At 68.2% G+C, this 56,317-nt stretch carries 55 protein-coding genes and 1 pseudogene (2 of these 56 only partly in view); 25 read left to right on the top strand and 31 right to left on the bottom strand.

Features of this window, described 5'->3' with window-relative positions:
- The 3 genes from hemH to NGM06_RS20040 form a co-directional block, all read left to right on the top strand.
- Window positions 1–841, top strand: the 3' portion of a protein-coding gene (gene hemH, locus NGM06_RS20050; RefSeq protein ID WP_254270183.1) for a ferrochelatase. The gene continues 224 nt to the left of window position 1, outside the view; the window shows 841 of its 1,065 coding nt (coding positions 225–1,065); its start codon lies off the left edge, out of view; its stop codon occupies window positions 839–841.
- On the top strand, window positions 838–2,124 hold the full coding sequence (gene hemG, locus NGM06_RS20045; protein WP_254270182.1) for a protoporphyrinogen oxidase: 1,287 nt from the start codon (window positions 838–840) through the stop codon (window positions 2,122–2,124). Before hemH ends, hemG begins: the two co-directional genes overlap by 4 nt.
- A gap of 65 nt (window positions 2,125–2,189) precedes the next feature.
- The gene (locus tag NGM06_RS20040; protein ID WP_254270181.1) at window positions 2,190–3,443 is read left to right on the top strand and encodes an outer membrane protein assembly factor BamB family protein; all 1,254 of its coding nucleotides are present in this window, start codon (window positions 2,190–2,192) and stop codon (window positions 3,441–3,443) included.
- Between the two features lie 27 nt (window positions 3,444–3,470).
- On the opposite strand, the gene hemE is transcribed toward NGM06_RS20040, so the two are convergent.
- The gene (gene hemE, locus NGM06_RS20035; protein ID WP_254270180.1) at window positions 3,471–4,484 is read right to left on the bottom strand and encodes a uroporphyrinogen decarboxylase; all 1,014 of its coding nucleotides are present in this window, start codon (window positions 4,482–4,484) and stop codon (window positions 3,471–3,473) included.
- A 95-nt stretch (window positions 4,485–4,579) separates the two neighbouring features.
- On the opposite strand from hemE, the gene NGM06_RS20030 reads away from it, so the two are divergent.
- Window positions 4,580–6,100 carry a glycosyltransferase gene (locus NGM06_RS20030; RefSeq protein ID WP_254270179.1) on the top strand — a complete coding sequence of 507 codons (1,521 nt, stop codon included), beginning with the start codon at window positions 4,580–4,582 and terminating at the stop codon, window positions 6,098–6,100.
- 30 nt (window positions 6,101–6,130) lie between these two features.
- Here the strand turns inward: NGM06_RS20030 and NGM06_RS20025 are convergent, their stop codons facing one another.
- The 4 genes from NGM06_RS20025 to NGM06_RS20010 all read right to left on the bottom strand — a co-directional run bounded on the left by NGM06_RS20025 (window position 6,131) and on the right by NGM06_RS20010 (window position 8,803).
- The gene (locus tag NGM06_RS20025; RefSeq protein WP_254270178.1) at window positions 6,131–7,306 is read right to left on the bottom strand and encodes an AI-2E family transporter; all 1,176 of its coding nucleotides are present in this window, start codon (window positions 7,304–7,306) and stop codon (window positions 6,131–6,133) included.
- A 16-nt stretch (window positions 7,307–7,322) separates the two neighbouring features.
- On the bottom strand, window positions 7,323–8,135 hold the full coding sequence (locus tag NGM06_RS20020; protein ID WP_254270177.1) for a mycofactocin-coupled SDR family oxidoreductase: 813 nt from the start codon (window positions 8,133–8,135) through the stop codon (window positions 7,323–7,325).
- 96 nt (window positions 8,136–8,231) lie between these two features.
- Window positions 8,232–8,591 carry a DUF8173 domain-containing protein gene (locus NGM06_RS20015; RefSeq protein WP_254270176.1) on the bottom strand — a complete coding sequence of 120 codons (360 nt, stop codon included), beginning with the start codon at window positions 8,589–8,591 and terminating at the stop codon, window positions 8,232–8,234.
- A 32-nt stretch (window positions 8,592–8,623) separates the two neighbouring features.
- Entirely contained in the window at window positions 8,624–8,803 is a 180-nt protein-coding gene (locus tag NGM06_RS20010) for a hypothetical protein (protein ID WP_254270175.1), read from the bottom strand.
- Window positions 8,804–8,990: 187 nt separating this feature from the next.
- Here NGM06_RS20010 and NGM06_RS20005 point away from each other — a divergent pair, with 187 nt between their 5' ends.
- The 3 genes from NGM06_RS20005 to NGM06_RS19995 all read left to right on the top strand — a co-directional run bounded on the left by NGM06_RS20005 (window position 8,991) and on the right by NGM06_RS19995 (window position 11,276).
- Window positions 8,991–10,148, top strand: a complete 1,158-nt coding sequence (locus tag NGM06_RS20005) for an aldo/keto reductase (protein WP_368410509.1) — start codon at window positions 8,991–8,993, stop codon at window positions 10,146–10,148.
- Between the two features lie 123 nt (window positions 10,149–10,271).
- Complete coding sequence (locus tag NGM06_RS20000; RefSeq protein WP_254270174.1) at window positions 10,272–10,796, top strand: hypothetical protein; 525 nt, start codon at window positions 10,272–10,274, stop codon at window positions 10,794–10,796.
- Between the two features lie 225 nt (window positions 10,797–11,021).
- Entirely contained in the window at window positions 11,022–11,276 is a 255-nt protein-coding gene (locus NGM06_RS19995) for a hypothetical protein (RefSeq protein ID WP_254270173.1), read from the top strand.
- 29 nt (window positions 11,277–11,305) lie between these two features.
- Here NGM06_RS19995 and NGM06_RS19990 read toward each other — a convergent pair whose 3' ends face one another.
- On the bottom strand, window positions 11,306–11,818 hold the full coding sequence (locus NGM06_RS19990; protein ID WP_254270172.1) for a hypothetical protein: 513 nt from the start codon (window positions 11,816–11,818) through the stop codon (window positions 11,306–11,308).
- Between the two features lie 100 nt (window positions 11,819–11,918).
- Here NGM06_RS19990 and NGM06_RS19985 point away from each other — a divergent pair, with 100 nt between their 5' ends.
- A complete protein-coding gene (locus NGM06_RS19985; RefSeq protein WP_254270171.1) occupies window positions 11,919–13,187 on the top strand; it encodes a glycosyltransferase family 4 protein in 1,269 nt (422 codons plus the stop codon).
- Window positions 13,188–13,199: 12 nt separating this feature from the next.
- Here the strand turns inward: NGM06_RS19985 and NGM06_RS19980 are convergent, their stop codons facing one another.
- The gene (locus tag NGM06_RS19980) at window positions 13,200–14,393 is read right to left on the bottom strand and encodes a glycosyltransferase family 4 protein (RefSeq protein WP_254270170.1); all 1,194 of its coding nucleotides are present in this window, start codon (window positions 14,391–14,393) and stop codon (window positions 13,200–13,202) included.
- 250 nt (window positions 14,394–14,643) lie between these two features.
- Here NGM06_RS19980 and NGM06_RS19975 point away from each other — a divergent pair, with 250 nt between their 5' ends.
- Both NGM06_RS19975 and NGM06_RS19970 read left to right on the top strand, forming a co-directional pair.
- On the top strand, window positions 14,644–15,690 hold the full coding sequence (locus NGM06_RS19975) for a Gfo/Idh/MocA family protein (RefSeq protein ID WP_254270169.1): 1,047 nt from the start codon (window positions 14,644–14,646) through the stop codon (window positions 15,688–15,690).
- 161 nt (window positions 15,691–15,851) lie between these two features.
- Window positions 15,852–16,442 (top strand): AsnC family transcriptional regulator, encoded by a 591-nt coding sequence (locus NGM06_RS19970; RefSeq protein ID WP_254270168.1) that lies wholly within the window; start codon window positions 15,852–15,854, stop codon window positions 16,440–16,442.
- A gap of 14 nt (window positions 16,443–16,456) precedes the next feature.
- On the opposite strand, the gene NGM06_RS19965 is transcribed toward NGM06_RS19970, so the two are convergent.
- Window positions 16,457–17,446 (bottom strand): ABC transporter permease, encoded by a 990-nt coding sequence (locus tag NGM06_RS19965; RefSeq protein ID WP_254270167.1) that lies wholly within the window; start codon window positions 17,444–17,446, stop codon window positions 16,457–16,459.
- 233 nt (window positions 17,447–17,679) lie between these two features.
- On the opposite strand from NGM06_RS19965, the gene NGM06_RS19960 reads away from it, so the two are divergent.
- From NGM06_RS19960 to NGM06_RS19935, 6 genes are all read left to right on the top strand, one after another.
- Entirely contained in the window at window positions 17,680–18,903 is a 1,224-nt protein-coding gene (locus NGM06_RS19960; RefSeq protein WP_254270166.1) for an ABC transporter permease, read from the top strand.
- On the top strand, window positions 18,900–19,952 hold the full coding sequence (locus tag NGM06_RS19955; protein WP_254270165.1) for an ABC transporter ATP-binding protein: 1,053 nt from the start codon (window positions 18,900–18,902) through the stop codon (window positions 19,950–19,952). The genes NGM06_RS19960 and NGM06_RS19955 overlap by 4 nt, the downstream gene beginning before the upstream one ends.
- Window positions 19,945–21,210 carry an ABC transporter ATP-binding protein gene (locus NGM06_RS19950; protein WP_254270164.1) on the top strand — a complete coding sequence of 422 codons (1,266 nt, stop codon included), beginning with the start codon at window positions 19,945–19,947 and terminating at the stop codon, window positions 21,208–21,210. The genes NGM06_RS19955 and NGM06_RS19950 overlap by 8 nt, the downstream gene beginning before the upstream one ends.
- A gap of 356 nt (window positions 21,211–21,566) precedes the next feature.
- Window positions 21,567–22,517: a hypothetical protein gene (locus NGM06_RS19945; RefSeq protein ID WP_254270163.1), complete on the top strand. Its 951-nt coding sequence runs from the start codon at window positions 21,567–21,569 to the stop codon at window positions 22,515–22,517.
- Between the two features lie 93 nt (window positions 22,518–22,610).
- Complete coding sequence (locus NGM06_RS19940; RefSeq protein ID WP_254270162.1) at window positions 22,611–24,356, top strand: Rieske (2Fe-2S) protein; 1,746 nt, start codon at window positions 22,611–22,613, stop codon at window positions 24,354–24,356.
- 51 nt (window positions 24,357–24,407) lie between these two features.
- A complete protein-coding gene (locus NGM06_RS19935; protein ID WP_254270161.1) occupies window positions 24,408–24,833 on the top strand; it encodes a CBS domain-containing protein in 426 nt (141 codons plus the stop codon).
- Between the two features lie 90 nt (window positions 24,834–24,923).
- Here the strand turns inward: NGM06_RS19935 and NGM06_RS19930 are convergent, their stop codons facing one another.
- From NGM06_RS19930 to NGM06_RS19915, 4 genes are read right to left on the bottom strand one after another with little or no spacing between them, the layout of a single operon-like run.
- Window positions 24,924–25,094: a hypothetical protein gene (locus tag NGM06_RS19930; protein ID WP_254270160.1), complete on the bottom strand. Its 171-nt coding sequence runs from the start codon at window positions 25,092–25,094 to the stop codon at window positions 24,924–24,926.
- A 42-nt stretch (window positions 25,095–25,136) separates the two neighbouring features.
- Window positions 25,137–26,681: a cobyric acid synthase gene (locus NGM06_RS19925; protein ID WP_254270159.1), complete on the bottom strand. Its 1,545-nt coding sequence runs from the start codon at window positions 26,679–26,681 to the stop codon at window positions 25,137–25,139.
- Window positions 26,682–26,702: 21 nt separating this feature from the next.
- Window positions 26,703–27,395 (bottom strand): cob(I)yrinic acid a,c-diamide adenosyltransferase, encoded by a 693-nt coding sequence (locus tag NGM06_RS19920; RefSeq protein WP_254270158.1) that lies wholly within the window; start codon window positions 27,393–27,395, stop codon window positions 26,703–26,705.
- Window positions 27,392–28,690, bottom strand: a complete 1,299-nt coding sequence (locus NGM06_RS19915; RefSeq protein WP_254270157.1) for a cobyrinic acid a,c-diamide synthase — start codon at window positions 28,688–28,690, stop codon at window positions 27,392–27,394. Before NGM06_RS19915 ends, NGM06_RS19920 begins: the two co-directional genes overlap by 4 nt.
- A gap of 640 nt (window positions 28,691–29,330) precedes the next feature.
- Here NGM06_RS19915 and cobA point away from each other — a divergent pair.
- Together cobA and NGM06_RS19905 are read left to right on the top strand one after the other, a co-directional pair.
- Window positions 29,331–30,074 (top strand): uroporphyrinogen-III C-methyltransferase, encoded by a 744-nt coding sequence (gene cobA / locus NGM06_RS19910; RefSeq protein WP_254270446.1) that lies wholly within the window; start codon window positions 29,331–29,333, stop codon window positions 30,072–30,074.
- Between the two features lie 166 nt (window positions 30,075–30,240).
- Window positions 30,241–31,020: a CbiX/SirB N-terminal domain-containing protein gene (locus tag NGM06_RS19905; protein ID WP_254270156.1), complete on the top strand. Its 780-nt coding sequence runs from the start codon at window positions 30,241–30,243 to the stop codon at window positions 31,018–31,020.
- A 69-nt stretch (window positions 31,021–31,089) separates the two neighbouring features.
- On the opposite strand, the gene NGM06_RS19900 is transcribed toward NGM06_RS19905, so the two are convergent.
- From NGM06_RS19900 to cobN, 5 genes and pseudogenes are all read right to left on the bottom strand, one after another.
- Window positions 31,090–31,521, bottom strand: a complete 432-nt coding sequence (locus tag NGM06_RS19900; protein ID WP_254270155.1) for a hypothetical protein — start codon at window positions 31,519–31,521, stop codon at window positions 31,090–31,092.
- Window positions 31,522–31,715: 194 nt separating this feature from the next.
- Window positions 31,716–31,931: pseudogene (locus NGM06_RS24370) on the bottom strand (TrmB family transcriptional regulator); the annotation flags it as partial.
- Between the two features lie 129 nt (window positions 31,932–32,060).
- Complete coding sequence (locus NGM06_RS19895) at window positions 32,061–32,867, bottom strand: cobalt-precorrin-7 (C(5))-methyltransferase (RefSeq protein WP_254270154.1); 807 nt, start codon at window positions 32,865–32,867, stop codon at window positions 32,061–32,063.
- Entirely contained in the window at window positions 32,864–33,613 is a 750-nt protein-coding gene (locus NGM06_RS19890; protein WP_254270153.1) for a precorrin-8X methylmutase, read from the bottom strand. Before NGM06_RS19890 ends, NGM06_RS19895 begins: the two co-directional genes overlap by 4 nt.
- On the bottom strand, window positions 33,603–37,472 hold the full coding sequence (gene cobN, locus NGM06_RS19885; RefSeq protein WP_254270152.1) for a cobaltochelatase subunit CobN: 3,870 nt from the start codon (window positions 37,470–37,472) through the stop codon (window positions 33,603–33,605). Before cobN ends, NGM06_RS19890 begins: the two co-directional genes overlap by 11 nt.
- Window positions 37,473–37,506: 34 nt before the next feature.
- Between cobN and NGM06_RS19880 the strand changes: the two genes are divergently transcribed.
- Window positions 37,507–39,720, top strand: coding sequence for a VWA domain-containing protein (locus tag NGM06_RS19880; protein WP_254270151.1), 2,214 nt, complete (start codon window positions 37,507–37,509; stop codon window positions 39,718–39,720).
- The gene (locus NGM06_RS19875; protein WP_254270150.1) at window positions 39,717–40,430 is read left to right on the top strand and encodes a HoxN/HupN/NixA family nickel/cobalt transporter; all 714 of its coding nucleotides are present in this window, start codon (window positions 39,717–39,719) and stop codon (window positions 40,428–40,430) included. The genes NGM06_RS19880 and NGM06_RS19875 overlap by 4 nt, the downstream gene beginning before the upstream one ends.
- Before the next feature lie 26 nt (window positions 40,431–40,456).
- On the opposite strand, the gene NGM06_RS24205 is transcribed toward NGM06_RS19875, so the two are convergent.
- From NGM06_RS24205 to cbiT, 12 genes are all read right to left on the bottom strand, one after another.
- Complete coding sequence (locus NGM06_RS24205) at window positions 40,457–40,579, bottom strand: hypothetical protein (RefSeq protein ID WP_256568005.1); 123 nt, start codon at window positions 40,577–40,579, stop codon at window positions 40,457–40,459.
- Between the two features lie 395 nt (window positions 40,580–40,974).
- A complete protein-coding gene (locus tag NGM06_RS19870; RefSeq protein ID WP_254270149.1) occupies window positions 40,975–42,318 on the bottom strand; it encodes a PQQ-binding-like beta-propeller repeat protein in 1,344 nt (447 codons plus the stop codon).
- Entirely contained in the window at window positions 42,315–42,689 is a 375-nt protein-coding gene (locus NGM06_RS19865) for a DUF3209 family protein (RefSeq protein ID WP_254270148.1), read from the bottom strand. The genes NGM06_RS19870 and NGM06_RS19865 overlap by 4 nt, the downstream gene beginning before the upstream one ends.
- Window positions 42,690–42,714: 25 nt before the next feature.
- Window positions 42,715–43,938, bottom strand: coding sequence for a CbiX/SirB N-terminal domain-containing protein (locus tag NGM06_RS19860; protein ID WP_254270147.1), 1,224 nt, complete (start codon window positions 43,936–43,938; stop codon window positions 42,715–42,717).
- The gene (locus tag NGM06_RS19855; RefSeq protein ID WP_254270146.1) at window positions 43,935–44,612 is read right to left on the bottom strand and encodes a cobalamin biosynthesis protein; all 678 of its coding nucleotides are present in this window, start codon (window positions 44,610–44,612) and stop codon (window positions 43,935–43,937) included. The genes NGM06_RS19860 and NGM06_RS19855 overlap by 4 nt, the downstream gene beginning before the upstream one ends.
- Window positions 44,605–44,865, bottom strand: a complete 261-nt coding sequence (locus NGM06_RS19850) for a ferredoxin (RefSeq protein WP_254270145.1) — start codon at window positions 44,863–44,865, stop codon at window positions 44,605–44,607. The genes NGM06_RS19855 and NGM06_RS19850 overlap by 8 nt, the downstream gene beginning before the upstream one ends.
- Window positions 44,865–45,875, bottom strand: a complete 1,011-nt coding sequence (cobJ, locus tag NGM06_RS19845) for a precorrin-3B C(17)-methyltransferase (protein WP_254270144.1) — start codon at window positions 45,873–45,875, stop codon at window positions 44,865–44,867. Before cobJ ends, NGM06_RS19850 begins: the two co-directional genes overlap by 1 nt.
- A 3-nt stretch (window positions 45,876–45,878) precedes the next feature.
- Window positions 45,879–46,763, bottom strand: a complete 885-nt coding sequence (locus NGM06_RS19840; protein WP_254270143.1) for a precorrin-3B C(17)-methyltransferase — start codon at window positions 46,761–46,763, stop codon at window positions 45,879–45,881.
- A gap of 1 nt (window position 46,764) precedes the next feature.
- A complete protein-coding gene (gene cbiG / locus NGM06_RS19835) occupies window positions 46,765–47,739 on the bottom strand; it encodes a cobalt-precorrin 5A hydrolase (protein WP_254270142.1) in 975 nt (324 codons plus the stop codon).
- 1 nt (window position 47,740) lies between these two features.
- Entirely contained in the window at window positions 47,741–48,649 is a 909-nt protein-coding gene (locus NGM06_RS19830; RefSeq protein WP_254270141.1) for a cobalt-precorrin-4/precorrin-4 C(11)-methyltransferase, read from the bottom strand.
- Window positions 48,646–49,419 (bottom strand): cobalt-factor II C(20)-methyltransferase, encoded by a 774-nt coding sequence (locus NGM06_RS19825; protein ID WP_254270140.1) that lies wholly within the window; start codon window positions 49,417–49,419, stop codon window positions 48,646–48,648. The genes NGM06_RS19830 and NGM06_RS19825 overlap by 4 nt, the downstream gene beginning before the upstream one ends.
- Entirely contained in the window at window positions 49,416–49,997 is a 582-nt protein-coding gene (gene cbiT / locus NGM06_RS19820) for a precorrin-6Y C5,15-methyltransferase (decarboxylating) subunit CbiT (RefSeq protein WP_254270139.1), read from the bottom strand. Before cbiT ends, NGM06_RS19825 begins: the two co-directional genes overlap by 4 nt.
- Before the next feature lie 148 nt (window positions 49,998–50,145).
- On the opposite strand from cbiT, the gene NGM06_RS19815 reads away from it, so the two are divergent.
- The 4 genes from NGM06_RS19815 (at window position 50,146) to NGM06_RS24200 (ending at window position 54,888) form a co-directional block, all read left to right on the top strand.
- On the top strand, window positions 50,146–50,955 hold the full coding sequence (locus tag NGM06_RS19815) for a DUF7839 domain-containing protein (protein WP_254270138.1): 810 nt from the start codon (window positions 50,146–50,148) through the stop codon (window positions 50,953–50,955).
- A gap of 164 nt (window positions 50,956–51,119) precedes the next feature.
- Window positions 51,120–51,884, top strand: coding sequence for a hypothetical protein (locus NGM06_RS19810; RefSeq protein ID WP_254270137.1), 765 nt, complete (start codon window positions 51,120–51,122; stop codon window positions 51,882–51,884).
- A gap of 226 nt (window positions 51,885–52,110) precedes the next feature.
- Window positions 52,111–54,708 carry a heavy metal translocating P-type ATPase gene (locus NGM06_RS19805; protein ID WP_254270136.1) on the top strand — a complete coding sequence of 866 codons (2,598 nt, stop codon included), beginning with the start codon at window positions 52,111–52,113 and terminating at the stop codon, window positions 54,706–54,708.
- 57 nt (window positions 54,709–54,765) lie between these two features.
- A complete protein-coding gene (locus NGM06_RS24200; protein WP_256568004.1) occupies window positions 54,766–54,888 on the top strand; it encodes a hypothetical protein in 123 nt (40 codons plus the stop codon).
- A 34-nt stretch (window positions 54,889–54,922) separates the two neighbouring features.
- On the opposite strand, the gene NGM06_RS19800 is transcribed toward NGM06_RS24200, so the two are convergent.
- Window positions 54,923–55,108, bottom strand: coding sequence for a hypothetical protein (locus NGM06_RS19800; protein WP_254270135.1), 186 nt, complete (start codon window positions 55,106–55,108; stop codon window positions 54,923–54,925).
- 105 nt (window positions 55,109–55,213) lie between these two features.
- On the opposite strand from NGM06_RS19800, the gene NGM06_RS19795 reads away from it, so the two are divergent.
- Entirely contained in the window at window positions 55,214–55,351 is a 138-nt protein-coding gene (locus NGM06_RS19795) for a hypothetical protein (RefSeq protein ID WP_254270134.1), read from the top strand.
- A 198-nt stretch (window positions 55,352–55,549) separates the two neighbouring features.
- Here the strand turns inward: NGM06_RS19795 and NGM06_RS19790 are convergent, their stop codons facing one another.
- Window positions 55,550–56,317 carry the 3' portion of a hypothetical protein gene (locus NGM06_RS19790; protein WP_254270133.1) on the bottom strand. Its footprint extends 192 nt past the window's final position, so only the last 768 of its 960 coding nucleotides appear in the window; its start codon lies off the right edge, out of view; it ends in the stop codon at window positions 55,550–55,552.

Here is a 56,317-nt window from a genome sequence, read left to right as displayed (position 1 = left end):
AGAGGCGCAGGCCGACGCGCTGGGGGAGGAACTCGACGCCCGCGGCTACGACGTCGAGACCTACGTCGGCATGCAGTTCACCGAACCGTTCATCGGCGACGCGGTCGAGGCCGCCCGCGGGGACGGCGTGGACCAGTTGGTCGGACTGCCGGTCTACCCGCTCTGCGGTGCCTCGACGACCGTGGCCGCGCTCGAAGAACTCAAGGACGAGACCGCGGAGCGCGACTGGGACGTGCCGGTCGCCGAAATCACGGGCTGGCACCGCCACCCGCTCTACAACGAGATTCGCGCCGAGAACGTCCGCCGGTTCACCGAGGCCCACGGACTGGACCTGACCGACGAGAACACCGAACTCGTCTACTCGGCCCACGGCACGCCGCGCCACTACCTCGACGAGGGGAGCAGGTACGACACCTACGTCGAGGAGTTCTGCGAGGTCGTCGGCCGAAAGCTCGGCGTCGAATCCTACTCGCTGGGCTACCAGAACCACGAGAACCGGGACATCCCGTGGACCGAACCCGACGTGGAGGAACTGGTCGAGGAAATCGGCGAGTCCGGTGACATCGAGCGCATCGTCGTCGAACCGATAAGCTTCATGCACGAGCAGAGCGAGACGCTCTCGGAACTCGACGACGAACTCCGCGAGGAGGCCGAGGAACTCGGTCTCGACTTCTACCGGGTCCCGGTGCCCCACGACGACGACCGCTTCCGCGACGTCCTCGGCGACTTGGTCGAACCGTTCGTCGGCGACTTCGACCCCGGCTACTACCAGTTCCGGCAGTGCCAGTGTTCCGACTCGCCCGACGCGATGTGTCTCAACGCGCCGGTCGAACGGATATGAAGACGGACGAGCAGTCGGTTGGCATCGTCGGCGGGGGTATCACCGGTCTCGCGCTGGCTCACTATCTCGACCGGCGCGACGCCGATTTCACTCTGTTCGAGGCCGCGCCCGACCCCGGCGGTGTGGTCCGCAGCGAGCGCGTAGACGGCCACCTGCTCGAATGGGGTCCCCAGCGGGTCCGGCGCACCGACCGCATCGACGGTCTGATTCGGGACCTCGGACTGGAGTCGGCGGTCCGCACCGCGGACCCAGACCTCCCCATCTGCGTCTACGCCGACGGCGAACTCCGGCCGGCGCCCTTCTCAGTCGAGGAGTTCGGGACGACCGACCTGCTGTCGGCCGAGGCAAAGCGGACGGTCCTCGCCGAACCCTTCACCGACCCCGCGGACCCCGACGAGAGCGCGGCCGAGATGTTCACCCGCAAGTTCGGCGCGGAGACCTACCGGAACCTGCTCGGCCCGCTGTTTGGCGGCATCTACGGGTCGGACCCCGCCGAGATGCCGGTGGGACACGCGCTCTCGGGCCTCGTGAAACTCGAAGCGCGCCACGGGAGTCTCCTGAAGGCCGCCATCCACCGCACCGCGGGCGGACGCGACACGCCGCCCGCCATCTCGTTCGACGACGGACTTCAGCGACTCCCGGAGGCGCTCGCGGAGGCCCACGCCGACTCGATTCGACTCGGAACGCCCGTGACGAGGGTCGCCGAGACCGACGACGGGACCGTCGCGCTGGAGACGCCCGACGGGTCCGAGTCGTTCGACCGCGTGGTCCTGACCACGCCCGCGGACCTCACCGCCGACCTCGTGGCGGACCTCGCGCCCGACTCGGCCGCGGCGCTCCGCGAACTGAACTACAACCCGCTCGCCATGGTCTCCCTCCGGACGGACTTCGACGCGGCGGGCGTGGACCCGGCGCTCGGTTATCAGGTCGGGTTCGACGAGGACCTCCGGACGCTCGGCGTCTCGTGGAACGCGAGCATGTTCGACCGGGAGGTCTGCACGGCCTTCCTCGGCGGGATGCACGACCCCGAGATACTGGACGAGAGCGAGGACCGAATGGGCGAGATTGCGGCCGCCGAGTTCGAGCGGGTGACGGGTGCCGAGGCAGAGGTCGTGGCCGTGAACGTCCTCCGACGCGGGTTCCCGGCCTACGACACCTCGTGGGACGCCGTCGAGCGTATCGACCTCCCGGAGAACGTTCGACTGGCGACCAACTACACCGCGCGGATGGGCGTCCCCAGTCGGATTCGGGAGGCCGAGTCGCTGGCGGACGAGATACGATGATATTTTCACCCGTTCCTGTCGCCTAACCGGAGGTTCTTTCCCGTCGTTCCGTCTCACGCCGAACGATGCCCTCCGACTGCTCTCGTCGCCACCTCCTCGCGTCCGGCGTCGGCGCCGCCGCCCTCGGCGGTGCGAGCACGCTCGTCGGCATCGGTCCCGTCGAGTCGTTGACGCCCTCGTTCGGCACGTGGCCCCGAGACCACTACGACCTCCGGAATCGCGCCGCGAATCCCCACGCCGAACCGCCGACCGACCCGGAAGTCGCGTGGCAAGCCCGTCCGGTCGAGAAACCCAGTTCCGTCGTCGTCGGTCCAGAGCGAGTCTACGTCGGCGGCGAGATTCACGCTGGCGGGCAGGGCGTCGCGTCGGTCCACCGCGAAGCGGGCCGCGTCGAGTGGACTGCGGGCGTCGGCGGCGCGACGCTGGCGCTCCGACGGGGGACGCTCTACGCCGGGGCACACTCGGGCGAATCGACCGGTCTCACCGCCCTCGACGCGGCGACGGGCGAGCGACGCTGGCGCTCTTCAGTCGGTGAAGTCGATGGTATCGCCGTCGCCGACGGGACGGTGTTCGCTGGCGGGAATCCCGACTTCACGGTGATAGACGCCGACTCGGGTCGGGTGCGTTGGTCCGGAAACGGCGGCCCCCGGACCTACCCTGCAGTCGCCGACGGGGCGTTGTTCGCAACGGACACCTACGACCTCTGTCGGTACCGTTCGCGACGAGTCAGCGACGTACTGACCGGCAGTACGCCGCCGACAGACTGGCGAGCCGAGATTTCGGGTTTCACGTCCCGCCCGGTCGTCGTCGGGGGCCGCGTCCTCGTCGGGTCGGAAAGCTACCGCCAAGCTCCCGATAACGGCGCGCTCTCGGCGTTCGACGCCGACTCGGGCGAGCGACGGTGGAGCGCGGTCGAGGCCTCGGACGACGACGCCCCCGTCGTCGTCGGGTCGCCCGCGGTCCGCCGCAGTCGGTGTTTCTCGTCGCTCCGTCTCGGAGAGGACGGTCGGCGATACCACGCGCTGGTCGCACACTCGCTTTCGGCGGGGACCGAACGCTGGCGCTTCGAGACCGGCGACTGGGTGACTGCAGTCGCGGTCGGCGGCGAGACCGTCCTCGCGGGCACGTCTGACGACCCCGACACGCCGGGCGACGCGCGGAACCGACTCCTCGGGTTCACGCTCGACGGGCGAGAGCGGTGGTCGTTCGACGCGGGGAGTGCAGTTCGAGGAATCGCGGCGGTCGGCCAGACGGTGTTCGTCGCGACCGAGAACAGTCCGGAAAGCGGTCGAAACGGCGTGTTGTACGCGCTCCGGTGACGGTCGGTCGCTGGCGAGTTCGTCTCTCTACTCCCACTCCCACTCCTTCGCGGTCTCGACGAACGCCTTCGCGTTCTCGACCGGCGTCTCGCGGTCGATGCCGTGGCCCAGATTCAGGATGTGACCCTCGGGTCCGGCCTTCTCGATGACCTCCGCGGTCTTCTCGCGGACGAACTCCTCGTCGCCGAGCAGGTACGACGGGTCGAGGTTGCCCTGCACCGGCACGTCGCCCAACTGCTCGCGGGCGCGACGCATGTCCACCGTCCAGTCGAGGCTGACCGCGTCCGCGCCCGAGTCCGCCAGCAGGTCGAGCGACCCGCCGGGGTTGCGCACGAAGGCGATGGAGGGCACGTCGATGGCCTCGAAGATGCGCCGGTGGAGCGGTTGCACGAACTCCCGGTAGTCGTCGGGCGTCAGGAGTCCGGCGTAGGTGTCGAACAACTGAATCACGTCCGCGCCCGCCTCGACCTGATACTCGACGTACTCGACCACGACGTCGGTGAACCGTTCGAGCAGGCTCCGGAACGCCTCGGGGTACTCGACGCGGAACCGCCGGATGGGCTTCTGCTTCTTGCCCGCGGGTTGGCCCGCGACGGCGTAGGCCGCGAGGGTGAACGGACCGCCGGTGAAGCCGATGATGCTGGTCCGGTCGCCGACGCTCCGCTGGAGTCGTTCGAGCAGCGCGCCGACGTAGTCGAGTTCCTCGCGTACGTCGGTGTGGTTGTCCGGCACCTCGGCGGGTCGGGTCACGGGGTTCTCGATGACGGGACCCACGCCGCTCTCGATGTGGTAGTCCAGTCCCAGCGGTTCGAGGACGGTCAGGATGTCCGAGAACATCACGAGTCCGTCGGGTTCGAAGATGTCCCACGGCAGGAGCGTGATGCGCTCGGCCACCTCGGGCGTCGAGATGGCCTCTCTGAAGGTGTAGTCCTGCCGAATCTCGCGGTACTCGGGGATGTACCGACCCGCCTGTCGCATCAGCCACACCGGTGGTCGCTCGGTTCGCTCGCCTCGGGCGGCGCGCACGAGAAGGTCGCTCATTACCCGGAGTTCGGACGGCGAAGGCTAATGGTTTCGGAATCGACGCCGTAAGCGCGTCGTCTGCAATCGCCGAGGCGAGCGACGACCCGGTCCTCGTGCTGAACTCTCTCGGCTCTGTTCTACCCTTCTCTATCTCGGCCGAGACGTTCAAGCCGTTAGCCGTCGTCCCCTGCTTCCACTCCGCGGACCTCACCATGCGCGTCCTGCTGATTCCGGAACTCTACCGCCCCGACGACCCGACTGCCAACGGCACCCTCGGCGACGCCGCGACGTGGGTCGAGGGGTGGCTCGACCGCGACCCCGCGCTCCACGTCTACTGGCTGGTCCCGCCGCAGGTCCCCGACGGGGCGATTCTGGCCGACCGCGAGCGGGTCACCGCGATTCGGGCCGAACCGCTCGGTGATTCAGACGCTGGAGGGACCCACCTCTTCACCGAGGGCGGCTACAGTTGGGCCGAACTCGCCGCGCTGAAGCGCGCTGTCTACGACCGGGGCGCGTACCTCGACGTGGTCGTCGACCAGCGCCGGACCGGCCGGTTCGACCTCCGCAAGTGGCTCTGCCAGCAGACCGACCTGTGGGCCGCCGACGTGGCCCCTTTCGACGTGATAGCCAACGTCCACGACCTGCAGGTCCCGTTCAAGTACCGCTACTGCTCGTACCGCGACGAGTTCCAGAGCAGGATGGCGATGGCCGGGGCCGTCTTCGCCGACGGGGTCTGGTTCAAGGCCGGAGTGGACGCCGACCGACTCCGAGAGCGCGCGACGGAGGTTCTCCGCCCCGAAGTGGTCGAAGACGCGCTCGACGGTGCAATCGAGACCGGGAGTCCCATCGACTTCTCGGGGTTCGAGGAGTCGTACGCCGACGCCCCCGAGGTCCTCCACCTCGCGGGGTCGCTCTGGGAGAAGAAGCGCGCCGACCGACTCCTCGCGGTCGGCGAGCGCCTCCACGAGGAGTTCGGCGTCGAAACGCTACTCACGAGCATGGAGGAGATACCCGACGAGTACGCGAGTCCCGAGTGGGTCGAGGCCTTCCCGGAGGCCGACCGCGAAACCTACGAAGCCGCGCTCCGGCGGGGCGACCTCGCGGTCTGCGCCAGCGAGTACGAGACCATGGCCCGGACGCCGTTCGAGCAGGCCGCCAGCGGACAGGTACTCGTCCTCCGGGACGAACCGTGGATTTACGACTGCGTGCCCGACGACTACCGTCTCGTCGGTGACCCCGACGAACTCGCCGACGTCGCAGTCAGCGCGGTCCGCAACTGGGACCGAGCGGTCCGCGAGAACCGCCGCCTCGTGGCCCACGTCGCGCGCGTCCGGGACCCCGACCGGTCTGCTCGCCGGACCCACCGCGACCTCCGCGAGCGCGTCGAGACCAAGCGCGAGAGCTACGACCTCGGCCCGCACGACGACCCGGTGCGCGCCGCGCTGGCGGACTCGCCCGGCGCGGCGGAACTCTCGCTGGACGACCTCCGGGAGCGAACCGCCGACTACACCGACGACGCGCTCCCCGTCACCGAGTCGGCCGACTACGCGCTCGCCGACCTCGTGTACGCGCTCCGCTCGCTCGGATACCGGGACGCCGGAAACCCGGGGACGCCGACGTTCGTCCGACGATAGCCGGTCTCGTGTCGGGAGACGCTGTTCCAGTCACGAGGAGGTCGCGGAGTCGTCCTCGTCGGAGTCGCCCATCTCGCCGAGGTCGCGTTCCCCGAGCGAGGGCGCGGCGTCCACGTCCGGGCTGAGTTCGTCGCCGTGAATCAGGTCGGTCACGACGATGCGGACCGCCTGAATCACCAGCACGAAGAACAGCGGAAGCAGGAAGAACCCGTACCACCCGAACAGAATCGGGCCGAGGATGTACGCGAACATCATGATGCCGACGTGGATGTCGTTGCCGGAGATGTAGGGCTGGAGGAACGTCTGGGGCAGGATGTCGAGGACGAGGAACGACACCACCAGCAGGCCGATGGGGTATATCATCGCGACACCGCCCTGTCCGGACGCGATCCACGCGAGATACGCGACTATCGGGACGTAGACCACCTTCCCGACGACGAGCGGGACGAGGCTGGCAACACCCGTCAGCAGCGCCAGCAAGATGGCGAACGGGATGGTCAGCGCGGGCGGTGCGAGGAAGTTGAACCCGTAGTAGACCACCGCCGCGAGGACGGCCATGACGAGGACGAACACCATGTTTCCGAAGAAGACAGTCTCCAGTTCGTCGTCCACGGCGTAGGCGTAGGCGTACCCGGTCGTCCCCTCGGGGGCCATCTCGTCGCGGAACCACGCCGCGATTCTGTCGTCGTCCCGGAGCAAGAAGAACGCCAGTCCGAACGCCAGCGAGAGGACGATGAGGACGTTGACCACGGTTCCGAGCGCGGAGAGGGCGGTACTCACCAGTTGCTGGATGCGGTTCGTGTCGAGCGAGCGAAGCCTCCCCGGGTTCTCCACCAGCGTATCGAGCAGGTTCTGTTGACTCGACGTGAACTCCCCGACGTTCAACACCGGCGCGAGCAGTCCGCTTCCCGGTGTCCCCGACAGGGACGCTAGGTTTTGTACCCCCACTAGAATCACGTAGGCCACCACGAACAGTATCGGCGTCACGATGCCCGCCAGCGTCAGGCCCGCCGACAGTCCGTCGTTGTCCACGTACTCGCCGATTCGGTGGTCGATGGGCCGCGACGCGTAGTAGAAGAACACGCCCAGCACGAACATTCCCACGAACGAGTAGCCGACGAAAGCGACGCCGAGGGCTAACGCGACGATGTAGAGCCACCACGCGATTCGATTCCGGTCGTAGTCCAGAAACGTTTCCCAGTTCACGGGTCTCACCGAACGTTCATATCGCGGTCGCCCCCGCTGCGACGGGGAGCGCGATACCGGTGACGTAGCGGGCGTCGTCGCTCGACAGCCACATGAACGCCGCGCTCACGTCCTCGGGTTGCACGATTTCGCCCAGCACGTTGTCCGGCCCGGACTGCTCGGCGATTTCGGCCATCTCCTCGCCGATGGACTCGACGATGCCGCCCACCATCGCGGTGTCTACCGCGGTCGGACACACCGCATTGACCGTCACGTCGTACTGTGCCAGTTCCATCGCGAGGTTCTTCGTCAGGCCGACGACGCCGTGCTTGGCGGCGCTGTAGTGGCCCAGTCCGGGCGAGGCCACCATCCCGGCGGTCGAGGAGGTGTTGACGATGCGCCCGCCCTCGCCGCGCGCTATCATGTGCTGGCCGACGTGCTTCGCGCAGAGCCACATCCCCTTGAGGTTCACGTCGAGCGCGTGGTCCCACGTCTCCTCGTCCAGTTCCATCAGTCCCGAGACCGGCGCGACCCCGGCGTTGTTGGCGAGGATGTCGATGCGGCCGAACTCCGAGACGGCGTGTTCGACGCCCGCCTCGACCTCGGCCGCGTCCGACACGTCCATCTGGACGCCGAGCGCGCGCTGGCCGCGCTCCTCCACTTTCCGGACGGTCTCGTCCAGTTCGGTCTCGTCGCCGAGTTCGTAGGTCGATTCGTCGGTCGTCTCGCAGATGTCGGCACACACCACGTCCGCGCCGTTCTCGGCGTACCGCAGGGCGTGCGAACGACCTTGCCCGCGGGCCGCCCCCGTCACGAACGCCACTCGCCCGTCGAAATCGTACTCCGCCATGGTTACCGAAGGAGCGACGGTGGCGAGGGGTAAAACGCTGTTCGCCGAACCTGCCGTAGGATTTAGATGCGTTCGATAGCGCGGGGAAATCTCCTGTCAGTCGTCCTGCCACGCCGCGTAGAGGCGACGCGCGACCACGCCGGTACCGAAGAAGCCGACGAGCGTGGTGACGAGGTCGCCGAGGACAGAAATCGAGGCGGGAACGGCAAGCAGGAGGGCACCGACTACGACGGCTTTTCCGCCGACTTCCTCGTCGCCGAGCGCGAGACTGCCGACCCAGACCACCGAAACCGCCGACCCGACCAGTCCGACAATGGCGAGGAGGATGAATCCGGGGATGGCGACGACCAATCCGATGATGGTGACTGCGAGCAGGGCGAGCGCAATCGGGACGCCGATGGCGGTGAGCAGGCCCCAGAAGAACGAGCCGATAGGGTCCACGCGGAGCTGGGACACGGTTTCGCGGGCGTAGACCGGCCCGAAGACGACTAGCGCGCCCCGAGAAGGAGGTAGACGAGGAGCGCGCCGAGGAATCGGAGTTCAATGTCTAAGTCGGGCGTCGGTCCAACGCCGGACTGGGCGGTGGCAGCCCCGACGAACGCGACGGCGAGGAAGAGGCCGCAGATGCGGGCGGCGATGTGGCGAGCGAGCGGGCGTTTGGAGGGCATCCGACGCCACGTCTCGGCAATACTACTAATTCCTTGTGGACGACTCTCGTCGCTCGCCGGCCGGACCACCGATGTTTTGGCCCGGAGATGTCACTCCTGTTCGGCGTCCCCGAAAGACCGATTAAATCACAGAAATCCGGAAGTACTGCCGCAATTCCAAAGTGTGCGTCCGGCCAACTGACATACCATGTTCGAACGGCAGATGGAGAGAGTCGACCGACCGGTAACTGAGTTGGGCGCGGTCGTTCGACACCTCCAGCGGACCGCGAACGACGGACGCCTCCGGAAAGTGATACTCACTGCCGTGTTTGCGTTCGTCGTGGGACTCTTACTCGAAGCGCAACGTCGTAGCGACGCGAACGATACGAACCGCGCGAACGACGCAAACGACGCGAAGACGACTGGCGAGGGGGACGCGCGGGTCGGCACGGCGAACCAGTCCGAACCGGCATCGACCGAGTCGGTGGTCGGCGATAGCGACGACGCAGTGGCCGCGCTCTCGCCGCCGACCGCAAACGAGATGCCGATGCTCGGCGTCGGCACTCCGCAGGACACCGAGTACGACGAGTGTCTCGACGGCGTTCGGGAGGCGTTCGAAATCGGGTACCGTCACGTCGACGCGACCGAGCGGCGCGAATCCTACTACAACGAGAAGGCGGTGGGCGACGCCATCGACTTGGCTGACCTCCCGCGCGAAGACCTGTTCGTGACGACGAAGGTCGATTCGGAGGACCTCGCGTCTGACCACGTTCGCAGGAGCGCCGAGGAGAGCCTCGACCACCTCGATTTGGACTATGTGGACCTGCTATACGTCCACTGGCCGACCGACGAGTACGAACCCGAAGGGACTCTCGAAGCCTTCGCGGAACTCCGCGAGGAGGGCCTCGTCCGTGAAATCGGCGTGAGTAACTTCACGGCGGACCTGTTGGAGGAGGCCGTCGAAGCCTCGCCGGCCCCCGTCTTCGCCAATCTGGTCGAGATGCACCCGCTCCTCCCGCAAACCGAACTCCGGGAGTTCTGTGCGCGCGACGACGTGGACGTGGAACTGGTGGCTTACCTGCCCACCGCTCAGGGTCGCGTCGAGGAAGTGGACGAGATCCGGGACGTCGCCGACAAGCACGACGCGACCCCCGAGCAGGTCAGCCTTGCGTGGCTCCGCGAGAAGGGCGTGACCGCTCTCCCGGAGGCGACGGACTCGGACCACCTGCGGGAGAACTGGCTCAGCCTCGGCATCGACCTCGACCCCGAGGACGTGGAGAAGATTGACGGTATCGACCGCCGCGAGCGCTTCGTAGACCTCGACGAGGCCCCGTGGAACCGTAACCGGAATCTGGACCGGAGTTAGACCGGTGACGCGAGCGTCCTCGTTCACGCCGCAATCTCGCTCGGGCCGTCTCGGCCGTTTCTACCGTCTCGACCCGTCTACTCGCACCGCCGCCCCTATGGCGCTCTGACTCCTTTCGTTCGTATGGTCAACGCCTTCTGGCTGGACCGCGATTTGGACCAGACCGCGCGGTGGTTGGTGGACCGCCACGTCCTCTCGTCCGTGCTGGAGAACGCGATGGTCCTGACCACTGCGGTCCAGTCGAACGGCTACGCCGAGGGCGACCCGGAGGCCCGCGAGGGCCTCTACTTCTCTCACGCCGACCACCCGCTGACGCGGTGGGCCGCCGCGCACCCCGACAACTGGGAGTACCTCCGCGACTACACCGAGGCCGCCCACGACGAGTGGCGCTACCGATGGGACCACCCGCCGGAAGAGACTCACGGGAGTTGGGCCACCGTGGAGTCGCTGGACCGCGGCGAGGTTTCGGCGCTCGACTGGCCCGGCGAACCCAGCGACCCGCCGCAGGTCACGGGTCGGTGGCACGCCGAGGACTACGTGGAGGCGTACCGACTCTACTACGCAAACGAGAAGCGCCACCTGTTCGAGTGGTCCCGAGACAGGACGGCCCCGCCGTGGCTGGACGACTATCGTCGGGACTCGGCGTGAGGTCCCGGCCGCCGGGCCGTCCGGGCGGCGCGTCCCGTGGACCGTGACGCGTTCGAGAACCGTAGTCCGTGCGGACTTCCGGGACCGAACGCGGGGGTCGGTCCGACCCCGACGGGGTACTCCGGTTCTTTTCGGGTCAGTCACCGGTCGCCGAGAAACTCAAATCGCGACACGGCGAAACCAAAACGCTTTGAAATCCCGGATTTGTACCACAACGGAGACACGATGCTCGACTTCGCATTCGGTCACTTCCTCGGCCTGTTCGCGGTGGCCGCCGTACTGGCCGCGGCAGTCACCGTCCTCGACCGCCGAGTCGCCGACTTGGGACGTTCGATAGCGCTGGTGGTGGTCGGAGTGACGCTCCCGGCGTTCGCACTCGCCGTCGGGTTCGGGTACGTCGAGAACGTCGCGGAGTGGGTGCTGACTCTAGCGTTCTTCTATCTCTTCTTCTTGGGACGCACGCTGGATCTGTCTCCCTAGTCGGTGGCGGACCGCGAGTCGCCCCGTTCTCAGTCGTCACCGGACGCACTGTCAGTCGCCGGTTCGTCGCTGTCCGCCGGATTCTCTCCGTCCCCCGCGAGTGCGCCACCGCCGCCTCCGTCGTTCGCGCCGCCGAGCGCCGAGTATCCCGCGGCGACGGCGTAGAGACCGACGACGCCGAGGCCCGCGCCCGCGAGAGAACTGGCGAGTGCCGAAAACGCGGACGGCGGCCCGTAGGCGAACAGTAACTCGCCGAGGGCGTTGGTCACCATCCCGGCGACGAACCACGACCCGGCCGGGAGCGCGAGGAGGGCGTTCTCGTAGAGGACCTCTCTCGTGTCGCCCGTCGCGGGCGGAATCACCGCCGTCGAGAGCGAGACGCCGCGGACCACGACGTAGAGCGCGGCCATCACGACGCCCGCGCTCCCGACCGCTCCGGCGACGTGTTGTTCTCTTGCGACGGTCGCAAGCAGGTTCCAGAACAGCAGCACCGCGGCGACGGGGACGGCCTCGATTACCAACCGCTTCGGGGACTCCAACATGGTCCGGCCGTCTCGCTCGCGGCAGTTAAACTAACCTACTCCGCCGGAGAATCGGTTGGTCGGCCGTCGGGCATTTGTCCGTCTCCGCCGTCGCTCTACCATGCGCGTCCTCGTCGCCGCACACGACTTCTACCCCGACCCCGGTTCCGGCGGGACGGGCAGGTACGTCTACGAGACGACGAAGCGACTCGCCGACCGGGGCCACGACGTGTCGGTCCTCACGCGCCGCCGGGGCGACGTGCCCGCCCGCGAGACGATTTCGGGCGTCCGGGTCGCGCGATACGACCTCGGCGTCGCCGAGCGCTCGGCACCCCAAATCGCGGCCCGACTCCCCGGCGCGGTCCGGACCGTCCGCGACCACCTCGACGCCCTGCCCGACCCCGACCTCGTGAGCCTTCAAGGCACGGTGACCGACCCCCTCGTGGACCTGCTCGTCTCCGACGCGGTTCCTAGATGCGCGACCTTCCACAGTCCGTGGCCGACCGAGTACCGCATCCGCGCCGGACACGAGGGGCGAGTCTCGGACACGCGTCGCGAACTGAACGCCGCGCTCAGAGCGCGCGTCGAACGCGCGACGCTGGCCGACTGCGAACAGGTCCTCGCGCTCAGCGAGTTCATGGTCGGGAAACTCCGCGAGGTCCACGGTCCGGTGGCCGACCCCGTCGTCGTCCCCGGCGGCGTGGACGCCGAGCGATACCGACCGGACGCGGGCGTCTACCACCCGATGGCGTCGCCCGCCGACCACGCGGAAACGGCCGCCGAGGACACGACGTCGGCCGCGGTGGAACCCGACGGCGGCGACGCGGCGACCGACTTCCTGACGGTCCGCCGCCTCTCGCCCAGAATGGGCCACGGGATGCTCCTGCGAGCGTTCGCCCGCCTCGCTCGCGAGCGACCCGACGTTCACCTCCACGTCGCGGGCGACGGTCCCCTGCGCGAGGAGTTGGAGCGGACGGCGGCCGACCTCGGCGTCGCCGACCGCGTGACCTTTCTGGGGTACGTCCCCGACGAGGACTTGCCCCGCGCCTACGCCACGGCGGACTGCTTCGTCCTGCCGACCCGGCGACTGGAGGGGTTCGGTCTCGCGACGCTCGAAGCCCTCGCCTCGGGGACCCCGGTCGTCGCCACTCCGGTCGGCGGCACGACCGAGATTCTGTCGGGACTCCGCGAGGACCCCCGAGTCCCGACGGAGATGGTCGTCGAGTCGGTCGCGGCGGACTCGCTGGCCGACCGGATGAGGGCGTGGGCCGACCTCGCGCCCGCCCGGCGCGACGCCGCGGGTCGCGCCTGCCGGGAACACGCCCGTCAAAATTACGCGTGGGACCGGACCGCCGACGCGATAGCGGCGCAGTATCGAAACCTCGCGTAGTCGCTCGTTCGCTCAGTCCCCGCTCGCCGGTTTCTCGGCCGGAGCGTCGGCGGTGGTCTCGGAGACGCTCGCGCTCGGACGGTCGAGCGCGTCGGCGACGATGCGCCGAATCTGGTGCTGGAACCGCTCGCGGCCGAACCGGCGGCGAATCGCGCGCGGTCCCATCGGTTCCCGGAGGTCCCGTTGGAGGTCGGGGTCGGCCGCCACCGCCGAAATCTTCTCCGTGGCGTCCGCGACGCTCTCGTACAGCAGTTCCTCGCGGTCGTTGACGATGGCGTGCTGGCCGCCGTCGTCCGGGACGAACGGAATCGCGCCGCCCGCCGCGAGTTCGGCCACCGCCATCCCGAAGTGCTCGTACTGCTTGCCGTGGACCCCGTACTTGTGCGAGCAGATGCGCTCGACCAGTTCCTCGCGGGGAACCTCGCCCTCCAGTTCCACGTACTCCCGACTCGCGGCCATCGCCTCGACCTCCTCCCGGTACTCCTCGTCCACCGTCGGGCCGATAACGTGGAGATGGGTATCGTGGCCTCGCTCGCGGACGCCGTCGGTGATTCGAATCAGTTCCTCGATTCGCTTGCTCCGCTCGATGCGGCCCACCGTCACGATGCCGTCCTCGCGCTCCTCCCACGGTCGGTCCTCGAACTCGCGGGTGTCGATGGGCGGGTGGAGGACCCGCGGTCGGGTGCCGTACGCGTCCTCGACCACGTCGGCGGTCCAGTCGGAGTTGGCCAGCAGCGTGTTCTGCTGGATGTCCTCGCGCTCGACGCCCGCGACCCGCGTCGCGAGTCGCTCGTAGAACGAGTCCTCCTCGACGGTCGGGTGGAAGATGTGTTCGCGCTCGTCGCAACTCACGGTCCAGTCGAACGGGAAGTGAACGTACTGGACCGAGTTCGATTCGAGACCGAGTTCGTTGATAGTGCTGACGAGCAGGTCGAAGTCGTCGCTCCGACGCCGGGCGTAGCGTCCGAGCAGGGCGTTCTGAAGGACGTAGTACTTCAGTCCGAACTGCCGGTTCAGCCACGGAGCGAGGTGACCCGCTCGCTCGACACGCAGGTCCCGAATATCGACGTCGGTGTCGAAGTAGTCGTTGAGTTCTCGCAGGTCGGGGTCAGTCAGCGTCAGCACCGTCACGCGGTGGTCCTCCTGTAGCGCTTCGAGGACGTTCATGGCCACCGCCTCGCCGCCCCCCTTCGACATCAAATCCATATGGACAACTGCAATTTCCCCCATCGTATCGCTCTCCTGTAACAAGGAGGGGTCGGCCGAAGTTAGGTATTCTGGGCGGAGAGAAACACGTCACCGGCCGGGTAGGAGCGACTGTAAGCCGACAAACGTATTGTCGGAAAGTGACGCGACGGCGGAGGCGGCCACCTGTCCGGTGTGAGAGCGTTCTCCGGCAGCGACGGAAATTATTTTGAAACAGAAGACTTACATTGAAGACTTCCCCGGCGGTGGTATGGCACTTCGACTGGGAGCTATCGGACTGGGTGGACTCGGAAACATCGAACTGGGACTGTACGACGAGATGGACGACGTGGAAATCGTCGCTGGCGCGGACGTGTCCGACGGCGCGCGCGAGGCGTTCGCCGCCGAATACGGCGCACCGACTTACGAGACACACGAGCAGATGCTGGCCGACCGCGACCTCGACGCGGTGAACGTCGTCACGCCCCACACCTTGCACTACGAACAGGCGATGGACTGCTTCGCGGCGGGTGCGGACGTGTTCCTCGAAAAGCCGATGGTCACCGGCATCGAGAACGCGGTGGACCTCGTGGCCGCCGCGGACGAGCGGGGTCGCGTCCTGCAGGTCGGCTACCAGCGCCACTTCGACCCCCTCTTTCGGGAACTCAAGCGAATCGTCACGTCGGGGCGTCTCGGCGAGATTCACGCCGCCAACGCCTACCTCGGACAGGACTGGATAGCGATTCAGCGCGGGTCGTGGCGCACCGACCCCGACCTCTCGGGCGGCGGCCAACTCTACGACTCGGGGAGCCACCTCCTCGACGCGCTGCTCTGGACCCTCGACGCCGAACCCCGGTCGGTCGCGGCAGTCGCCGACGACCGCGGCGAGACCGTGGACGTGAACTCCGCGCTGGCGCTCACGCTGGACCGCGAGGGCGACGCCGCCCCCGTCACCGCCAGCGTCGGCGTGGTCGGCGACGGGACCAACGGGGAACCCGACGAGGGGATGGTCGTCTGGGGAACCGAGGGTCACGTCCGCTACGAGGACGGCCGACTCACCGTCTACGAGGACGGCGTGACCTACGAGGGCGAGGTGGCGGGCGACCGCGACTTCGAGACGCTCACGCGGCGCAAACTCTCGGACTTCGTCCGCGCGTCCGAAGACGGCACCGAACCCGCGGTCCCGGGTCCGTTCGGGCTACGGGTGACGGCGCTCACGGAGTCGGCCTACGAGGCGGCCGAGACCGGCCGAACGGTGGACGTGCGCGAGCGAATCGAGCAGGCCCGTGCGGAGCGTCAATCGGTGCAGGCCGACTGACCGCGAGCCAAACACTGGGACTCGCTTCGGACGGTTGCGGTCGTCCTCCCCGCGAGACCGGTCGGGGTGCACCGACCGGGCCTCGCTATGCGTCGAGTTACCACGACCTGTCGGAGGATGACGAAAAGTGTTTCTACGTTGGCCTGACAATCCATTCAGTAATGCGCGAACTCGACGAAACCGACCTCGAAATACTGCAACTGTTGGTGGCCGACGCTCGCCGACCGTACAACGAAATCGCCGACGCGGTGGACCTCTCGCCGCCGACGGTCTCGGACCGCATCGACCGCCTCAAGGAACTCGGCGTCGTCCGCCGATTCACCGTGGACCTCGACCGCTCGCGCCTCTCGGAGGGCGTCGCGGTCCTCGTGGACCTCCACGTCGAACCCGGCCGCGTCTCGGAGGTGCGCAGCGACGTCGAGGATATCGACGGCGTCGAACACATCTTCGTGACCGCCGACGGGAACGTCGTCTTCCACGCTCGACTCCGGAACGGCGCTATCGAACCCCTGCTGTCGGGGACGCTGGACACCGACGCCGTCCGCGAGTACGACGTGCGTCTGCTCACCGACTCGGCGTGGCATCCGGAACCCCGCGGCGTCGAGTTCGCGCTGGAGTGCGACGAGTGCGGTAACACCGTCACCAGCGAAGGCGAGTCCTCCCGCATCGACGGTGAACTCTATCAGTTCTGCTGTTCGTCCTGTCAGGCGCGGTTCGAGGAGCAGTACGAAGAACTGAAGCAGGCGGCCTGAGGACTCTTTTCGCGTTACGTGTCGTCACCGACTCGGGGGTCGAGTAGGGTGTACGCGAAGTCCTGTAGCAGGTTGCCCGAAAGCGCGACGAACGCCGGGAGGAGCGTGGTCGCCAGAATCGTCGCGACGTCCCGTCGCTGGATGGCCTGATACGCCAAGTCGCCGACGCCCGGAATCCGGAACACGACCTCGATGACGTAGACGGTCAGGAAGAGGACGGTGAGCAGTTCCGCGAAGAACACCGTCATCAGCGGGAGCGCGGCGTTCCGGAGGACGTGTCGCCCGATGGTCCGGGCGTCGGCACCGCTGGCCCGGAGCGTCTTGACGAACTCCGCGGGGAGGTACTCGCGGGACTCCGCGCGGGCGTAGCGGGCCTGCGCCGCGAGCAGGTTGAGCGCGACCACCAGCGACGGGAGCGCGAGCGACGCGAGGTTGTCGCCGGTCCAGAGACCGAATCGCGTGTCGTAGTAGGCCCGGTACCACGAGAACTCCATGATGGACACCAACAACAGGAGTTCCCCGAGGACGAACCCCGGCACGCCGAGACCGACGTAACTCAGCGCCGCGCTCACGCGGTCGACGACGCCGTTCGGGTTCATCGCGGAGACCAGTCCCACGCCGACGCCGAGCAGCGTCGAGAGGACCACCGCTGGCACGAGGTAGACCAGCGTGACCGGAATTCGCTTCGCGAGCGCGTCGGTCACGGGTTGGCCCGTCGTCCGCGACGTTCCCCAGTCGAGCGTGGCGTAACTCACCATCCACCTGCCGTACCGCTGGAGGACGGGTTCGTCGTAGTTTCGGGCCTCCTCGTAGGCCTCGACGGCTTGCTGAGAGTCCTCGGACATGTTCTCGGGGTCGTCCGGGTTCGCGGCACCGAACGAGACCAGCGCCTTGTTCGGGTCCGGCGTGTACGCGAAGACGAAGAACGCGCCCGAGAGTATCAGGTAGGCGGCGAACATCGTCCACGCGATTCGCTTGGCGAGGAACCAGTGCGTACCGTTCACTGTGTGGCTACGAGTCACACACCGGGTTGTTAAATTTTACTATAATGATACGAATGCACGCTACGTCCTTCGACCCTTCCTCTGACGACGCAGAGGCGAAAGGTTCCAATTTCGAACCGCCGAGTCCGACCGTAATGCAAACTTTTTAGTCATCCTGCTATGACTTCGCAAACCAAATGTCAGTTCACGTACCACGACGGTCGTCGAACCGCCGCTCGGAGGCGAGATAACCCGTGGCGACCGATTCCGGTGGCCGCGCCACGTTCGAGTCGGTCGATTGGTCGTCCGTCGACGGCGCGCGGTACCGCCCGGCCACTCGGACGGTGGGCTTTCTGGCGGCGCTCGGCGTCCTCGTCACGTCGTTCGCGTACGACTACCTGTTCGCGGCGGGGCCGCTCGTCGCCGACTGGTCGCCGACCCCGCTCGACTGGCTCTCGTTAGTCGGGGTGGCCACCTTCGCGTGCTACGTGGTGGTCCCGCTCGCGCGGAACCGACAGTTGACGCGGCGCTACTGGCGGCAGCTCCGACGCGACCGTCTCGCGCTCGCCAGTCTCGGTTGGCTGACCTTCTTCGTCCTGTTCGCGCTAGTCGGCCCGGTGATTCTGGGCGACCCTGAGACCGCACCGATGGGAATGGGCGCGTCTCAGGGGCGCTACGGCATCCCCATCTACCAACCGCCGGTCGGCACCAGCGTCTCGGAGTACGCGACGACCGTCTGCGGCGGGCCGCTCTCGAACGGTAAGTGCTGGGGGACGTTCCTCCACCCGTTCGGCACGACCAACACCGGTAAGGACGTGCTCGCGTTCGTCGCACAGGGCGCACGAATCGAGTTGAAACTCGCGTTCGTCTCCGGCATGATTCTGGTCCCCGTCGCCACCGTCGTCGGGTCGGTCGCGGCCCAGTACGGCGGATGGGTCGACTCGGTGCTGATGCGGTACGTGGACCTCCAGCAGGTCATTCCCGCGTTCTTCGTCTACCTCGTCGCTCAGTTCCTCTACGGCGGGAGCCTCCTGCTGATGGTCGCGGTGTTCGGCCTGTTGAACTGGGGCGGGGTCGCCCGCCTCGTCCGGAGCGAGGCCCTCAAGAAGCGCGAGACAGCCTACGTCAAGGCCGCGCAGGCCGCCGGGAGCGGTCGGCTCGCGGTCGTGCGCCGCCACCTGATACCCAACGTCTCGAACGCGGTGGTCACCGCCATCACGCTCCAGATTCCGATGCTCCTCATCGTCGAGACCACGCTCTCGTACCTCGGACTCGGACCGATGCAGAGCCAGTCGTGGGGCTACCTCATCGAGACGAGCATCCACGACGACAACTTCCCGACGCTGGTGTGGTGGGGCGTCGCCGCGCCGGTCGGCTTCCTCGTCGCCACCGTGGTGTCGCTCAACCTGCTCGGCGACGCGCTCCGGGACGTGTTGGACCCCCGAACAGACGGCCACTCGGACGGGGGGCACCGATGACCGACCCCCTGCTGTCGGTGCGGGACCTCCGAGTGCGGTTCGAGGGAGAGTCTGGCGAGGTCCGCGCGGTAGACGGCGTGAGTTTCGACCTCGACGCGGGCGAGACGCTCTGTCTGGTCGGCGAGTCGGGGTCCGGGAAGACAGTTACCTGCGAGGCGCTGACCCGCCTCGTTCCGGCCGACCTCGACGGCGAGATTCGGTTCGGCGGGCGGAACCTGCTGGACTGCTCGGAGACCGAACTCCGCGAGGTTCGAGGGTCGTCGGTGGCCCACATCTTCCAGAACCCGCAGGGCGCGCTGGACCCGGTGTACTCCGTCGGCGACCAACTCCGGGAGGGCGTCGAGCGCAACCGCGACGTCACGGGCGAGGAGGCCCGCGAGGTCGCCATCGACCTGCTGGACCGCGTCGGCATCCCCGAGGCCGCGGCCCGGTACGACGACTACCCTCACGAGTTCTCGGGCGGGATGAAACAGCGCGTCGTCATCGCGCTCGCGCTGTCGGGCGACCCCGACCTGCTGGTAGCCGACGAACCCACGACCGCGCTCGACGTGACGATTCAGGCCCAGATTCTCGACCTCCTGCGCGACCTACAGGCCGAGCGCGACGTCGGGGTCCTCTTCGTCACCCACGACCTCGGCGTGGCCGCGCAGGTCGCCGACCGAATCGTCGTGATGTACGCCGGGAAGGTGATGGAGCGCGGGGGCGTCTCGGCCATTTTCGACTCGCCGGGCCACCCCTACACCCGCGCTCTGATGCGGTGTCTGCCCGGCGTCGGGTCGGCGCTCGACCCGATTCCGGGCGACCCTATCGACCCGACCGACCCGCCCGAGGGGTGTCGGTTCCACCCCCGATGCACCGCCGCGGTCCGGGCGTGCGAGTCGGGCGACCAACCGCCGCTCCGCGACGCCGACCCCTCCGACGACGCCGGTGACTCGGGCGACGCCGACCACTGCGTCTCGTGCGTGTTCTACGGTCCCGACTACGACCGAGCGGACCTCGCGTCGTCCGTGCCGCTCGCAGGGGTCCAGACGGAGGGAGACGATGACTGATTCGCCGTCCGAGTCGCTGTTGTCGGTCCGCGGTCTGACGAAACACTACCCCGTCACCGAGGGACCGCTCCGGCGCGAGGTCGGCCGCATCCGGGCGGTGGACGGCGTGGACTTCGAGGTCGAACGGGGCGAGACGCTCGGTCTGGTCGGCGAATCGGGGTGCGGGAAATCCACAGTCGCCACGACGTTGATGGGACTCGAAGACCCGACCGCCGGTCGAATCACGTTCGACGGGGTCGGCGTCGCGGACCGCGACGACGCCGACCGTCGGGAGTTCCGGCGGCGCGCGGGCATGGTGTTTCAGGACCCGACGTCGAGTTTCGACCCCCGGATGACCGTCGGCGAGTCGGTGGCCGAACCCCTCGCGATTCACGGTCTCGACGACGCCGACCGCAGGCGAGAGATCGTCGCGGACCTGCTGGAGCGCGTGGGCCTGTCGGCCGACGACGCCGACCGCTACCCGCACGAGTTCTCCGGCGGTCAGAAACAGCGCGCCGCCCTCGCGCGGTCGCTGGTCCTGAACCCCGACCTGCTGGTGGCCGACGAACCCGTCTCGGCGCTCGACGTCTCCGTACAGGCCGGTGTCCTCTCGCTGTTGGACGACCTCCAGCGCGAGTTCGACCTCGCCGTGCTGCTCATCAGTCACGACATGGCGGTCGTCCGGGAAATCTGCGACCGGGTTGCCGTGATGTACCTCGGCGAAATCGTCGAGGTCGGACCCACCGAATCGGTTCTGGCCGACCCACAACACCCCTACACGCGTGCGTTGACCGCGTCTGTGCCTCGGCCCGACCCCGACCAACGCGGGTCAGGCGTCCGGCTCTCGGGCGACGTCCCTTCGCCCGCGGACCCACCGTCGGGGTGCCGGTTCCACACGCGGTGTCCCGAGGTGATTCCGCCCGAAGGCTACGACTTCGAGCAGGACGACTGGCGTGCGGTGATGGACCTGCGCACGGCGCTGGCGGCCGACGATTTCGACACCGAGGGCGTCCGACGGTCGGCGAGCGCGGTCCGCGAGCGGTTCGGTCTCCCCGAGGAACTCCCGGACTCGGACGCCGAGGCGGTGGTGTCGGAGGCAATCGACTCGCTAACCGCCGACGACCGCGAGGCGGCCCGCCGCCTGCTGGCCGAGGAGTTCGAGACGGTCTGCGAGACCGACCCTCCGGACCTTCGGGCGACCGAGGTCGGCCATCCCGCCGCCTGTCATCTCCACGACAGCGCGGCGGCGGAGTCGCCTCGAGCGGAGTCCGACGACTGACCCGAAACCTCCCGTTTCGCCCTCGACTCCGGCTTTTGTCGGATACGAACTCGGCCTGACAGCATATTTCGGGAATACGAACATTTATAATAACGCTTTCAGAAACCCCCTCTGCAAGACGCTCGCAAGACATCTCGTTCCGAGTCGGTCCGCGCGGGGCCGGTGACGCCATCGTCGTCTGCCGATTCCACCTCGGCCGACGCGCGTCTCCCGCCCCCGTGCGGACGCCCGGTCGGACGGACTCACGAGCAGACGCCGCGCGAGGTGCTACACGACGTGTTCGGACAACTCTCTCCGTCGGAGACGACGGGTCGCGCGAGTCCCGGCCGCGAAGTCGGCCCCGGAGGTGCCCGGCCGTGAGCGACGCCGACCGCGACTTCGGGCCGAGCGAGTACCTCTGTTACCGCCTCCTGGTGGAACTGGAAGACTCCCGGAGTTACCCGGTTTCGGGGTCGCGGTTCCACAAACTCAGTTGCATCGCCGACCGACACCTCTCGTCGGAACTCGGATGCGACATCGAGTTCCCGCGCCACTGGTACGTCTACGGCGAAGTCGTTGACGAACAGTCCCTCGACGGCGACTTCTACATCGCGCCCTCGGCGAACCACTGGTCCGGACGGCGCTACCTCCCGGTCGAGGACGTGAACGACTGGGAGTTCGACGTATCGACCGACCGCAAGGGCGCCATCGACGAGGCGGTCGAGTGGGTCGTCGAGTCGTTCGAGCGCGCGAACGCCGAACGCGTCGAGAAGTACCAGTACCGCCACCACGTCCCCAACGAGTTCGTCCGGACGTACAACGACCTCCGGACCCAGTTGAAGGAAGTCGATTTGAACCGCCAGTACACCCTCGGCGACTTCCGGGTCACGTCTCACTCGACGCGCGGGTTCGTGGTGGAGTCGCTCGAAGCCATGGTGGACACCTACCCCCGTGACGATTACCCCGAGGCCTACGACCTGTTCTTGGAGTGGCACGACGCGGTGGAACGCCTGCTGGAGACCGAGGACCCCGACTACGCGGTGGTCGAGGAGTTCCTCGACTCGTTCGTCACGATGCTCGCCAAGGTGGAACTCCGGTTCCATCACCGCCGGCACATCCCCGACGACCGCATCAGAGTCTGGGAACGCGAGCGACTCGAAGCCAAGGAGGCGTTCGCGTCGATGCTGGCCGAACGGCGCGAAGAACTCTTCGACGACGCGTCGTGGAGCGAGTCCCCGCGAACCGACCCGGCCCGCCGCGACAGTCGGTCCGGCACGGACGGGTCGGCGTCCGTCTCGTTCTCGCGCCACCTCGACTCGTTCGACTGAGTCCGGCGGCCGAGCCGCCCCGAATCGTATCAATTCACGTACAAAATATCGTTTCAGCGAATCGTTTTGTGGATTGCTGACGAACCGCATTCCATGGCGACCCAAGAATCAGACGACTCGGAGTACGTCGGCGTGGCCGACGCCGACGAACTCCGCGAGGAGGGCCGAATCGTGACGCGAGCGGGCGGCCGTGCAATCGCCGTCTTCCACCACGAGGGGGAGTTTCAGGCCGTGGACAACCGGTGTCCGCACATGGGGTTCCCGCTCTCGGACGGCACCGTGGACGACGGCATCCTGACCTGTCACTGGCACCACGCCCGGTTCGAACTCTCCTGCGGCGACACCTTCGACCCGTGGGCCGACGACGTGCAGAGTTTCCCGACCGAGGTCCGTGACGGCGAGGTGTACGTGGACCCGAACCCGGACCCCGACCTGCCGCCCGTCGAACACTGGACGAACCGACTCCAGACCGGACTGGAGGAGAGTCTGCGCCTCGTGGTCGCGAAGTCGGTCATCGGGTTGGCCGACGAGGACGTGCCCTACACCGACCCGCTCGCGCAGGGCCTGACCTTCGGCGCGCGCTACCGCGAGGACGGGTGGAGTTCCGGACTGACCATCCTCTCGGCGATGGCGAACCTCCACGAGGAGTTGCGGCCCGAGGACCGCAAACGAGCGCTCTATACGGGTCTCTACCGCGTGGCCGAGGACTGCCGGGGCGAACCGCCGAAGTTCGACCAACCGTCGTTCTCGGCCCGCGACCTCTCGCGCGAGCGTCTCGAATCGTGGTTCCGCGAGACCATCGAGGTCCGCGACCGCGAAGGCGCGGAGCGCTGTCTCCAGACCGCTATCGCCACGCTCGAACCGACGGCGGTCGCGGACATCCTCTATCTGGCCGCGACCGACCACCTCTACATGGACGCGGGCCACACCTTCGACTTCGTGAACAAGGCCTGCGAGGCGCTGGACCACGTCGGGTGGGACCACGCCGACGAGGTGCTGCCGAGCGTGATTCCCCGCCTCACCGAGGCCACGCGCTCGGAGGAACTCTCCTCGTGGCGACAACCGGTCGACGTGGCCCGACTCACGTTCGACGCCTACGACGAACTGCCGGACCTCGCGGCGGACGGCGCGGACAGCGAGTGGGACGCCCCCGACGGGTTCGGCGACACGCTCCTCAGCGACGACCCCGAGGAGATAGTCACCGGGATGAAGGCCGCGGTCCAGAACGGCGCGACTCCCGAGCAACTCGCCGCGGAAGTCGCGCAGGCCGCGGGTCGCCGTGTCGCGCAGTTCGGCACGTCCAACGAGTTCGGCGACTGGGACACGGTCCACCACACCTACACCTACGCCAACGCGGTTCACGCCGCGGCCCGGCGCACCGACTCGTTGGCGGCCTACCGTGGGGCCTTCGCGGGCGCGACGAGCGTCTACCTCGACCGGTTCCTCAACACGCCCCCGACGCCGATTCCGGACGGGACCGAAGTCGAGGCCCCCGACGACCTCCGGTCGGAACTGCTCGCGCTCTTCGACGCGGAGGGCGAAGTCGATTCCGCCGGACGGTTGGTCGCGGCCTACCTCCGAGACGGGGGCGACCCGGCCGAACTCGAGGCAGTCCTCGGCGAGGGACTGCTCCGCGAGGACGCCGACTTCCACACGCTCCAGAACGTCGAGGCGGCCTTCGAGCAGTTCGACCGGACCGAGGACCCCGAGAAGGCGCGGGTCCACATGGTCGCCACCGCGCGCTACGTCTCCGCGCACGTCCCGACTCGTCGCTCGGCCGAGCAGACGTTCACCATCGCGGACCGTCTCCACCGCGGCGAGAAGGTCCACGAGTCGTAGCGCCGCGGCCCGTAGATTGAACGACGTGACTCCCGTACGAATCGAGGCATCATGCCCGTAAGCGACCTCGGCCCGGACGAAGTGGTCACGACAGCACGCGACAGCACACTGAGCGACCTCGCCGAGCAACTGCGGTCCGAGAACGTGGGCGCGGCAGTCGTCACCGAGGACGACGAACCGGTCGGCATCGTCACCGACCGCGACGTCGCGCTGGCGGTCGCAGAGAGCGACGACGCGGCGTCGATGTCGGTCGATGACGTGATGACCGAAGACCCCGTCACGATTCGCGAAGACGCCGACGCGATGGAGATATCGCGGACGATCGAGGAACAGAACGTCCGGCGCGTCCCGGTCGTGGACGAGAACGACCGACTGACCGGCATCGTCACGCTCGACGACTTGGTCGCCACGATAGGCGAACAGTTAGACAACGTCTCGGAGACCATCGAGTCCCAGTCGCCGGACTACCGACCGTAAACTCTCGTCTCGACTCCGCAGGCTCTCTCTCCGACCTTTCGTACCGTTCTCCCCAACTTCCGGTCTCCGTAGCACGTCGCAACCCCGTCGCTACTCGCCGGACGCGAAGACGAGCAGTATCGTCACCCCGTTCCCGTCGAGCGATATCTCTTGGTCCACGAGGTCGTAGCCGTCGGCCTCGTACTCCTCGATGCGGTTGTTGGCCGAACTCTCGACCTGCTGTCTGCTCCCCGACTGAACGAGTTCTATCTGCTTGGTCACACTGTCCGTATCGTCGTTCTGGACTGTAAGTAGCGCGGCCCGCTACGCCTCGGGCACCCCGAGCGCCGACAGGTCCACGTGGTCCCGGAGCAACGCCGCCGCGGCGTCGTAGGGCGACTCGTCGGTTTCCTCGCGCTCCGGGGGCGTCTTCCCGGCGGACTCGAACACGCGGGCGACGAACGCCGACCTGACCGTCTCGTTCTCGAAGAGACCGTGGAGATAGGTCCCCAGCGTCTCCTCGGTCGCCGCGCTCCCCTCACCGAGGGGCCGGGCCACCTCCCCGGTCGGTTCCGAGTCGCCCATGTGAATCTCGTACCCCGAGACCTCGCCCGTCGCGTCGGCGATGGGGCCGACGCCGTCGACCGCTCGGACGACCTGCTCGACGCGCTTGTCGGTCGAGAACCGCGTCTCCACCGGGAGCAGGCCGAACCCCGCCACCTCGTCGCGGTCGCCCGTGCTCTCGATTCCGGCGTTCGCGATTCGCTCGCCGAGCATCTGATAGCCGCCGCAGAGACCGACCACCGGCCCGTCGAACGCCGCCAGCGCGTCGCCGAACCCCGCGTCGCGGAGTTCGAGCAGGTCGTCCACGGTGTTCTTGGTGCCCGGGACGACCACGGCGTCGGCGTCGGCGAGGGTCGCGTCGGGCGGGACGTACGCCACCCTGACGCCCGCTTCGCGTTCCAGCGGTCCGAGGTCGGTGACGTTCGACACGCGCGAGAGTCGGGGCACCGCGACCGTGACCGACCGGTCGTCGGGCGCGTCGTCGCCCCGAATCGCGCGCTCGTCCGGAGGTGGGAGCGAGACGCTGTCCTCCTCCGGGAGTCCCGGGTCGTCGTAGGGCAGGACGCCGAGTATCGGCACGCCGGTCCTGTCCTCGAACTCCGCGACTCCGGGGTCGAGGATGGACTGGTCGCCCCGGAACTTCGTGATTACCGCCCCGACGACTCGCTGGCGCACGTCTTCGGGCATCAGTTCGAGGGTGCCGTAGAGACTGGCGAAGGCCCCGCCGCGCTCGATGTCGGCGACGAGCAGCACGTCGGCGTCCGCGAACCGCGCGGTCTCGACGTTGGCGAGGTCGCGGTCGTGGAGGTTGATTTCGGCGATGCTCCCCGCGCCCTCCGCGACGACGACGTCGTGGTCGTCGGCGAGTCGCCGGTAGGACTCGACCGCCGCCTCGCGCGCCGCGTCCCAGTGGTCGTCGTAGTACGACCCCGCCTCGAAGTGACCGACGGCCTCGCCCTGTACGACGAGTTGGCTCTCGCCCTCGCCGCGTGGCTTGAGGAGGACCGGATTCGTATCGGTGGTCGGGGTCACTCGGGCGGCCTCCGCCTGCACGTACTGGGAGACGCCGATTTCGCCCCAGTCGGCGCGCTCCGCGTCTGACTCCTTTTCGCCCGGCCGCTCGCGCGACTCCTTGCCTCTCCCCGACTCCGGCGAGAGGACCGCTCGCGCGTTGTTGCTCATGTTCTGGGCCTTGTACGGCGCGACCGAGACTCCCGCGTCGGCGAGCAGTCGGCAGAGTCCGGCGGCCACGGTGCTCTTGCCGACGTGGCTCGCGGTCCCGGCGACGAGCAGGGTCCGGGTCACTGGTCGGTCGGTCGGGCCATCTCAGTACTCGGTCCCCTTCCGCGCGCCGTGACCCGCGTCCATCGGATGGGTCTCCTTCTCGACGTGGGTGACGAGGTCCGCGAGTTCGCAGGCGAACGCCGGGCGGTCGTGGCCGCCGGTCAGGACCAGTTCGAGGTCGTCCGGTTTCGACTCGACGAGGTCCCGGACCGCCTCGGCGTCGAGCAGGTCCCGGTTGACCGCGTAGAGGATTTCGTCGAGTATCAGCATGTGGGCCCCCTCCTCCGGGGGCGCGTCGAGGGCCACCGGTCCGGGGTCCGCGGAGGCCGCGAGTATCTCCTCGGCGCGGGCGAGACCGCCGCTGGCCTTGGCCGCGTGTTCGTCGTCGTCGGAGCCGTCCAGAAAGCCGTGCCAGCCGTAGTGGCCGGTGTTCTCGTAGCTGAACCCCGGGAAGGTCTCGATGGCGTTGTACTCGCCGCGCACGTCCTCGACGGTCCCCGCGCCGCCCTTCATGAACTGGACCATGTGGACGCGGTAGCCGTGCCCCGCGGCCCGGAAGCCCATGCCCATCGCGGCGGTGGTCTTCCCCTTCCCGTCGCCCCACCAGACCTGCACGAGTCCGAACTCCTCGGGGGCCGCGGGTTCTATCGCACCGGCAGTCGGTGCGGGGGCGTCTTCGTCGGTCTGGCTCTCGATTCCTCGCTCGCTCGAATCGTCGGTGGTGTCGTCGGTCATAGATTCTCGATGAAGGCGTCGAACGCGCCGCTCTCCGCGTGGACGTGGCAGTAGGTGCCCAGCGTCCGGTACTCGGTCAGTCCGTCGTGGTCGCCGTCGATGCCGTCGCCCCGCGCCACGTCGAAGGCGAACCGGGCGTCGGTGTCGGGGTCGGTCTCGGAGTAGTGGAACTCGTGGCCCCGTAGCCGACCGCCCGCGGGGGCGGTGAGCGCTCCGTCGCGCGCCCGGAGTTCCACGTGGTCGAGCGCCTGATACCGGTCGCGCATCTCCACGTCGGCGGGGAGGACGCCCGCCATCTCGCGGGTCTCGCCCTCGGTGGTGGTCAGCGACTCGCAGAGCGCCATCAGGCCGCCGCACTCCCCGAGGACCGTCAGGCCATCGCTCGCGCGGTCTGCCAGTGTCGCGAGCGCCGGACTCGCTTCGAGTTCGTCGGCGTGGAGTTCCGGGTAGCCGCCGGGGAGGTAGACGCCGTCGCAGTCGGGCAGGTCGTCTCCCGCGACCGGCGAGAACGTCGTCACGTCGGCGCGCGCCCGGAGTCGCTCGGTCGTCGCGGGGTAGCAGAACCGGAAGGCGGCGTCGCGGGCGACCGCGATTCGCGCCCCGGTCCGCTCCAATTCCTCGTCGTCGGACGGTCGGGGCGGTTCGCGCGCGGCGTCGAGCAGTCGGTCGGTCCGGACGTTCTCGGCCGCAGCGGCGAGCGCGTCCTCGCTCAGCGGACGCTCCTCGCCCATCTCCAGACCGAGGTGGCGGTCCGGGATTTCGAGGTCCGAGTTCGGCGCGACGCGACCGAAGTACGTCAGGTCCTCGGGCAGGGCCTCGCGGATGCCCTCGGCGTGTCGGCCGCCGTGGGCGCGCTGGACGAGGACACCGGCCACGTCGATGTCCCGACCGGCGCGCTCGGCGTACTCCCGGAAGCCGAGCGCGGTCGCGGCCACGCTCTCCATCCCGGCGCTCGCGTCTGCGACGAGGACGACCGGGAGGTCCAGCGCCTCCGCGACCATCGCGGTGCTGGACCCGTCGCCGTCGTACAGCCCCATCACGCCCTCCACGACGCAGATGTCGCCTTCTCCGCGGTGGTAGTTGCGCCGCAGTCCGTCGGTCCCTTCGAGCCACAGGTCCAGCGTCCGGGAGGGCCGACCCGCGACTTGCTCGTGGTGGCTCGGGTCGATGAAGTCGGGACCGGCCTTCGCGGGTTGGACCTCCTCCCCCGCGTCTTGGAGCGCCCGCGTCACCGCGAGCGCGGCCACGGTCTTGCCGACGCCGGAACTCGTCCCGCCGAGGACGAACCCCTTCACGGTTCGCCCCTCCGCGTTCGGCCCTCGGCCGCGCGTTCAGTGATTCTCTCGCGGGCAGACTCGTCCGACCCGCCCGGCCGCGGCCGGTCGCTCGGCGACCCGCGTCGGTCCCGCACTCGGGTTGCTCCGCGCCGAAGTACCATCGTCCCGTAGTTAACACAAGCTAAGTTTAATTACCTGCCGCTTCGCGGTCCCATCCCGTCCCGTCGGCGGAGCATAGCTCTACCCCCTTCGGTGGCGTCGTCGTGTCCCGTTCGAGTTCACGCCCCGGTATCAGTCACCGACCTCGACACGTCGCAGTCCCGCCTCGACGAGAGTACAAACCAAGTAGTACAAGTAAGATTGAAGTAAACCAAAGATCGTTGTAGTAACGATGAACGAAGACAGCGGTGACCGCTACAGGGCCGACGCCGAGGAGGGCCAACGCTCCGACCGCCCGTTAGGCGACTCGGTACCGGGTGCGACACGGCCGGGCGACGGGTTCGAGACGCTCGCGGCCGACTCGACCGCGGGGACCGACCCCGGCGGGGTCTCCCCGCAGGGGGACTCGGTCGGCGGTCGGACTCCCGGCGACTCCGACGGCGAGGGCGACCCGACCGCGGCGTCGGGGTCGGTCGCCGATTCGGCCGCGAGCGGCAAGGTGTTCCTCGTCGGGTCGGGACCGGGCGACCCGGAACTGCTCACCCGGAAGGCGTGGCGACTCCTCACGGACGCGGATTTCGTCCTCCACGACTCGCTGGTGGACGACGCGCTCCTCGACCAACTCCCCGCCTCGGTCGAGGTCGTGGACGTGGGCAAGCGTCCGCCCGACCGGACCTCGCAGGCCGACATCAACGACATGCTGGTGGACCTCGCGCGCGACGGCGCGGCGGTCGTCCGCCTGAAGGGCGGCGACCCTCACGTCTTCGGTCGGGGCGGCGAGGAGGCCCAGCACCTCGCGGCCGCCGACGTGCCCTTCGAGGTGGTCCCGGGCGTGTCGAGCGCCGTCGGAGCACCCGGCGTCGCGGGCATCCCCCTGACCCACCGCGACTGCGCGTCCAGCGTCACCGTCGTCACGGGTCACGAGACCCCCGACAAGGACGAGAGCGCGCTCGACTGGGACGCCCTCGCCGACACGGTAGTCAGCGGCGGCACCTTGGTCGTGCTGATGGGGGTCCGACGCCTCTCGAACAACGTCGCCGCACTCCGGGACCACGGCGTCCCGGCCGAGACCCCGGTGGCGATGGTCCAGAAGGCGACGTGGCGCGACGAGCGGACTGTCTCCGGGACGCTGGCGACCATCGAAGCCGAGAAGGAAGCGGCGGGAATCGAACCGCCCGCGGTCACCGTCGTCGGCAACGTCGTGGACGTGAGAGCCGACACGCGAGAGTTGCTCGACCGGTGAACCGCCGCCCCTCGCCCGTTTCTCCAGCGGATATCTGCGGCGCATTTCGCTCGATTGACTTCTCCCCTCCGGTGTCAAAACATATTTGAGGGACGCTCGCGTTGACGGAATCAAGCCCAATTGTAGTAACTAAATCAAGGTTGATTGGGCGGCGCGAGGTCCACTAATGACAGAGCAAGCAATCGTACTCGTCGGCACGGACTCCCCGGACGCACGCGAGGTACTCCGAACGCACGCCCGCCGTCTCCGCGACCGCTCGGTCGCGGACGCAGTTCACACCGGTTTCTACGGTTCGGAACCGATTCGGGACCTGCGCGACACCCTCGAATCGGTCGCGGCCGACGCGGCCTACGTCGTCCCGATGCGGGCCGCTCACACCCACGAGACGACCGACGACGTTCCCGCGGCGCTCTCGTATCTCCCGTGTGACGCCCGGTACTGCGAACCTGTCGGCCGGAGTTCGGCGACCACCGGCGTTCTCGCGGAGCGGGCCGCCGCCCGAGTCACGCCCGGCGAGGACGCTACCCTCGTCCTCGTCGCCTTCGGGAGCAGTTCCCTGCCCTACCAGCGACAGACCGCGGAGTACCACGCCGCTCGACTCCGCGAGCAGTCCGACTACGGCGAAGTCGTCACCAGTTTCCTCGTCCAGAACCCCGCCGTCGAGTGCGCACGCTACAACGTCTCGAACGACCGCGCGGTGGCGGTCCCGCTGTTCGTCCACCGCAGCGAGGCGACCGACGAGCGGATTCCAGCCAAACTCGAACTCGACCGCGGCGGCGTCGAGTACGCCGACCCGCTCGGCGCGCATCCCCGAATCACGCGGGCGATTCGGGCCGAGGTCGAGAAGCAACGAGTCCTCGCGACCGACGAGGGTCCCGCCTCGTTCGAAGCCTCGCTCGCGCAGGCCCGGCGTCCGGTGGCGACCGACGGGCACGGCGCGCTCTGACGGGAGTGGCCTCTCTAACCGGTGGCGTCGCGCCGTCCCGGGAACTCCTCTCGTGATACCCCGTCCGAATCACTCGGCGTCGCTCGACTCGGAACTCGCTGACTCGAAGTGCTCCCCTGAGTAGACCTCCTCGACGTTCTCCTGCAATTCGTACGTCAACACCCGCTCCGTGAAGGTCGCCATCCCGTGGTTGACACCGTCGCTCCACGCCGCCGTCTCGTTGGGCACGCCCGGCAGTCGCTCGTCGTGGAGCGCGCTCACCAACACCGGTCCCCGGTCCACCATCAGCAACCGCCCGACTCGCGAGGTACCACTCATTTCTTGGAACCACTCGATTAGCCCGGTCCTGAAGACGCTCGCATCGAAGTCGGCGTCCGCGACGCGCTCCCGGACGGAATCGACGACCGTCCCGACGTTGATGGCGACGCCCCGTTCGGCCGCCTCCGTGAGATACGCGAGGAGTTCGTCGTCGAGGAGCGCGTCGTCCAGTACGATGAGCACAATCTCGTCGCTCGACTCGGAGACGAGTTCGATGACGCGCTCGGTGACCTGCTCGTGGTCGCGGAGCGCCAGACCGCCTGTTGGACTCCTTTGTATATCGGCTCCATGTGACGGAGCGACCGCTCCCTCGTCTCGAAGTGGGAGTCGTACTCCTTCCGAAGCACCCGGACGGCGGTGTCGATGGACACGCTCTGAAAGGTCCGGGGTTCGCCGTCCTGTATCTCGACCAGTCCCCGCTTCTGAAGGCGGTCCATCGTCTCGTACACCCGCGAGCGCGGGATGTCGGCCACCTCTCCGATTTCCTTGGCCGTCGCGTGGGGGAGTCGCGTGAGCGCGACGAAACACCGCGCCTCGTACTCGGTCAGACCGAGTTGCTCCAGCGAGTCGATTGCGGTCTCCGCGTCGTCCATGCCAGTCCCGAAGTCCCGATAAAATATGAGTATATAGGTGCTTGCAGTATGTGGACTCTAGACAGAATACGGCGAACCGCCACCGAACGGTAGATCTCGAACTACCTGCAGGAGCGAAACGACGAGAGTTCAGTCCGCCCTGACGACCAGCACCGAGAGGTCCGAGAACGGCGTGTCCTCTCGACCTGACCCGCCCGATTCCTCGGCGAGGTCGCCGAGCGTCGTCCGCGTAATCGCCTCGTCGTCGTGGGTCAGACGCTCGCAGACGACCGCCTCCAGCGACGGCGACCCGCCCGCGTCGAGCAGGGCCGCCGCCACGTCGCCCGGCATCCAGTCGAACGGTCGGGGAAGTACGAGCAGATGTCGCTCGCCGACCGCGCTCCGGAGTCGGTCGAGGTCGGACGAAATATCGCCGCTCTTGTGGAGGGTGACGAACGTCGAGTCCTCCATCGGCGTCCGCGCCCTGCTCGCTGCCATCTGGAGCGACGAGATGCCCGGAATCACGCGGACCGGCGGTTCGTCCGCCCCCGGTCTCTCACCTGCCGCGCGCTCGACCGCCTGCTCGACCTTGCCGACGAACTGGTAGCCCGAGTGGTTCGGGTCGCCCATCAGCACCGCGGTCCCGGTCTCGCCGTCGGCCACGCGCTCGGCGAACCGCTCCAGCGTCTCGCCCTCGTCGGCGTACCCGCAGGTCAGCAGGTCGGCGTCGGTCCGGTCGGCGACGAACTCCCCGACCGTCTCGAAGCCGACCACCACGTCGGCCTCCCGAATCGCGCGCTCGCCCCGCGGGGTCAGGTAGTCGAGGTTGCCCGGGCCGATGCCGACCGCGGGGACCGACTGGGCGGCGTCGTCCGCGCTCGTGGGGGACGACTCCGGTTCCGCCGCCGCGAACGACGCGGGGTCCGGCCCCGAATCGAGGTCGTAGTCGTCGGTCATCCGAGGTCGACTCCGTCGTCCCGCCGTCGTTCGCTCGACTTCTCGGCGGTCTCGTGGAGATTCACGTCGCCGTCCCGGACGTCGCTGGCGACGTGAATCAACTCGTTCGTCAGTCCGGCCGCGAGACCGCTCCCGCCGCGCCGCCCGACGTTGGTAATAACTGGCACGCCGTGGTCCGCAGCGACCTCGCGCAGTCGTTCGCGGCTCTCGGCGGCCTTCACGAAGCCGACCGGGGTGGCGACTACGATCGCGGGCCGAGTGCCGTCTTCGATGCAGTCGGCCAGCGCGAGCGCCGCGGTCGGCGCGTTACCTACCGTGGCGATAGCGCCGTCGTAGACGCCCCGCTTGTCGAGTTCGAGCACCGACGCGGCGGTCCGGGTCATCCCGGTCTCGGCAGCCAGTTCCGCGCCGTTGCCGATGGCCTTCCGGACCTCGCAGTCGTGTCCTCGCCCGGTGATTCCTTCCTTGACCATCGTGATGTCGGTCACGATGGGTCGCTCGTCGAGGACGGCCCGCGCTCCCGCGCGGACGGGTTCGCTCTCGTCCGCGCCCGTGAACCGCAGCAGGTGCTGGAACTCGGGGTCGCCAGTGGCGTGGACCGACTTCTGGCGGACTCGGTCGGCCAGCGTCTCGTCGGGCACGAGTTCGCGCACCCGGTCCATGCTGGTCTCGGCTATCTCCATGGCGTTCGACGTGGTCGCGCCGAGGTCGGCGTACTCTTCGAAGTCGCCGTCCTCAGTCGTCATCGCCCGTCACCTCCGCGGGAGTCGCCTCTCTGGCGCGCGCTTCTAAGTCACCGTCCACGTCGAGATTGAGGTCCCGCAGGCGGTCGGCGGTCTCCTCGTCGGCGTCCCAGAGGCCGCGCTCGATGGCCTCCGAGAGGGTGTCGGTGATGCTGTCGAGCGCCCACGGGTTCACGTCCCGGAGCCACTCCTGTCGCTCCTCGTCGAACGCGTACTTCTCGGCGACGTCCTCCCAGAGGGCGTCGCTGACGACGCCCGTGGTCGCGTCCCACCCGAGGGCAACGTCCACCGCGGACGAGAGGTCGCCCGCGCCCTTGTAGCCGTGGTCCTCCATGCTGTCGAGCCATTCGGGATTCAGCACCCGAGCGCGCATCGCCTTCCGGACCTTCTCCTCGTTGGTGTACACGTCCACGTTGTCCGGGTCGCTGGAGTCGCCGACGTAGGAGGCCGGTTCCTCCCCGGCGGTCTCCGCGACTGCGGTGATGAACCCGCCGTGGAAGGCGTACCAGTCCGAGGAGTCGAACTCGTCCTGCTCGGCGGTGTCCTCGATTTTCACGGTGGCCTCGACGTTGCCGAGGCGGCGCTCGAAGGCGTCGTGGGCGTCCGAGACCTTGCCGCGCGACCCCATGGCGTAGCCGCCCCACTGCTTGTACACCGCCGCGAGGTCGGCGCGGTCGTCCCAGTTGCCCTCGTCTACGGCCTTGTTCGTCCCCGCGCCGTAGCCGCCGGGCCGGGTGGTGAACACGCGGTGCTTGGCGGCCTTCTCGGGGTTCTCGACTCCCTCCTCGGCCAGTTGTTCGGCCTCCTCCTCGACGTGTTTCTTCACGTAGTTCATCTCGTGGGGTTCGTCCAATTCGACCACGGCGTCCACCGCGTCGTGGACGACGCTCGCGGCCTGTGGGAAGGCGTCCCGGAACAGTCCGGAGACGCGGGTCGTCACGTCGATTCGCGGCCGGTCGAGTTCGTCCAGCGGAATCGGGGTCACGTCGTCCACGCGCCCGGCGTCGGTCCACTCGGGTTCGACGCCCATCAGCGCGAGGACCTGCGCGATGGTCTCACCGCGGGTCCGGACCGTCGGGGTGCCCCACGCGACGACGCCGACCTCCTCGGGGTACTCGCCCGCTTCGGAGCGGTGGCGCTCGGCCACGCCGTCTCCGACTTCTCGCCCCACGCGCCACGCCGACTTGGCGGGCACCTTCCGCGGGTCGAGCGTGTAGAAGTTCCGACCGGTCGGGAGCAGGTCCACCCCGCCGCGGGTCGGCGCACCGCTCCCGCCCGGCGGGACGTACTCGCCCGACAGCGCCTCCGCGGTCCGGGGAATCTCGTCCTCGGCACCCGCGACCCGTGGGGCGGCCTCCTCGCAGATGTACTTCAGGGCCTCGCGCAGGTCGTCGTGTGCGCCGCTCTTCGCGCGCCCGTCGCCGAGTTGGTCGATGTCTACCACGAGCAGGTTCCAGTTTATCGCCTCGACGTCGAAGTCGTTCGTAGCGAGGTGCGAGACCAGTTCGAGGCTGGTCTCGTACACCTCGTCGGCGGCCTCGGCGTAGGTCATCCCGAGGTCCTCGTCGTACGCGCCCGGTTCGTCCAGCATCCGCTGGTACTCGACGCCCAGCACGCCCGCCACGCTCTCGCGGAGACTCGGCGCGCCCGGATTTTGGAGGCGAGTGAGCGCGACGAGGTACTCGACCAGTCGCTCGTCCGCTGGCGGTTCGCCCATCGTGTGGAGACCCAGCCGAATCTGGGTCGTCTTCACGTCGGTCACGTACTCGTGGACGCGCTCGACCAGTTCGTCGATGTCTACCGACTCGCCCGCAACGTCTCCCTCGGCGAGCGTGGTCCCGGCTTCTTCAGGACCTCGAACGTCGGCTTTCTCGTCTATCTCTCCCGCGATGCCCAACTCCACCGCGAGGTCCAACTCGTCCACGAGCGCCCGAATCTCGCCGGCCAACTTCTGGCCGTCGTCGGCCCGGGCGTCCTCCATCCCGGCCTCGCGGTACTGTCGAGCCAGTTCTTCGAGTTCGCCGATTTCGTCGTAGGTGCCCGCGTTGGACATGACCGGCGTGAGGTAGTCAACGATGGCGGCGTACGACCGTCGCTTGGCCTGCGTCCCCTCCCCGGGGTTGTTGACGATGTAGGGGTAGACGTTCGGAACGTCCTCGATTAGCTGGTCGGGCGCGCTCTCGCCGTTCAGTCCGACCGTCTTCCCGGGGAGCCACTCCAGACTGCCGTGCGTCCCGAGGTGGACCACCGCGTCGGTCTCGAACTCGTTGCGGAGCCACGAGTAGAACGCCACGTAGTCGTGGGGCGGTTGGAGGTCCGAGTCGTGGTACACCTTCGAGGGGTCCATGCCGAACCCGCGCGGCGGTTGGACCGTGACGAGGACGTTGCCGAACTCGACGCCAGGGATGGCGAAGGGTCGCTCGGGCGGGTCGCCCCACTCCTCGACTACGTTCTCGCGGAAACGCTCGTCCTTGGTCTCGAACCAGTCGCGGTATCGGTCCGAATCGACCACGTCCACGCTCAGGTCGCGCACGTCCTCGGGCGCGACCCAGCGGTCGTCGAGCGTGAGCTGAGCGGTCAGTTTCTCCACGAGTCGCTGGCCGCTCTCGGGCGTCTCGCCGCCCGTGTCGTACCCTCTCGCGTCGAGTTCTTCGAGCAGGTTCACCGTACTCTCGGGGCTGTCGAGTCCGAACGCGGTCCCGATGCCGTCGTCGCTCGGCGGGTAGTTGTGGAGGACCACCGCGACCCGCTTGTCGTCGTTCGGGGTGTGGCGGAGTTCGGCCCAGTTGACCGCGAGCGAGACGGCGTGTTCGACCCGGTCCTCGATGGGGAAGTGCTGTTTCGGGGCGCTCCCGATGTCGGCCTCGTCGTCGGTGCGTTCCTTGCCCGAGATGGGATGAGTGATGACGTTCCCGTCGAACTCCGGCAGGGCGACCGAGAGCGCGAGTTCGAAGCCCATGACGCCCGTGTCGGACGACTGGTAGCGCGAGCGCGAGCGCATCGTCGTGACCGTCTGGAGGACGGGGACGCCGAGTCTGTCGAGGAACACCTCCTCGGCCCCGTCGCCCTCGTCCGCGGCACTCCGGCCGCGCTCGTCCATCGAGAGCGAGAACATGAACGACGAGAGGACCGCGTCCACGACCGGTTCCCCGTCCCGGTCGGTGAACCACTCGTCGGTGACCCACTCGGCGTCCTCCTGTTCGTCGCTGTCGGTGGCCGGGTTGCAGAACACCGGGAGGACGTTTGCGCCCTCGGCCTCGATCTCCCGGACGAGCGCGTCCACGTACCGGGTGTTCTCGTGGGTCCAGTGGGACTCGTAGAACCAGACGGCGACAGTCGGTTTCCCGTCGTCCAACTCGGCATGGAGGTCGTCGTACGTCGCGCCGGGGTAGTCGGGGTGGTAGACGCCCTCGGTCGGGAGTTCGACCGGGTCCTCGGGGTCGAACGCCTCGCTCGCCTCGCCACCGCCGTACTCCGCGACGAGGAACCGACAGAGGTTGGCGATGTTGACCGCGCCGCCTCGCTCCAGATACTCGTAGGCCCGGTCGCGGTCGGCGTCGGCCACGCTGGTGTCCTCGAACGCGAAGGCGTCGCCGGTCGATTTCACGACGAGGGGGACGCCCGCCTCCCGCAGTCGTTCGACCGCGTGCTCGTAGCCCGGCATGCTGTCCTCCGCGCCGTGGAGCCAGAACACCGCGACCGTCGCGTCTTCGATTTCGTCCACGAACGCGTCCACGTCGGTCCCGTCGTCGAAGTTGCTCTCCGACCGGGCGACGAGGTCGATTCCGTCCAGTCTGTCGGCGGCCCGCTGTACTGCCCCGAGTTCGTTCTCGGTGGCGGTGTAGAGTCCGATGGTTGGCATAACGTTGTTAAACCTCCGTTGTAGTAGTACAAGTATGATTGAATTACGCGGCTCCAAAAAGGCTTCGACCGTCCCCTTTCCGGCGATAGTCGGACAGGACCGCCTGAAACGGGCGTTGCTCGCGGTCGCCGCGGACGACGGTCTCGGTGGACTACTCGTCTGCGGCGAGAAGGGGACGGCCAAATCGACCGCCGTGCGGGCGTTAGTGGACCTCCTCCCCGACCAGCGCGCGGTCGCAGATTGTCCCTACGGCTGTCCGCCCGACGACCCCGGAGCGCAGTGCGCGGACTGCCGGACTCGGGCCGACCCGCCGGTCGAGACCCGGAGCGTTCCCCTCGTGACCCTCCCGCTGGGCGCGACCCGCGAGCGCGTGGTGGGCACACTCTCGGTGGCCGACGCGCTGGACGGCGAGGCGGAGTTCGACCCCGGCCTGCTCGCCCGGGCGAACCGCGGCATCCTCTACGTTGACGAGGTGAACCTGCTGGACGACCACCTCGTGGACGTACTCCTCGACGCGGCGGCCTCCGGGGTCAACCGGGTCGAGCGCGACGGCGTCAGCGTCTCCCACCCGGCGAACTTCACGCTGGTCGGGACGATGAACCCCGAGGAGGGCGACCTGCGACCGCAACTGAAGGACCGCTTCGCCCTGCAGACCACCGTCACCGGATGCGAGGACATCGAGGACCGCGTGACGATTCTCGAACGGGCAATCGGCGAGGCGGGCGACCTCCGCGAGGGGTTCGCCGAGGAGACCGCCGACGTCGCCGACCGCCTCGCGGACGCCCGCGAACTCCTCGACAGCGTGACCCTCCCCGAGCAGTTCAAGGCCGACATCGCCGAACTCTGCCGGGACGCGGGCGTCGAGGGCCACCGCGCGGACATCTCGGTCGCCCGCGCGGCCCGGACCGTCGCGGCGCTCGACGGCCGGTCGAAGGTCGTCGAGTCCGACGTCCGGGAGGCCGCCGAACTCGCGCTCCCCCACCGCCTCCGGAGTCGCCCATTCGAGGACGCGCCGGACCCCGACGACGTTCTCGACGACCACTTCGACGACGAGGCGGACGGCGCGGAGGACGAACGAGACGACTCGCAGGGAGACTCGGACGCCGAGGATTCCGCCACCGAGGGCGGGGCGAACGACGACCCCGGCAATGCCGACGATTCCGGTCCCGATGCCGAGGCGGACTCCGGCGACTCCGACGGTTCTGATTCCCAATCGGGGACCTCGAACGGTGCGGACTCGGCGAGCGACGAGGACGACTCCCACCGCGGCGACCGACCTGCCGCGGAGTCGCCCGCCGACGTGGAGACCGGAGACGGCGACGACTCTGACGCCGCGGACGAGGACCGCGAGGACTCGGAGTCGACGGGCGACTCCGACGGCGGTTCGGACGAGTCCGAGGAGGGAGTACCGCTGGTGCCCGGACAGGCCCGCCCCGGCGTCGGCGAGGCCGAGCGTCCGGACATCGACGGCGTGGAGGCCGACGCGACTTCGACCGCGTCCGGATACGAGGACGGTTCGCGGGCGGCCGCGACCCCGAGTCCCGAAGGGCGAGGCGCGCAGGTCAGGACCGAGCGCGCCGACGCGGGCGACTCCGTGGACGCCGCGGCGTCGGTCCGGGCCGCGGCGAGTCGCGGCGCGGACGCGGTGACCGAACGCGACCTCCGCACGTCCGTCCGGGCGCGCGAGCAGTCGGCGCTGGTCGTCTTCGCGGTGGACGCCAGCGTCTCGATGCGGTCGGCGATGCGGACCGCGAAGGGGGTCGTGCTGGAACTGCTGCAGGACGCCTACGAGCGCCGCGACGAGGTCGCCTTCGTCGCGTTCGCGGGCGAGGACGCCGAGGTGTTGCTCCCGCCGACCGACAGCACCGACCTCGCCGCCCGCCACCTCAAGGACCTGCCGGTCGGCGACCGGACGCCGCTCCCCGCGGGACTCCGGACCGCGGGCGAGGTGGTCGAGCAGGCCGACGCCGCGGCCAGCGTCGTCGTGGTCGTCACCGACGGCCGGGCCAACGTCGCCGCGGGGAGTCCGACGGAGGCGACCCGACGGGCCGCGCGCGGACTCGCCGAGCGAGACGCACACGTCGTCGTGGTGGACGCGGGCGACGACGGCGCGACGAGTCTCGCCGACCTCGTCACGGAGAAGACCGGCGGCGAGCGCGTCCCGCTGGACGAACTCACTCCCGAACGCGTGACCGGTGCGGTCGAGCGCGCTGGCGCGGCCGCGACCCCCGGAGGTGTCGGTCGATGAGTCTGTTGGCGACCCTCGGCGTCTTCGGGGCCGCGGTCGTCCTCGGCGTGACCCACGGACTCGAACCGGACCACGCCGCGGGCATCTCGGCGCTCACGAGCGAGACCGACAGTCGCGGCCACGCCGCCTTCGTCGGTGCGAGTTTCGCGGTCGGCCACGCGCTCATCGTCGTCGCGTGGGTCGCGCTCCTCTCGGCGCTGGGTGCGAGCGCGAGCGCCGCGCCGGAGGCGCTCGGGACCGTCGGTTCCACTCTCGCGGGCGTCGTCCTCGGTGCCATCGCCCTCCTGCTAGGGGTGACCGGGGTCCGACGCCTCCGCGGTCTCCCGCCCGAACCGCGCTCGGCCGACGCCTCGGACCCGACCGGCCGCGTGCTCGCGGCGGTCCACTCGCGCCTGAGCCACCACACCCACGAGACCCGTACCGATTACCTCCAGACCGGACTCGTCGGGTCGCTGTTCGCGCTCTCGCCGCCGGTGAGCATGCTCGCGTTCGTCTCGGCAGTCGTCCCGACTGCGGGCGTCGCCAGCGCCGCCGGGGCGGTCGCGGCGTACGCCCTCTCCATCACGGTCACGCTGGCTCTCGTCGGCGGCGGTGTCGGCACCTTCGTCGCGTTCACGCGCAACCGCGGTCGGCGAGTCCACGCCACCTTCGAAATCGCGGCCTCCGCGGCCATCGTCTGGGTCGCGGCGCGGATGCTCGTCGGTGTCTGACAGCCGCGGGGAAACGTCTCTCCGGACTACTTGCAGTCGGTCTCGCGGAACTGCGAGAGGCAGTCGTAGTCCGCGCCGCAGTCCTCGCACTCCCAGCGGTCGTTCACCCGGTGGTCGCCGATTTCTCGCGGCCAGTCCTCCGTGGACATGTGAGTGCGTTCGTCGTTCTCGGACCTAAAGATTCGCCGTCGAGCGCGTGGTTCTGCGATAGGGTTTTCTTCACTGTCGCTGTGCGGGCGGTCGAAGCTGTCGCCGACTGCCACCTGTTCGAGACCCCCGAGAGACCGCCCGTGCGTATCGAACGCCGATTCGCCGACGATAGCGTACGAACGCGGACGTGGAGAGAACGAGGACACTGGCTTCCAAAACCACGCCACTCGTGGGATAGGAGAATCGTCGCACTTCGAACGTCGGTATCGTTCGGTTCGGTAGCGAAGCGAAAGCTCGACCGAGAAGTGGAGGCTTCGCGTCGAGCGGGCCGTGGCCGGACCTCTCGGTACCGGAAAATCTGATACGAGGAGAATCGGACGGGTCGGTCTGTTGCTCAGACCGCTTCGATTCGCAGTCGGTACTCCCCGCGGACCTCGCCCTCGTCGTGGTACTCCACCGGTTCCTCGACGAAGGCCACGCGGTCGCCAGAGAGCGCGGCGGCGGTCACGATGCCTTCGGCCGCGACTTCTCGTGCGGGACCCTCTCGGGCCTCGAACACTCGGAGCGCGTGGGCCTCGGCGTCCCGGTCCCGGAAGTGCTGTGCGCATGGCACCGCGACGCGCCCGTCCGACGCCGACAACTCCGCGACGAACCCGCCGACGGGGGCCGACCAGAGGCGGTCGCCGCCCTCGCGTCCGAACGCGGCGATGGTGTGTTCGTTCGGATGGCGTCCCTCGGCCTCGCGGCCTTCTTCGGGGAAGGTGTTGCCCGTGACGAACAGCGCGGCGTCGTCCGCGAGATGGACGTGGTTCGGGTAGGCGTACAGCGTCTCTGCGCCGACCTCGCGTTCGACGCCGAGGTCGGTCACCCATCGCTCCCGAGCGTCCGCCGACCCGAGCAGGTAGCCCCGGTAGTCGCCGTGACTCGCCGCCGCGACGACGCCGCCGGAGAGCGACGCGTCGCCGACGCGACGCTCGCTGTCGGTCTCCGGGTCCCAGTTCGAGACGGGGGTGCCGGATTCGGCGTCCAGCACGACGAGACCGTGGTCGTGGTCGCCGCCGCACCGGTTGTACGCCAACGCGAGGCGCTTCGGGCCGTCATCGTCGGTGGACGACGACTGTCGGTCTCCGAGCGAGAGCGCGATGGGCGAGGCGTCCGTCTCGTACCGCCACCGGACCCCGCCGTCGGGGCCGAACGCGTACACGGCGCTCCGCCAGAGGCGCTCGTCGCCGTCGCGCTCGTACCGCCGGGCCGCGACGTAGAGTCGGCCGTCCGCGGTCCCGTCGCACGCCTCGCCGCTCTCGACCGGCCTGTCGGCGACCATATCGACCACGTAGGGGTACCAGAACAGGCTCTCCTTCGCGGGGTCGCCGAGGTCGTCCGCGGTGTCGTAGCGCCACCTTTCGCTCCCGTCGTCGGCGTCGAGCAGTCGAATCCGGCCGCGGTCGCCGCGTCCGCCGACTGCGACGCCGCCGTCGGACCGACGGTCCGACGAGGTTCGCGAACCATCGGTTCTCTCACCGCCCGCGAAGTCGGCGAGCGCCACGGCCATCTCCTCGCCGGTCGCGCGCCAGCGCTCTCGTCCGTCGGGGTCCAGCGACCGGACGGTCCCGTCGGCGGTCCCGACCGCGAAGCCACCGTCTCCGAGTGCGGTCACGCTCGACCGCCGCCACTGCTGGCGACTCCCGCGAGGCGTCGCCTCGCCCAGACCGACCGAGACGCTTCGGTCGAGACTCATTCGTCTTCGACCGGGAACGCCTCGTGGAGCACGTCGTGGGCCTCGCCGAGACCGTCCAGCACGCTCTCGCCCTGCGTCGTCAGGCGCTGGACCGCGCGCTCGGCGTCGCGGACCGCGACCAGTCGGCCGCGGAGGTAGTCGTACTCCGGGGCGTCCTCGCTGGTCTCGGCGATTTCGGCTTCGAGGTCCACCAGCGCGGCGTCGAGGTGGCGCTCGACTTCGGCGAGCGTCTCGGCCGCCGCGAGCGCGCCGACCGGCCCGTCGAGGTGGCCCTCCAGTTCCTTCTCGGCGTGCTGGCGCGCGCTCTCGTCTTCGGTTCCCAGTACGTTCATCAGTCCGAGTCGTAGTGCTTCGATTTCGTAACAGCTCATGGTTGAATGGTTTCGTCGTTCGTTTTCAGAGCGTCTGGTCCACGATGTCGCTCACGATGCGGTCCCTGTCGAGGTGGGACGAGACGATTCGGTCGGCGTCGTCCTCGCCGACGCCGCCGTACCAGACGCCGTCGGGGTAGACCGCGACCATCGGTCCCTCGCCGCACTGGCCGAGACACGACGACCGGGTGATGCGGGCGTCGGCCTCCTCGGAGTCCCGGACCGCCTGTCGCAGACGTTCCAGCACGGCGGCCGACCCCTCCGCGGCGCAGGTCTGGTTCGTGCAGACCGCGACGTGTTTGTCCGGCGCGTCGTGGACGTGGGGGTCGTCGTCCACGTCCTCGCGGTCGGCGTGGGCCTCCTGATGGGTCAGCGCCCGGAGCATCGCCCGCGCGCCGCCCTGGTCTTCCTCGTACCCGTCGAGTTCGACCTTGTACTTGCAGGTGTCGCAGGACATCTCCACGCTGCCGGTCCGGGCCTCCTGCCAGCGGTCGGCCAGCACGTCGAGCAACCGCGAGTCGGTCCCGAGTGGGTCGCCCGCCGCGGCGTCGACGTAGGGGTACTCCTCGGCGAACTCGTCGGTCCAGTCGCGGACCCGCTGGGTCAGCACTCCGTCGCCGAGCATGTACGGCAGCGCGACCACGGCGTCGGGTCGCTGCTTGGCGACGCCGTGGAGCGTCTCGTCGAGCGTCGGTTCCGTGACGCCGATAAAGGTCGCCTCGACCGACGAGAACGCCCGGCCCTCGTAGAGCAGGCGAGCGAGTTTGTGAACGTCGGCGTTGGCGTCGGGGTCGCTGGACCCGCGGGCGCAGAGCGCGACCGCCACGTCGTCGTCCTCGCGGTCCGCGCCGAGTTCCGCCTCGACTTCGGCCGTCCGGTCGTCCAACAGGTCGAGCAGCGCCGGGTGGACGCCGAGGTGCGACCCGACGTCGAACGTGGTATCGGGGTGGTCCCGGCGGGCCTGCTCGACCGCCAGCGGCACGTCGTTCTTGACGTGGCTCGCGGCGAACAGCGACAACTGGACGACCGACACCTCATCGACGGCGGGCGCGAGGGCGTCTATCGCGTCCGGTATCGACGGTTCGGCGAGTTCGAGGAACGCCGCATCGACCGCCACGCCGATGCGCTCCTCCAGCGCGGCCGCGAGTTCGCGCACCTGCTCGTTGGACTTCTCGCGCCGAGAGCCGTGGCCGACCAGCAGGACGGCCTCGCCCGCGAACTCCGTCGCGGTCTCTCTCGCGCGACTCATCCCTCGGCCCGTTCGAGGCTCTTGCGCAGTTTCCGTCGGCGGGACGGAGAGAACAGCCCCGAGTCCTCGGTTCCCTCGTAGAGCCACTCGCCGAATCGGCCCGCGGCGTCGTCGTCCACGCCGAACCAGTACCGACCCGACGAGGCTTCGGCCACCTCGCCGGTCGGGGCGTCCGGGTCCGCGCGCTCGACCAGACCCCGGATGGTCTCCACCAGCGTCCGGTCCTCGTGGACGAACGAGATTCCCACGGTCCCGCTGGAACTCTTGAAGCAGATGGTGCCGCATCCCTCCGAGAGTCCGCGGAGGAGTTGGCGGTCGTGGTCGGCGAACGCGCCGAACCGGTAGCCGCCGGGTTGGTCCTCGACCGGGAGACCGAGCGCGGCGCTCGCGCGGTCGGCGAGCGTGCGTCCGACGACCTGCACGGTGAACTCGTCCTCGGTCCGGGTGACCGCGGTGTCGTGTGCGTAGTCGCGCTCCGAGATGCGGTGGTCCACGCGCTCGGCCCCGGCGATGGCGGCCAGTCGTCGGGCGGCGGTCTCGTCGCTGGTCCGCACCTCCACGGCATTCTGTGTCACGTCGCCGTTCCCGGCGACCCGGCCCCAGAAGTAGGCCAGTTCCGGGTGACTCGCCAGCACGTCGTCGGGCGCGCTCGCGCCGACCTCGGCGTCACTCATCCGGGCCACCTCCCAGTTCGCCCACGGTCTCGACGCTGATGGCTCCGGGTGGACAGGCCTCGGCGGCCTGCTCGGCGTCCGCGCGCCGGTCGTCGTCGAACTCCGCGACGACGCGGCCGTCTTCCCGGCGGACGGTCTCCCCGTCCGCCTCGATGGTCGCGAGACCGTCCTCGCCCTCGGCGAACCGGTCGTCGCGGGTCAGGCAGGCGAAGATACCGTCGCACGCGTCGGTGTCGATGGTCACTCTGTACATCAGTAGTCGTACTTGGTCTCGTACCCGCGCGGGGTGACCATCCGGTCGTCCCACACGTACGTCTCCTCGTTGCCGACGAGGAGGGTGGTCGTCATGTCTATCAGGTCGGTCTCGCCGAGTTCGGGTAGTTCGCCGAGCGTGGCGATTTCGACCTGTTCGTCGTCTCGTCCCGCGCCGTGGACGATGCCGACGGGGGTGTCGGCGTCGCGGTGTTCCAGCAGAATCTCGCAGCACTTCTCGAAGTTCTCCCTGCGCTTGCGACTCCACGGGTTGTAGATTGCGATGGTGAACCCCTCCTTCGCGGTGGCGTGAAGCCGCGACTCGATGGTCGGCATGTCGGTGAGGTGGTCCGAGAGGCTGATGCTCACGGTGTCGTTGACCAGCGGTGCGCCGACCCGCGCCGCGCACGACTGGGCGGCCGGGACGCCGGGCACGACCTCGAAATCGACCATCGAGGCGGTCCCGCCCTTCGATTCGAGAATTTCGAGCGCGAGGCCCGCCAGCGCGTAGACGTTGGGGTCGCCGCTCCCGATGATGGCAACGTCGTTGCCCGCAAGCGCCCGGTCGATGGCCTCCTCGGTCCGGGACACCTCGCCGCACATCGGCGTCGAGTAGATGTCCTCGGCGTCGTCGGTGATGTCGTCGGGCAGGAGGTCCACGTAGGTCGTGTAGCCGACGATCTGCTCGACATCCGCGAGCGCGGTCTTCGCGCGGGTGGTCATCCCCTCGGCCTCGCCGGGTCCGAGACCCACCGCCACGAGGCGGCCGGGGTCGCCGTCGAAGTCCTCGACGGTTGAACCGACCTCCTGCTCGTCTCCGTCGTCGCTACTCGCGCCGCACTTCGAGGTGCTGCTGTCGGTCGGACTCGACGCGCCGCACTTCGACTCGGAACTCGTCTCTGTCTTCGTCGCGCCGCATTTGGATTCCGACCCCGTCTCTCCGTCCGTACTGCTCGATGCGCCGCACTTGGACTCTGTACTCGCCGTGGTTTCGGTGTCGTCGGTACTCATGGTTCAGAAGTCGTCTACGTCACGCCCGCCGCGCGGGGTGACGAGGAACTCTCGGTCGTCGTTGCTCCACACCGTCGTCTCGTGGTTGCCGACGAGGATGGAGGTGCCCATCCCGCCGACCTTCTCGTCGTGGTCGGTCGCCTCGCCCAGCGTCGTGATGGTGTGGGTCTCGTCGTCGAGGTTCCGCCCGGACTCGCCCCGGCCCGCGTCGTTGAAGATGCCGACCGGAACGTGGTCGGCCCGCTCCTCGCGGACGACCTCTATCGCGCGCTCGTAGTCGCGCCAGCAGTTGTAGAGGACGATGACGAATCCGCTGATGGCGGCCGCCCGTAGCTTCTCCTCGATTTCGTCCCAGCCTCGCCACTTGTCCGACAGCGAGACCGTGCAGAAGTCGTTGCTGAGCGGCGCGCCGAGGTTGGCCGCCCCGCCGAGCGCCGCCGTGACGCCCGGCACGATTTCGATGGGAACGTCGGTCGCGTCCTCCTCCTCGGCCATCGTGAACACGAGGTCGCTCTTCCCGTAGACGTTCGGGTCGCCGCCCGAGACGTGGGCCACGTCCTGCCCGTCTCGGACGCGCTCGAACGCCTCGCGGGCGAGTTCGACCTGCTGGCCCATCGAGGACCGGACGATCTCCTGCTCGCTCCCGTCGGACTTGGTCGCGACGCCTCCATCCGTCGCCGTCTCGGGTGGCAGGGTGCCGTCCTTCCGGAGGAACTCCTGATACAGGTTCGAGGCGACCACGCAGTCGGCGGTCGAAATCACGTCTTTGGCCTCTTGGGTCATCGCGTGAGGCAGGCCGGGACCGATGCCGACGACGTAGAGGGTGCCGGTCTCCTCGCCGTCGTCGGTCGGTCGCTCGCCGCCGCCAGTCGCTCCGTCGCCCGCCATGCTACCGCCCCACCGCCACTGTCACGGCGTCGTCGTACCGCGTCTTCTCGGCTTCGAGTTCGTGGTTCCGTCCGCCAGCGATGGCCGACGCCTCGGAGATGCCGGGCCACCCGATGAGTTCCTTGGACTTGGACGGGGAGGGTCCCTCGAACTCCGCCAGCGTCTCCTTCTCGAAGGCGACAACGCCGAGGTCCAACGCCTCGGCCGCCGCGAGCAGGCCCTCCTCGTCCTCCTTGCGGGTCGCGGTGGCGACGAACTCCACGTCTCCGAGGTCGTACTCGGTCGATTCGAGGGCCTGCTCCCACGCCGAGACGAACTGGTCTTTCGTCGCGCCCGAGACGCTCCCGGTTCCGAGGACGACGCCGTCGTCCTCGTTTCGCTTGAGAACCGTCACGTCGTCGCCCACGAGGACCGCCTTGGGCCCGTCGAGTCGCTCGACGGGACCGAGTTCGTCGTCCAGCACCGCGAGGTTGGTGGCGACCGTCGAGTCGCCGTTGACCACGTGAGCGTCCAGCGCCTTGGCCTGCTTCTCGACGCCCTGCTTGTCGGCGGCCTCCGAGGCGGTGGTCATCGCGGGCACCGCGCCCATCGTGGCGAGGTCGTCGGCGACTTGATTCGCACCGTGGTGTCCTCCGGTGATGGGGATTGCCCACGTCAGTTCCTCGTCCACGACGCAGATGGCGGGGTCGTCCCACTTGTCGTCGAGCAGGTGGGCCGTCTTGCGCATGGCGATGCCGCTGGCCATCAACCCGACGAAGCAGTCGTACTCGCCCCAGTGCTCCTCGAACACGTCGCCGTGGTACTCGATGATGTCGATGGTCTCGTACCGGTCGCCGATGCCCTCGACTATCTCCTCGGCGGTGTCGAGCTTTCGCTGGAAGCTGATTATCGCTATCTCTTCGGCCACTTCGCCGTCCGAATCCGGCGTGCTACAGTAGCTTCCGTCGGAATCGCTCGTATCGTTGTCAGTACTCATATCAATCGTCTGCCTCCGTCTCGCCGTCGTTCGGTCCGCGGTTCGCCCAGTCGCCGTAGAGGTACGACCGCTCGTAGCCCGCGCCGGTGCCCGCCTGCCCGACGATGACCATCGCCGAGGCCCGATATCCGGCGTCGTCGAGTCGCTCGCCGATGGTCTCGATGGTGCCCTCGATAATCTCCTCGTCGGGCCACGAGGCGTGGTAGACCACCGTGACGGGCGTCTCTGGGTCGTGGCCCTCCGCCAGCAGGCGGTCCATCGTGTCGCCGACCGCGTGGGTCCCGAGGTAGATGCAGGTCGTCACGTCGCCCATCTCCACGAACTCGGAGATGTGGTCGTCCTCGGGGTCCAGCGTCTCGCCCTGCGGCCGGGTGAACGCGACGTGGTTCGCCGTCTCGTTGAGCGTGAGTTGGGTCCGCAGGGTCGCGCTCGCGGCGAACGCCGAGGTGACGCCCGGCACGAAGTAGGTCGGGACGCCCTCGTGTTCCAGCGCGTCCATCTGTTCGAGCGCCGCGCCGTAGATGGCCGGGTCGCCGCTGTGGAGGCGGACCACCTCGCGCCCGTCCTCGTACGCGTCCCGCATCAGCGGAACCAGTTCTTCGAGATCCTTGCCGACCGAGTTGACCAGTTCCGCGTCGGCGCAGTACTCCTCTAAGAGTTCGCTGTTGACCAGCGACCCGGCGTGGACCACGAGGTCGGCGTCCTCGACGAGATTCTTGCCCGTCACCGTGAGCAGGCCGGGGTCGCCCGGTCCCGCGCCGATGAAGGGGACGCCCTCCTGCACGTCGCCCGCGGTGTGGTCGTAGACGCGGTCGTCGCGCTCCCGCCTGCGACCCTCAGTCTGGGCGTCGATGGCTGTCTGTGGGTCGGTGGCGGTCCGGGCGTCCGTCTCGCCCTGCGAGTCGGTCACGCCGACCCCTCCTCGGTCTCCGCGGTCCGACCGTCTGCCTCTCCGACCTCCGCCCCGCCGTCCTCTCCGACTTCCTCACCGCCGTCCACGTCGAACTTCGCCGTCGCGCGGTCCTTCTCGATTCCTCGTTTCTCGGCGTAGGCGAGGGTGTAGTAGTCGCGCTCGGCGACTTCTTCGGGGTCACTAGTCACGGCGGTCTCGCCCTGCTCCATGTAGAGGCGGCGGCCGTAGGTCACGTCGTAGCCCGCGGCGTCGAGACCCTCGTGGGTCGCGGGCGCGTCGGTCACCTTGAACAGCACCATCCTGTCGGGACCGGTCGGGGACGCGCCGCCGGACGCCTCCCGCAGCGCGAGTCCCGCCCCGGCGTCGATTTCCACGTCCAGCGCGGTGGTGAACGCCGTGACCGCGCTCACGCCGGGGACGATTTCGAGGGCCACGTCGGGGTGGAAAGCGTCCATCGTCCGCCGGAGGTGGCCGAACGTCGAGTAGACGTTGGGGTCGCCCAGCGTGACGAACGCGGCGTCGCCCTCCCGCGCTCGGGGGGCGATTTCCTCGGCGGCTTCTTTCCACGCGGCCCGGAGCGTCTCGGGGTCGCGGGTCATCGGGAAGTCGAGGTCCCCGACCTTCGACTCGGGGACGTGGTGGGTCGCCACGGTCCGGGAGAGTCGCCCCGGCGAGTAGACCACGTCGGCGGCTTCGAGGACGCGCTGGCCCCGGACCGTCACGAGGTCTGCCTCGCCCGGTCCGAGTCCGACGCCGTAGAGGGTCACGCCGCCACCTCCTCGGTCTCCGGCGTCGTCTCGGCGGAGTCGGTGCCGCCGACGAGCATGTAGACGGGGTTCTGGGAGTCGAAACTCGTCGCCCCGGCGAGTTCGTAGCCGTGGCTCACCTGAAACTGGACGACCTCGTCGAGCAGGTCGCGCTCGCGGAACGCCTCGACCGCCCGCCCGGCGACCTCCAACCGCGAGACGTTCATGACCACGCGACCGACGTCCGTCTCGACCGCGTGGTCGAGTACCGCCTCGTAGTTCCGACTCCCGCCGAGGAACAGCACGTCGGCGTCCTCGGGGAGTCCGGTCGGGGCTTCGGTCTCGCGTAACTCGACCTCCGCAGAAGTCTCGTTGGCCGCGAGGTTCTCGCGAGTGACTTCGAGTCGGTCCGCCTTCCGTTCGAGGGCAGTGACCCGTCCGGCACGCCGCGCCGCCTCGACGGTGACAGCACCGGTGCAGGACCCGACCTCGACGAAGTGGTCGTCGGAAGACAGGTCGAGTTTGCCTAGCAGCACGGCCCGAACCTCGGACTTCGTCGGGCCTGCTTTCGCGTCTCGTGGGAGCGCAATCCTCGCCATCACCGAATACAACCTCGACAGGGAATAAAACAATTTTGGTTGTATTAGAGAAAGTCTGATTTCAGAATCGGCCGGTATCGGCGCGAATACCGAAACTGCACCGGGACTAAAGCAAAGATACTTTCACTTCCGCTCCGAAGCCGGGACCATGTCGGAGCGTTCGGAGGGCGAGGACGGAAACGTGCTTCGCAGCAAGCGAGACGCCACGCGGTACCAGATACTCGCCGAAATCGCGGAACGGCAGCCAGCGGTGAGCCAGCGCGAAATCGCCGACGCCATCGGCGTCACCTCGCAGGCGGTCAGCAACTACCTCCGGGACCTCGTCGAGCAGGAGTACGTCCGGAAACACGGCCGAGGTCGGTACGAGGTCACCAAACAGGGCGTGGACTGGCTCATCTGCCGGACCGACGAACTCCGGGAGTTCGTCCAGCACGTCTCCGACGACATCGTCGGCGGTGTCGAAGTCGAAACCGCCATCGCGGCCGCCGACGTGTCCGAAGGCGACGCGGTGTCGCTGTCGATGCGCGAGGGCGCACTCCACGCGACCCCCGGTCGGTCGGGGAGTACAACTGCGGTTGCGGTCACGGACGCCGACGAGGGGACCGACGTGGGCGTCACCGACTTCGAGGGCGTCCTCGACTACGACCTCGGCAAGGTCACCGCGATTTCGGTCCCGGCGGTTCGGGAGGGCGGAAGCGGCGCTGTCGAGTCCGCAGTCGTCGCCGACTGCGCCGACTCCCACGACCTGCTCGCGGTCGCGGGGACCGAGGCGCTGGCCGCGGCCCGAACCGCGGAACTCGACCCCGACGTTCGATTCGGGACCGTCGAAGCGGTCCGCGAGGCCGCCACGAAGGGTCTCGACGTTCTCCTCGTCGCGGTGACGGACGAACTGACCGCCCACACCGACGCGCTCCGCGAACAGAACGTCCGGTACGAGGTCATCGACGTACGGGCCTGACGATTCATCCGCTATTTTGTATTCCTCACCGGAAGATGGTATCTCAGCTTGTAACATAATATGTATAACGTGTGGACATAAATTACTTACAACAATATCATTTTTACTTCGATGTGGGAAAACAAAATAATACCTCGAAGATCACTAGAAGAAATGCGTTGAAGATGGCTGGTTCCGCGATTGCGACGACGGGTCTCGTCGGAACTGCCGCGGCGAAGCCATCTCAACCCGAAATCTACGAGCAATCGCTCCGACTCCGTCGGAAGAACGGTTGGGACATCTCCAAGTGGGCGAACTTCCTCAATCAGCGCGGTGTCCAAACCACTGGCTTCTCGGAGACGGTGATGGTCCCGTATCCCACCTCGGACGGGGACGACGACGTTTCGACCCAGAAGTACGACCGATACGAGAGTACGGTCTCTTTCTCCCGTTCGGAGGTTCACAGCAACGGTGACTTGGAGTACGTCGCCATCAACTTCGACGTCGATAACAAGGCCGGTGACCTCGACGACTACGGTGAGGGGCCGCCGGACAACATCGGCATCGCCTTCGACGACAGCCATTACGACCGTTACTACGGCGACGATGAGTGGATTCAGTACGGTAACTATCTGAACGACCCGCCGGACGTGAACTCGAAGGACCCGAACCACGGCGCGGTCGCCGACTGGCACGACGGAAACGACGGCGACAACTCCGCATGGTTCCAGATTTGGGTCGTTCCGAAGAGCGGAACGACGACGAGTAGCCGAGAACTCGAATTCGACTACGCCCACACTTGGTACCAAGGCGACCTCGAAGGCGTGAGCTTCGGTTCCGGTGGCGGACTCGGATTCACCTTCTCGACGGAGACGAAACGATGGGACATCGAGCGCAGTCATACCGCCGAACAACTCACCGACGGCGAATCGTTCTCTCCGTCCAAATAGCACACACACCGCTTCGACTGACGTCGGGTGGCTGGACTGGTCGGCAGAGCAGAACCGAGCAGTCCATCAAAACCGTTCGCCACCCTTACGAAGCGCTCGGCATTCGAAACAAAAATCAGGCGCACATTTTTATTTGATGGGGAAGAAAACAACCTGGGTCTCCTCGCCTTTGTAAGGCACAAACCGCATTAACGTGGGTCCCCTACCTTCTATCAAGGAGGAAACTATGGCGCGAACCGCACACCTCGACGTACGAGGCATGAGTTGCGCCAACTGCTCGGGCACGGTCGAGGACGCCCTGAGCGAGTTGGAGGGCGTCGAGTCGGCGAACGTCAACTTCGCCACCGACGAGGGCACCGTCGAGTACGACCCGGAGGTCGTCTCGCTCGGCGAGATTTACCGGGCCATCGAGGACGCTGGCTACGACCCGGTCGCCCAGCAGGTCACCGTCGGCATCACCGGGATGTCCTGCGCGAACTGCTCGGAGGCGAACGAGGAGGCGCTCGAAGAGACGCCGGGCGTCGTAGACGCCGAGGTCAACTACGCCACCGACGAGGGGACCGTCCGGTACAACCCCAACGACGCCGAGTTGGAGGACCTCTACGACGCCATCGAGCGGGCGGGCTACGAGCCGATTCGGGAGAACGAGTCCGACGAGGACGGCGACACCGCGGGCGACCGACGCGAGGACGCCCGCGAGGCCGAGATTCGCCGCCAGCGCAACCTGACGATTCTCGGCGCAGTCCTCTCGGCCCCGCTGGTGTTCTTCCTGCTCGAACACTTCCTGTTCGACAGTCTGCTCAAGGACACCCTCTTCGGACTTCCGCTCGGGTGGGTAATGTTCGGACTGGCGACGCCCGTCCAGTACTTCCTCGGCAAGGAGTTCTACGAGAACTCGTACAACGCCGTCGTCAGGAACCGGACCGCGAACATGGACGTGCTCATCGCGCTGGGGTCCTCGACCGCGTACGTCTACAGCGTGGCGGTCCTGCTCGGGTTCACGGGGAGCCTCTACTTCGACACCGCCGCGCTCATCCTCGTGTTCATCACGCTGGGCAACTACCTCGAAGCCCGCTCGAAGGGGCAGGCCAGCGACGCGCTCCGGAAACTGCTGGAGATGGAGGCCGACACGGCGACCATCGTCGAGGACGGCGAGGAGACCGAGATTCCGGTCGAGGACGTGGAAGTCGGCGACCTGATGGTCGTCCGGCCCGGCGAGCGGATTCCGACCGACGGCGTCGTCCGCGAGGGCGACAGCGCGGTGGACGAGTCGATGGTCACGGGCGAGTCGGTGCCCGTCGAGAAGTCGCCCGGCGACGAGGTGGTCGGGGCCACGGTCAACGAGAACGGCGTCCTCCGCGTCGAGGCCACCAAGGTCGGGTCCGAGACCGCCCTCCAGCAGATCGTCCAGTTGGTCAAGGAGGCCCAGAGCCGCCAGCCCGAGATTCAGCAGGTGGCCGACCGCATCTCGGCGTACTTCGTGCCCGCGGTCATCACGAACGCCCTGCTATGGGGCACGCTCTGGTTCCTGTTCCCCGAGACGCTGGCCGGATTCGTCCAGTCGCTCCCGCTCTGGGGACTCGTGGCTAGCGGTCCGATAGTAGCCGGGGGAACCGTCTCGACGTTCGAGTTCGCGGTGGTCGTGTTCGCCTCCGCGGTCCTCATCGCCTGTCCCTGCGCGCTCGGACTGGCGACTCCGGCCGCGACGATGGTCGGCACGTCCATCGGCGCGCAGAACGGCGTGCTGTTCAAGGGCGGCGACGTGCTGGAGCGCGTCCGCGACGTGGACACCGTGGTCTTCGACAAGACCGGCACCCTGACCGAGGGCGAGATGCGACTGACCGACGTGGTGGTTCTCGGCCCTCAAGCCGACGGCGGAGAGCGAACCGCCGCGGACGGAGGTGCGGTAGAAGCCCCGACCGAGACCGACGTGGACGAGGCGTTCGTGCTCGCGGCCGCCGCGAGCGCCGAGAAGGGGAGCGAACACCCCCTCGCGGAGGCCATCGTCGAGGGCGCACGCGACCGCGGCATCACGGTCGAGGACCCCGAGGACTTCGAGAACGTGCCCGGTCACGGCGTCGAGGCCGCGACCAGTCATGGCGAGGTGCTAGTCGGCAACCGGAAACTGATGTCGGACCGCGGCATCGACGTCTCGCGCGCCGAGGAGACGATGGAGCGCCTCGAACGCGAGGGCAAGACCGCGATGCTCGTGGCAGTCGATAGCGAGTTAGTCGGCGTCGTGGCGGACGCCGACACGGTCAAGGAGAGCGCCAAGAAGGCGGTCGCGGACCTCCGCGAGTCGGGCCGCGAGGTCATGATGATTACCGGCGACAACGAACGCACCGCCCGCGCCGTCGCCGAGCAGGTCGGCATCGACCCCGACAACGTCCGCGCCGAGGTGCTGCCCGAGGACAAGGCCGACGCGGTCGAGTCCATCCAGTCGGCGGGCCGCGAGGCGATGATGGTCGGTGACGGCGTGAACGACGCGCCCGCGCTGGCCGCGGCCTACGTCGGGGCGGCCATCGGGTCGGGGACCGACGTGGCCATCGAGGCCGCCGACGTGACGCTGATGCGCGACGACCCGGCCGACGTGCTGAAGGCCATCCGCGTCTCGGAGGGGACCCTCGCCAAGATAAAGCAGAACCTCTTCTGGGCGCTGGGCTACAACACCGCGATGATTCCGCTGGCCAGTCTCGGCCTGCTCCAGCCCGTGCTGGCGGCGGGCGCGATGGCGTTCTCCAGCGTGAGCGTCCTGACGAACAGCATGCTGTTCCGCAGGTACACGCCCGACCACGACTACGAACTGCTCGGCTTCCTGCGGTAACGCGGCCCGTTCTCTTCTACGGAAAAGTTGACGGTCAGACGACCCGATTTCGGCCTTGTGCAATTCGTCCCGCTCCGCGTTCCCGGAACGCCGTGGTGGTCGTCCCTGCTCGTCGCGCTCGCCGTCGCGGGCCTCTGGCGGACCGTCCGCTGGCTCTCGACTCGCCTGCGAGCGCGGTGACGATTTTCGAGGACACCCGCCGCGGGGAACCGGGTCAGTACTCTATCGCTCGCTTGACGCCCTCGTAGGCGACGCCGCTCTCGAACACCATCAGCAGCGCCGTCAGCGCGACGGTCGTCTCGGTCACTCTGAGCCACCGCAGCGACCGGATGGCCCACGCGACCAACAGTGCCGTGAGCAGGACGTACACTAGCGTCGGAATCAGGGCCGCTTCGTCCATGTCACCACCGTCGAAGAGCTACCGACGGAAGCGATAAAAGGCTAACCACTTCCCGCGCCACCCCAGACAGAAATATTCACTACCGATCCGCCCGTACGACCGCGCATGTCGCTCCTGCCGCTTCACGCCGGTCACGGCGGACTGGAACCGACTCCGATTCTCGTCGGACTGCTGGCCGGGGTCGCCATCTGGTATCTGATTCGGCTGGCGGCCCGCCGGAGCGCCAGTGGCGGTAATCGCTGACGGCGGTGCGTGCCGTTGCAGTGCGGTATTCAGTCGTTCGAGAAGTAGTTTCCACGAGCCGTTGGACCGCCACTGCTGTGCTGTCGCGGTGCGTACGGAGCTATCAGCGTGCGTCGCGGCGCGGTACCTTCTCGATTCGGGCGGTAGTTCGCTTCTCCTCGACTCGCGACTGACCCAGAAGCGAACGGGAACCGCGCCTCAGAACAGTCCCGTCACGAATCCGAGACCCATCAGTATCAGCACCGCCGCCGAGAACGCCGGGAGGTAGTCGGTGTACCGCTCGACGCGCTCCTCGTAGCGCTGGTAGCCCGCGATGAGCAGGAGCGTGAGCGCCACGATGCCGAGGACGACCGTCAGCGCGTAGACGGTCATCAGCGAGAGGCAGTAGTCGGACCCGGCGCACATGGCGATAATCTCGAACTCCTCCTCGTGGGCGAACCCGAGGACGAACGCGAATCCCGCGATGCCCCAGAGACCGCGTTCGGCGGCGTCGTCCGCCGACCCGTGGCTGTGCCCACCGACGAAGGGGACGACGAGTTTGATTCTGGCGAGGAGACCGCGTTCCTCGCCGTGATGGTCGTGTTCGTGACCGCGTCCATGGCTGTGGTCGTGGTGGTCGTGACCGCCGTGGTCGTGGTCGTGGCCGTGACCATCGCCGTGGCTGTGTCCGTAATCCGGCGTCTCGCCCACGAAGTACTGCTGGTCGTCGTGGTCGTGTCCGACCTCGTCGCTGTGACCGTGGTCGCGGCCATCGCCGTGGGCGTGACCATCCTCGTGCGAATGGCCGTCGTGGTCGCCATCGCCGTGGTCGTGGCTGTGCCCGTGGACGTACTCCCGGATTCCGAGCAGGACGAGGACCACCCCGGCGACGACGCCGACCGGGCCGCCCAACTGGACGCCGAGGAGTTCGATTGGCTCGTTGATTTGAGTGAGCTCGAAGTGTTGCTTGGCGAAGAAGAACACGAC

This window comes from Halorussus aquaticus (genome assembly GCF_024218795.1).
Classification (GTDB): Archaea; Halobacteriota; Halobacteria; order Halobacteriales; family Haladaptataceae; genus Halorussus; species Halorussus aquaticus.
The sequence above is the reverse complement of the archived record's forward strand: the minus strand, read 5'-3'. Positions and strand labels throughout refer to the sequence as shown.

Bases quoted from the DNA above. Each gene is read 5' to 3' on its own strand.
- hemG (WP_254270182.1), top strand. From the start codon at position 838: ATGAAGACGGACGAGCAGTCGGTTGGCATCGTCGGCGGGGGTATCACC.
- NGM06_RS20040 (WP_254270181.1), top strand. From the start codon at position 2,190: ATGCCCTCCGACTGCTCTCGTCGCCACCTCCTCGCGTCCGGCGTCGGC.
- hemE (WP_254270180.1), bottom strand. From the start codon at position 4,484: ATGAGCGACCTTCTCGTGCGCGCCGCCCGAGGCGAGCGAACCGAGCGA.
- NGM06_RS20020 (WP_254270177.1), bottom strand. From the start codon at position 8,135: ATGGCGGAGTACGATTTCGACGGGCGAGTGGCGTTCGTGACGGGGGCG.
- NGM06_RS20010 (WP_254270175.1), bottom strand. From the start codon at position 8,803: ATGCCCTCCAAACGCCCGCTCGCTCGCCACATCGCCGCCCGCATCTGC.
- NGM06_RS20005 (WP_368410509.1), top strand. From the start codon at position 8,991: ATGTTCGAACGGCAGATGGAGAGAGTCGACCGACCGGTAACTGAGTTG.
- NGM06_RS20000 (WP_254270174.1), top strand. From the start codon at position 10,272: ATGGTCAACGCCTTCTGGCTGGACCGCGATTTGGACCAGACCGCGCGG.
- NGM06_RS19995 (WP_254270173.1), top strand. From the start codon at position 11,022: ATGCTCGACTTCGCATTCGGTCACTTCCTCGGCCTGTTCGCGGTGGCC.
- NGM06_RS19990 (WP_254270172.1), bottom strand. From the start codon at position 11,818: ATGTTGGAGTCCCCGAAGCGGTTGGTAATCGAGGCCGTCCCCGTCGCC.
- NGM06_RS19985 (WP_254270171.1), top strand. From the start codon at position 11,919: ATGCGCGTCCTCGTCGCCGCACACGACTTCTACCCCGACCCCGGTTCC.
- NGM06_RS19980 (WP_254270170.1), bottom strand. From the start codon at position 14,393: ATGGATTTGATGTCGAAGGGGGGCGGCGAGGCGGTGGCCATGAACGTC.
- NGM06_RS19975 (WP_254270169.1), top strand. From the start codon at position 14,644: ATGGCACTTCGACTGGGAGCTATCGGACTGGGTGGACTCGGAAACATC.
- NGM06_RS19970 (WP_254270168.1), top strand. From the start codon at position 15,852: ATGCGCGAACTCGACGAAACCGACCTCGAAATACTGCAACTGTTGGTG.
- NGM06_RS19955 (WP_254270165.1), top strand. From the start codon at position 18,900: ATGACCGACCCCCTGCTGTCGGTGCGGGACCTCCGAGTGCGGTTCGAG.
- NGM06_RS19950 (WP_254270164.1), top strand. From the start codon at position 19,945: ATGACTGATTCGCCGTCCGAGTCGCTGTTGTCGGTCCGCGGTCTGACG.
- NGM06_RS19940 (WP_254270162.1), top strand. From the start codon at position 22,611: ATGGCGACCCAAGAATCAGACGACTCGGAGTACGTCGGCGTGGCCGAC.
- NGM06_RS19935 (WP_254270161.1), top strand. From the start codon at position 24,408: ATGCCCGTAAGCGACCTCGGCCCGGACGAAGTGGTCACGACAGCACGC.
- NGM06_RS19920 (WP_254270158.1), bottom strand. From the start codon at position 27,395: ATGACCGACGACACCACCGACGATTCGAGCGAGCGAGGAATCGAGAGC.
- NGM06_RS19905 (WP_254270156.1), top strand. From the start codon at position 30,241: ATGACAGAGCAAGCAATCGTACTCGTCGGCACGGACTCCCCGGACGCA.
- NGM06_RS19895 (WP_254270154.1), bottom strand. From the start codon at position 32,867: ATGACCGACGACTACGACCTCGATTCGGGGCCGGACCCCGCGTCGTTC.
- NGM06_RS19890 (WP_254270153.1), bottom strand. From the start codon at position 33,613: ATGACGACTGAGGACGGCGACTTCGAAGAGTACGCCGACCTCGGCGCG.
- cobN (WP_254270152.1), bottom strand. From the start codon at position 37,472: ATGCCAACCATCGGACTCTACACCGCCACCGAGAACGAACTCGGGGCA.
- NGM06_RS19880 (WP_254270151.1), top strand. From the start codon at position 37,507: ATGATTGAATTACGCGGCTCCAAAAAGGCTTCGACCGTCCCCTTTCCG.
- NGM06_RS19875 (WP_254270150.1), top strand. From the start codon at position 39,717: ATGAGTCTGTTGGCGACCCTCGGCGTCTTCGGGGCCGCGGTCGTCCTC.
- NGM06_RS24205 (WP_256568005.1), bottom strand. From the start codon at position 40,579: ATGTCCACGGAGGACTGGCCGCGAGAAATCGGCGACCACCGGGTGAAC.
- NGM06_RS19870 (WP_254270149.1), bottom strand. From the start codon at position 42,318: ATGAGTCTCGACCGAAGCGTCTCGGTCGGTCTGGGCGAGGCGACGCCT.
- NGM06_RS19865 (WP_254270148.1), bottom strand. From the start codon at position 42,689: ATGAGCTGTTACGAAATCGAAGCACTACGACTCGGACTGATGAACGTA.
- NGM06_RS19860 (WP_254270147.1), bottom strand. From the start codon at position 43,938: ATGAGTCGCGCGAGAGAGACCGCGACGGAGTTCGCGGGCGAGGCCGTC.
- NGM06_RS19855 (WP_254270146.1), bottom strand. From the start codon at position 44,612: ATGAGTGACGCCGAGGTCGGCGCGAGCGCGCCCGACGACGTGCTGGCG.
- NGM06_RS19850 (WP_254270145.1), bottom strand. From the start codon at position 44,865: ATGTACAGAGTGACCATCGACACCGACGCGTGCGACGGTATCTTCGCC.
- cobJ (WP_254270144.1), bottom strand. From the start codon at position 45,875: ATGAGTACCGACGACACCGAAACCACGGCGAGTACAGAGTCCAAGTGC.
- NGM06_RS19840 (WP_254270143.1), bottom strand. From the start codon at position 46,763: ATGGCGGGCGACGGAGCGACTGGCGGCGGCGAGCGACCGACCGACGAC.
- cbiG (WP_254270142.1), bottom strand. From the start codon at position 47,739: ATGAGTACTGACAACGATACGAGCGATTCCGACGGAAGCTACTGTAGC.
- cbiT (WP_254270139.1), bottom strand. From the start codon at position 49,997: ATGGCGAGGATTGCGCTCCCACGAGACGCGAAAGCAGGCCCGACGAAG.
- NGM06_RS19815 (WP_254270138.1), top strand. From the start codon at position 50,146: ATGTCGGAGCGTTCGGAGGGCGAGGACGGAAACGTGCTTCGCAGCAAG.
- NGM06_RS19810 (WP_254270137.1), top strand. From the start codon at position 51,120: ATGGCTGGTTCCGCGATTGCGACGACGGGTCTCGTCGGAACTGCCGCG.
- NGM06_RS19805 (WP_254270136.1), top strand. From the start codon at position 52,111: ATGGCGCGAACCGCACACCTCGACGTACGAGGCATGAGTTGCGCCAAC.
- NGM06_RS19800 (WP_254270135.1), bottom strand. From the start codon at position 55,108: ATGGACGAAGCGGCCCTGATTCCGACGCTAGTGTACGTCCTGCTCACG.
- NGM06_RS19795 (WP_254270134.1), top strand. From the start codon at position 55,214: ATGTCGCTCCTGCCGCTTCACGCCGGTCACGGCGGACTGGAACCGACT.